Consider the following 55,487-nt stretch of genomic DNA (forward strand, 5'->3'; position numbering starts at 1 on the left):
CCCACCACACCCTCACGCCCCAACCCCTCCGCCACCAACGCCCGCCCCAACCGATTCGCCCAACCATTCAACTCCCCATACGACAACCACCCCTCCCCCCACACCACCGCAACCGCCCCCGGCTCCAACCGCACCCGCTCCTCAAACAACTCATGAAACCGACGATCCGGCACCTCCCAACACGGCCCCGCCAACTCCTCCAACTGCACACCCCGCTCAGCCACAGACAACAAAGCACCCTGCACCGGCACAGCCCCCGGATCAGCAACCAACTGCACCAACGCAGCAACGTGATAACCACCAACCCTCACCACACTCTCCGCATCCAACACCTCCGTCCGATAACGCAACCGCAGGACAGTCCGCCCGCCGTGCCGCACCGGCGTGACCCGCAACACGGTGCTCTGGGCCAGCTCCTCCCCGCCCCCGGACAGATCCCACTCGACCTCGAACAGGGCATGTTCCAGGCCCAGTTCGTTCCTGAGGTCCGTCACCGTGACGCCCCGGTGGGCAAGCAGACCCTCCGTCGCGCGGGTGGACTCCGCCACCAGTTCGCGCCAACTGCCAACCGCGGTGGACACCCGGCACGGCAGCGCCGGCCCACCCTCGGCGGGCCGGTAGCCGGTGGTCACCTCCGCCTCCCCGGAGAGCGCGGCGAGCACCTTGGCGTGCGCGGCCAACAGCACCGCCTCCGCCGTCGCACCGAGCGCCGCGGCCTGACGTGTCAGGGCCTCGACGGTCTCGTCCGGCAGCGTCAGCTCATGCGTCGCCAGCCCGGTCACCGGGTGCCCCGACCATCGGGGCACCGCGGTGAACCCCCCGACGGCCAGGGCGCGTTCCCAGTACGCCCGGTCCTCGTCCGTCAGCTTCTTCATCGTTGGTGCTCCCTTCGCCGGCTCGTACCGTGGTGGGTGGACCGATCACGGTGGCCGGGGCTCAGCCGGACGTGCGTCTGGCGACGGTCGTGCCCTGGTGTGGGGAGCGCCGTGGCGGTGTCTGGCAGTCGACCAACGGCGCCGGCTCCGACCCGCTGTCTGTGGCGGGGGACGGGCGACGCCGGGAGCCGGTATCGGCGGCCGGGTTCCCCAACCACAGTGCGCGCGGCGGCACGTCCTCGCCCTTCATCAGGAAGGAGTCGGCGGCCAGCACCGCACCGTCGCCCATCGTCACGCCGTAGTGCACCAGCGCACCCACCCCGAGGGTGCATCCCGCACCGAGCGTGCTGCGGTCGGACTTGAACGTGCCGTCCTCCTGTGAATGGCACTGGATCCTGCTGCTGGCGTTCAGGGTGCAGTCGTCGCCGACTGCGGTGAGCGTCCGCTCGGTGAAGTAGCAGCCGTCGTCGAAGACCCGACGACCGATCCGGACCCCCAACAGCCGCCACAGCACGGCCTTGAACGGGGTCCCGTTGAAGGCGTTGAGGTGAGTGTCCGGCACCTTCCACAAGCGCTCGTGGTGCCAGAAGTACGGGTCGTAGATGGAGCGCACCTGCGGCTCCAGTGCACGGAACCGCATCAGGAACCGCTCCATGACGCCGTAGTAGAGGGCGGTGAACACCACGGCGCCGACCAGGAATCCGGCGTCCAACAGGCTTCCGAACCAGCCCTCGCCGTTGAACGTCGCCAGGCCCAACAGCACCAGGCCGAAGAAGTGCACCCACCGGGCGAGCAACGCCAGGCCCATGGTGCGGAGGTTGTACCGGTTCTTGGCGGCCAGGTGGCGGTGCAGTTCGTCCCCGCTGCGCAGGTAGTCGAAGCGGCTGTCGCGCTCCACCGTCCGCGGGATCTCGAAGCTGGGCGAGCCCAACAGTCCTACGCCCTCCCGGATTTCGCCGTCGAGCGGCACCATCACCTTCGTGGCCAACAGACAGTTGTCGCCGGTCCGTCCGCCGGGCGGGTAGGCGATGTGGTTGCCGAGGAAGTTGTGCTTGCCGATCGTGGTGGGCACGACGCTGAAGGACGTGCCGGAGAACTCGGCGTTCATGATGGACAGCCCGTCGGCGACCATCGTGCCGCTGCCGACGAAGCTGACGAACGGCGACTCGTGCTGCAGGCCGCTGCCGAAGTTCGAACCGGTCTGTTCCACCAGGGAGAGGTCGTACCCGAGGCTCCGCAGGTAGTGGACGATGTAGGAACTGTCGCCGAACAGCCAGATGAAGAACTTCAGGTTGGTCATCCGCGCGACCGAACGGTGCACCGCGTAGCGGAAGCCGTACAGCGGATACACCGCCCCGGGCTCGATCACCCGGTGCATCACGCGCGGCAGGCTGACCAGCACGACCAGCCCCACCACCACGAACCCGAAGAACAGCGCGGCGGACAGCAGCAGCGCATTGACGTAGAACGTCGACGAGGTGAGGGGCTGCTCGGCCAGGAACCCCGTTCCTGCGAACACCGGGACCCGGCTCCACAGCACGGCGAACACCAAGACGGTCAGCGGCAGGACGACGAGCAGCGTCCGCGCGAGGTCGGCCAGACCGAACGCCGCTCGGCGTGCGGTGCCACACCGCGCGGGCGCGACGCGCAGGTAGTCCAGCTCGGTCGGCTGCCCGGGCGACCCGTGCCACCGCTGACCGGTGGGCACCGCGTCACCGGAATGAAGGGTGGAGGTGTGCCCGAGCTGCCCCCCGTCCCCGACCGAGGAGTTGATGTCCAAAACGGTCCGCTCACCGACGAAGACATTCCGCCCGAGAGTGACCCGCCCCGTCTGAATCCGCCCGGCATGCGCCCGGTAACACAGGAAGAACGAATCCTTACGCAGCACGCTGCCCGCACCGACGCTGAGCAGATCCGTACACACGGGAACATGTCGCGACAACACCGTGACGTGCTTCCCGATTTTCGCCCCCAACGCCCGCAGGTAGAACAGGTAGATCGGACTGCCCACGAACACCACGACCGGGTTGGCCTGCACCAGCACCTTGACGATCCAGAACCGCAGATATCCGATCCCCCAGACCGGGAACTCCCGTGGCGTCCACCGCCCGACGAGCACCCACTTCACCACGATCGGGAAGGCGCACAGGCCGAAGAATTCGGCACCCCCGAAGAGGACCGCCCGCAGATAGATATCGCCCGGCCCGGTCCCGTGGGCGACCCACGCATAACCACCCGTGACGGTGAACGCGATCAGGTAGGAATACCCGAAGAAGAACAGCAACTGGGCCATCCCGCACAGGACATAGCGCACGGTGCTGCCGGGCAGCGGCTCCTGGGTCGAAACCGAGGAGCCCCGGGCCGCTGGCGCCCCGGCGGCCGTGGGCACGGCGTCGGCCAGCGCCGTCGCCAGATCCCGTACGGTCGGATGCGCGTAGATGTCCTTCATCGACACCGACGGCAGGTCCTCCCGCTTCCTGACCCGCGCGCAGAAATGCGCCATCACCAGCGAATCAGCCCCGAGATCCGCAAAAAAATGCCCATCGACCGGAACCGGTTCGGCGCGCGTCAGCACCTTGGCCAGCAATTCGGCAAAGGTGTGTTCCAGGGCGGCCACCGATTCCCCGCCGCGCGGCGGGGATATCGCGGCATCCGTCGAATCGTTGGGCCGGTCGTCGGCAGATTCATTCACCATGTGAGCTCCTTGAGCGCCTCATGCCTTCTCTCGCCTGAACCCGACTCACCAGACAGACGGTCGGGACGGGCCCATGAGGTGCCGCGGTGCTGGTGGAAACGCAGTTCCACGCTCTCCAGCCAGTATGTGTCCACCGGCGGTGGTCGTGTCGACCGAGCTGCTTTCAGGCGCGTTAGCTGCCTGGGTCAACCTGTGTCTGGACGCTACCGGAGGCTCCTGACGCTCACCATCGGTTGCGGCTGTTGGAGTGGTGCACCGACGGTTACCGAGCGGATTTCTTCGGCGACAACGAGGTGTGGTGACGCGTAGCGGCGAGGTGAGTGAACAACGTGCCGGAAAGTAAAAAGGGCGCCCGCCGGGATTCGTTCCCGATTGGGCGCCCTTTTCCTTCTCCCGGAGGAAATCGAATTTCCGGGAGAGGTCGGACCTCTAGAAGAAGCCCATCTTCTTCGGTGAGTACGACACCAGCAGGTTCTTCGTCTGCTGGTAATGGTCCAGCATCATCTTGTGGGTTTCGCGGCCGATGCCGGATTGCTTGTAGCCGCCGAATGCGGCGTGCGCGGGATACGCGTGGTAGCAGTTGGTCCAGACGCGGCCGGCCTGGATGGCGCGGCCGGCGCGGTACGCGGTGGAGCCGTCGCGGGTCCAGACGCCGGCGCCGAGGCCGTAGAGGGTGTCGTTGGCGACGGTGATCGCGTCGTCGAAGTCGTTGAACGGGGTGACCGCGACGACCGGGCCGAAGATCTCCTCCTGGAAGATCCGCATGTCGTTGCGGCCCTCGAAGATGGTCGGGCGGACGTAGTAGCCGCCCTCCAGCTCGCCGCCCAGTTCGGCCCGGGTGCCGCCGGTGAGGACCTTGGCGCCCTCCTTCTGGCCGATGTCGAAGTAGGAGAGGATCTTCTCCAGTTGGTCGTTGGACGCCTGGGCGCCGATCATGGTGTCGGTGTCCAGGGGGTGGCCCTGGACGATCTTCTCGGTGCGGGCCACGCCTGCCGTCAGGAAGTCCGCGTAGTGCCCCTGCTGGATCAGCGCGCGGGACGGGCAGGTGCACACCTCGCCCTGATTGAGGGCGAACATGGTGAAGCCTTCGAGGGCCTTGTCGAGGAAGTCGTCGGTCGCGCTGGAGACGTCGTCGAAGAAGATGTTGGGGCTCTTGCCGCCCAACTCCAGTGTCACCGGCCGCAGATGCTCGGAGGCGTACTGCATGATCAGGCGGCCGGTGGTGGTCTCGCCGGTGAAGGCGATCTTGGCGACCCGGGGGCTGGACGCCAGCGGCTTGCCCGCCTCGACGCCGAAGCCGTTGACGATGTTGACCACGCCGGGCGGCAGCAGGTCCGCGATCAGGCTCATCAGGAAGTGCACCGAGGCGGGGGTCTGCTCGGCGGGCTTGAGGACCACCGCGTTGCCGGCCGCCAGCGCCGGGGCCAGCTTCCAAGTCGCCATCAGGATCGGGAAGTTCCAGGGGATGATCTGGCCGACCACGCCCAGCGGCTCGTGGAAGTGGTAGGCGACGGTGTCCCCGTCGATCTCCGAGAGGGTGCCTTCCTGGGCCCGCACCGCGCCCGCGAAGTAGCGGAAGTGGTCGATGGCCAGAGGGATGTCCGCGGCCAGCGTCTCGCGGACCGGCTTGCCGTTCTCCCAGCTCTCGGCGACCGCCAGGGCCTCCAGGTGCTGTTCCATCCGGTCGGCGATCTTGTTGAGGACGCCGGCGCGCTCGGCGGCGGGCGTACGTGCCCAGCCGGGGGCCGCGGAGTGCGCGGCGTCCAGGGCGCGCTCGACGTCCTCGGCGGTGCCGCGGGCGACCTCGGTGAACGGGCGGCCGTTGATCGGCGTCGGGTTCTCGAAGTACCGGCCCTGGGCGGGCGGTACGTACGCGCCGCCGATCCAGTGGTCATAACGGGACTGGTAGCTCATCACGGCATCGGCGGAACCGGGATTCGCATAACGTGCCACGGGACGGCCTCCCCATCGATCGTCGGTGCACGCCGCCGCGCGCGTGCGGCGGGCGGTGGAGGGGAGGCTAGGGCGGCGGAGGTTGCACGAACGTTGCGCGCGGGCAGGCCCCGGTGCCTGGCGGAGCGGGGCCTGCCCGTCAGCGCCTGGCGGCCTCCCTGGGCTCGGGGAATTCGCTGGTCAGGCCGTATTCGAGGCGCAGTCGGCCGGCGGCGGCGAGGGAGGCGGTGCGCGCCGGGGAGCGCTCGGGGAGGGCGGCGACCAGGGCCTCCCGGATCTCCAGGTCGTGCTCGCCCCACGGCGTGTGCGCCCAGGAGCGCAGTTGGTCCGCGTCACCGGTGGTGAGCAGCGCCCGGCGCATCCGGTCCTCCAGCGCGGTCCGCAGCCGGCGGATGCCGGGCGCCTCCGAGGAGGGCAGGAGCGGACCGCGGTAGGCGTCGAGGGCCGCGACCAGGTGGCGGTTCGTCACATCCCGCTCCACGGTGTCCAGGTCGGTCTCCACCGGGGTGGTGAGGCGGTACGGCCGGGAGCGCAGCAGCGGGCCGACGAGTTGGCGCAGGCGGCAGAGTTCGGCGCGCAGGGTCACCGGGCGCATCTCCCGTTCGCCGTACAGCAGCACCGACAGCTGATCGCCCGTCAGGCCGTCCGGATGGTGGGCGAGCAACACCATGATCTCGCTGTGCCGGCGGCTGAGGTGCAGCCGCTCGCCGTCCCGCACCAGCAGGGCCTCGTCCCGGCCGAGTGCGGTGAGGAAGGTGCCCAACTCCCTTGTGGAGGCGGAGAGGTGGGACTCGGCGGCGCGGGCGGTGGCCTGTACCAGTGCCAGGCAGTGCGGGGTGGCCAGGTGGTCGCCGCCGGTGATGTCCACGGCGCCCAGCAGCCGGCCGGTCCGCTGGTCGTGGACGGGCGCGGCGGCGCACGTCCAGGGCTGCGCCCGCCGGTTGTAGTGCTCGGTGGCGAAGATCTGGACGGCGTGGTCGGCGGCGAGCGCGGTGCCGGGCGCGTTGGTGCCGACGTGACGCTCGTCCCAACGGGCCCCGACCACGAAGTTCATCCGCTCCGCGCGGTGCACCACCCCGCGGTGCCCCTCCACCCACAGCAGCCGCCCCTGCGGATCGCAGACCGCCAGCAGATGCGCCCCGTCCTGGGCGATGCCGCCCAACAACTCCCGGAAGACCGGCATCGCGCGGGCCAACGGGTGCGCCTCCCGGTAGCTGTGCAGCGCGGCCCCGTCGAGCTCGACGGGGGCCATCCCGTCCGGCGCCGCGCACGCCCGCGCCGAGCGGCGCCAGGAGTCGGCGACCACCTGCCGGACCGGCGGCGCCACCGTCCCGTCCGCCAGGAACGCCTCGTGCGCCCTGCGCACCGTGCGGATGCGTTCGCCGGGATCGGCACCCACCTCCATCGCCAGCCAAGGGTTGACCACGCGTCACCTCTCCGTTACGGCTCCAAGCCCCGTACGCGGATGGTGCTCGCACCGGCCGGGGGCCTAAACCCCGGGCGGGCGCCCCGGCTCAGGAGGCCCCGCCGCCCGCCTGCAGCCGCAGCCCGTCCGCCACGATCAGGTCCGAGGTGACCAGCGCCTGTTCCGCGGTCACCCGCGTCATGTAGACGAACGGCGGGACGATCGGGGGGACCGGCAGGGTGTCCGGGGTGAAGGTCAGACAGAGCACCCCCTCGATGCAGCCGGTGAACTTGGTGAGGTAGAGGGTGACCGCGCCCTTGAGGTTCAACGAGTCGGCACGCAGGGCGAGTTGGTCGCCCTGTGCGTCGTGGGTGATGAGCCGGTAGTCGGTCAGCGAGGCGGCCTTCATCCGCAGCGCCATCACCTTCAGCGGCCCGTGGGTCGTGGGGACGGTGGTGACGCCGGCCAGGGTGAAGCCCTGCGGGGCGAAGCGCGTGGTGGTCACGGTCGGCGGGACCGGCGGCGCGGGCGGCGTCGCCCCGGCCGCCCCGGCGCGTTGCGCGGGACCCCCGAGGACGGCGAGCAGCGCGATCGGCAGCCCGACGGCGAGCGCCCTGCTACCGGTGCCGCGGCGTGGCGGTGCGGGGACCGCGGCCTGGTCCTGGCCCCGGGCCGGTTCCCGCGCCACCCCCGGTGGCTCCGCCCCGTCGGGGGAAGCCGCCGGCCGCACCGGCGTCCAGCCGAACCCCATCGCGCTGCCCGCGATCCCCAGTCCCATCCCGACCAGGAACCCGCCGAGGTTGGTCGCGGCGAACGAGAGCACCGACAGGATCAGCGCGTTGATGCTCACGTAGTGGTGCGCGGCCGGTGTGCACCACAGGAAGAGCCCGGCCACCATCAGCGCCGCCCCGATACCCAGCGCGGCCAGTCCGCCCAGTCCCAGGCTCACCAGGACCGTCAGCGGCGACAGCGGCACCAGCAGCAGTTCGGCGCCGCCGAGCAGGAGCAGCAACCCGGCCCAGAAGGGCCGGGTCCGCCGCCACCGCCGCAGCGCCGCCCGCCGTTCCGGCCAGGGCAGCGCCCGCTCCAGTCGCGCGCCCCACCGCGCGCGGCGCGCGCTCAGAAACACGCCCGGCCGTCCAGGCTGACGCTCACCCGCAGGCCCTTGAGCCGGAAGTTGCCGCCGGTGGCGGACCAGGCATGCGACTTGACGCCGGCCACCTCGATGTTGCCGGCCTGGAGCCCGAACTTCCCGCGTGGGCCCCTGACCCCCGGCACCGCGTCCAGGGTGCCGGCGTCCCGCCCGATCTGCGCGGTGCCGAACCGGGCGTCGCCGACCAGGTCCTCCCCGTCGATGACGAGGTTGTCGGCGCGCACCGCCCCGGCGTCGCCCCCGGCGGTCAGTTTGAACACCACCGTGCCCAACGGGGTCTGCACCCGCGCCGCCTGGCAGATGTCGGTGAGGTGTGCCTGGCCGATGCCCAGCAGGGCGACCGGGTGGCCGTGGTCGTCGGTGTCGTGGTCGGTGTGCACGTACGAGGCGAGGCCGTTGCTGGTCAGCCTGCCCGAGGCAACCTGGAAGTCGGTGCCGGACACCGCGAAGGAGGCGGCCAGTGCGCCCTGCGCCATCACGGTGGCCAGCGCGCCCACGGCGAGTACGGCGGGTGCCGCCACCACCGCGGCCTTCTTCCACGAGGTCCGCCCTTCGGGCGCCGTGCCGTTCGATCTGCTCACTGTGTCCTCCCCGGGGCAGCGGTCGAATGCGCGAGGGAAGTGCTTCGTGGAGCGGTCCGCGGTGGTCCGCCGCAGACCGGAAGAGTCCGCATGACGTTCTGTCATACTGCGCGGAACTCTTGGTAGTTGGAGACTAGGGCGGATTTTGAATAAGAGTCAACAGCGCGGACGGACGGCCCCGCGGGCCGCTCGCGGAACCGAGCGGTACCAGGCACGTCGCGCCGAACTGATATCCATCGGCCGGAAGTTGTTCGCCGACACCTCCTACGACGCGCTGTCCATGGACGACATCGCGCGCCAGGCCGGAGTCGCCAAGGGCCTGATCTACTACTACTTCACCAACAAGCGCGGCTACTACCTGGCGATCATCGAGGACGCGGTGGCCGAGCTGGTCAAGCGGGCCGGCAGCGCCCGCGGTCTGCCGCCGGTCGAACGCGTCCGGCGCACCATCGACGGCTATCTGCGCTACGCCCAGTACCATCAGGCCGCCTACCGCGCGATCGTGACCGGCGGGGTCGGCTTCGACGCCGAGGTGCTGGCGCTGCGCTCCGAGGTCCGGGCCAAGCTGCTGACCACCATCGCCCGCGGTGCCTGGGGCCGCCCGGACCTCCCCCCGTTCGCCCGGACGACGCTGGCGGGCTGGCTCTCCAGCGTCGAGGGCGTCACCCTCGACTGGATCGAGACGCAGGAACTGCCGCGCGAGACCGTGGTGTTGCTGCTGGTGCGCGGGCTGGGCGACACCCTCCGGCTGATAGAGGAGTACGAGCCCGGCTGCCCGGCACCGCCCCGCCCGCCGCTCTGACGCGACGCCGCGCCGGCCGGGCCGGGGTGCCTACGGAAAACGGCGGAGCGGGTGGGAGGCCGGCGCCTCCCACCCGCTCACCGCCCTGTCCTCCAGGGCGAGTTGCTGCCCATGTGGCCGCAACGGCCCTGCGGACGGGGCTACTTCCCCGCAACCGGGGTTACCTGATGGCCTTGATCAGCTCCCCGTCCGGGGTGTCCCCGCTCAGCTCCCAGAAGAAGGTGCCGCCCAGCCCCTGGGCGTCCTTGTAGGCCATCTTGGTGCCGATGGTCTGCGGGGTGTCGTAACTCCACCACTGGTCACCGCACTTGGCGTAGGCGGTGCCGCCCACCGTGCCGGTGGCCGGGCAGCGGTCCTTGATCACCTTGTAGTCGTCGATGCCCGCCTCGTACTTGCCCGGGGCCGCGGCGCTCGCGGTGCCGCCCGGCGCGTCCTGGGTGACGCCCTGCCAGCCGCGGCCGTAGAAGCCGATGCCCAGCAGCAGCTTGTCCGCCGGCACGCCCAGCTTCTTGAGCTTGGCGATGGTGTCGGTGGTGTTGAATCCGGCCTTCGGTATGCCCTGGTACGACGTCAGCGGGGAGTGCGGGGCGGTCGGCCCCTTGGCGTCCCAGCCGCCGAAGTAGTCGTAGGTCATCGCGTTGTACCAGTCGACGTACTGGGACGCGCCCCCGTAGTCGGCCGCGTCCATCTTGCCGCCGTCCGAGGCGTCCGCGGTGATCGCCGCGGTCACCAGGTTGTCCTTGCCGAACTTGTCCCGGACCGCCTTGAGCACGTTGGTGAAGGCGTCCTTGCCGCTGGTGTCGCAGGTCAGGCCGCAGGCGTTGGGGTACTCCCAGTCGATGTCGATGCCGTCGAAGACGTCCGCCCAGCGCGTGTCCTTGACCAGGTCGTAGCAGGACTGGGCGAACCCCGCCGGGTCCTTGGCGGCCTCGCCGAACCCGCCCGACCAGGTCCAACCGCCGAACGACCAGAGGATCTTGAGGTTGGGGTGCAGCTTCTTGAGCTTGCGCAGTTGGTTGAAGTTGCCGCGCAGGCCGTTGGGGTCGTCCCAGGTGTCCGCCTTGCCGTCGACGCTCTGGTCGGCGGTGAACGCCTTGTCGTAGTCGGCGTAGGAGTCGCCGATCGCGCACTTGCCGCCCTGGACGTTGCCGAAGGCGTAGTTGATGTGCGTCAGCTTGTCCGCGGAGCCGGACGTCTGGACGTCCTTGACCTGGTAATTCCGGTCGTAGATGCCCCAGTCGGTGAAGTATCCGACGACCTTGTCGCCCGCCGCGGTGGTCTTCGGCGCGGTGGCCTGGGCCGCGGTGTTCGGGTGTCCGGCGGTGGGGGCGTCGGCGGGGCGGGCGGTGGCGGAGCCGGCGAAGAGCGTGCCGGCCAGGGCCGCGGTACACAGCGCGGTCGCGGCGGCGACCAGTCTCCGCGGGGCTCGCTTCCGGTGCGGTCTGAGCATGTCGTCTCCTCGGAGGGGGCGAGGGTGGAGCATGACGGCGTCCGGCACCCCCATGCCTGCCGAATTGGCATGAACGCGCGGAACGTTGGAGGAGAAGGTAGAAGGACTAGACCAGTGAGTCAATGGTTCGGACCAATTCCCACCACCGTGCTCGACGTCCCAAGTCGCCGGATTCCGCCAGGTAATCGATCATCAACCCGTGACGCGGGGCCGCCGATCGGGCATACTCCTAGCGCCACAGCCGCAGGTCATCGCCTTCCGCGACCCGGAAGACGATCATCGGCCAGGCACGACGGAATCCGGCGCCGCCGCCCTACCCCATGTGCGCGTCGCCGCAGCGCCCGAGAGGGAGGAGAGCGCCGCCATGACCGAGTACGTCCCCCCGCCGGTGGACCGCAGGCTGCCCACCGAGGAGGCCCGCGACCTGATGGCCCTGGTACGCGAGCTCGCCGAGCGCGAGATCCGGCCAACCGCCGCGGAAGAAGAGGAGGCCGGCCGCTTCCCGCGCGCCCTGTTCACCCTGCTCTCCGAATCCGGCCTGCTCTCCCTGCCGTACGCCCAGGAGTTCGGTGGCGGCGAGCAGCCCTACGAGGTCTACCTCCAGGTCGTGGAGGAGCTCGCGGCCGCCCGGCTCACCGTGGGCCTCGGCGTCAGCGTGCACACCCTCGCCTGCCATGCGCTGGCCGGATACGGCACCAAGGAGCAGCGTGCCGAGCACCTCCCCGCCATGCTCGGCGGCGGCCTGCTCGGCGCCTACTGCCTCTCCGAGCCCGCCGCCGGCTCCGACGCCGCCGCCCTGACCACCCGCGCCACCCGGCAGGGCGACCGCTGGACCATCGAGGGCACCAAGGCGTGGATCACCCACGGCGGCGTGGCCGACTTCTACACCGTCCTGGCCCGCACCGGCGAGGGCGGCCCGCACGGCATCACCGCCTTCCTCGTCCCCGGCGACGTCGCGGGGCTGGAAGCGGCCAAGCCCGAGCGGAAGATGGGCATGAAGGGCTCGCCGACCGCGCAACTGCACTTCGACGGCGTCCAGGTGCCCGACGCCCGCCGCATCGGCGACGAGGGCCAGGGCTTCTCCATCGCGCTCTCCGCCCTGGACTCCGGCCGCCTGGGCATCGCCGCCTGCGCGATCGGCGTCGCCCAGGCCGCGCTGGACGAGGCCCTCGCCTACACTGCCGGGCGCCGCCAATTCGGCCGCCCCATCGTGGACTTCCAAGGCCTGCGCTTCATGCTCGCGGACATGGCGACCCAGGTGGAGGCGGGCCGTGCCCTCTACCTCAGCGCCGCCCGGCTGCGCGACGCCGGCCTGCCGTTCTCCAAGGAGGCGGCGATGGCCAAGCTGTTCTGCACCGACACCGCGATGCGGGTCACCACGGATGCCGTCCAACTGCTCGGCGGTTACGGCTACACCGTCGACTTCCCGGCCGAACGCTACATGCGCGAGGCCAAGGTGCTCCAGATCGTCGAGGGCACCAACCAGATCCAGCGGATGGTGATCGCCCGCCACCTGGCGGGGCCGGAGTCCCACTGAACCCGCGGGGGCGGGGCCGACCGGCGTCCCGCCCCCGCCAGTTCAGTCGCCGAGCCCCTTCATTCCGGTGGCCGTCCCGATCGCCACCACCAACGCGCCGGGCGCGGCGGCCAGTTCGCGGGCCACCGCCACCGGCACCGCGGACGACGGCTCCAGCAGCAGCCCCTCCGCGGCCAGCCGCCGGTGCTCGGCCAGGGCCACCTCGTCGTCCACCGCCACGGCCGTGCCGCCGGTCCGCCACAGGGCGTCCAACCCCTGCCAGCACGGCCGGTCCCCGCCCAGTGAGAACGCCACCGACGCCCCCGGCGTCACCCGGGTCCGCTCCTGCTCGGCCCGGTCGGTCCGGCGCAGCGCCGCGGTGAACGGCGCCGACGGGGTGGTCTCCGCGACCACCAGCCGCGGCGCCGCCTCGACCAGCCCGGCCGCCGCCAACTCCCGGAAACCACGGCTGATTCCGGCCAACAGGTCGCCCCGGCTGGTGGGCACCACCACCGTGTCGATCCGCCGCCCGGCGAAGTCCCGGGCCAGCTCGTAGGCGACCGACTTGTACCCCTCGTTCCCGTACGGATTGCTGCCCGGCCGTGACTCCGCGAAGCTGGTCAGCGGATACCAGCCGTGCTCCGTGACGGCCCGGGTCATCGCGGCGTTCCGCGCCTCGCCGCCGCCGGGAACGACCACCCGCTCCGCCCCCAACGCATCGATCTGCGCCCGGAGTCCGGCCGGCACCGCATCGGTGGTGAACACCACGCAGCGCAGCCCGGCCCGCGCGGCGTAGGCCGCGGCCGCCGCCCCCGCGTTCCCCGAGGACGCCGCGACCACGGTGCCCGCGCCGGCCGCCAGCGCCGCGGCCACCCCGACGGACATCGCCCGGTCCTTGTGCGACCCGGTCGGATTTCCGCCCTCGTATTTCAGCCACAACTCGCCCGCGTCGATGGCCGATTGTGAACCGTCCGCGGACCGGTCCTCGGTGCGCAGCCGGACGACGGGGGTGTTCCCCTCGCCGAGGGTGACCGGTGGGCCCGGCACTGGCAGCGCCGTCGGCCAGCCCCACGGGCCGCCCGGGTACGCCGCGAGATCCAGCCCGGTCAGGTCCGCCAGCGGGGGCGGGGTGTTGACGCCGATGCCGTCACGGGCGCAGGACCGGCAGCCGGTGAGGTCGCCCGCGGCGTCACCGCAGCGCGGGCAGTGCAGGGGGAGTGGGGGCATCGTCGTCGCTCCTGGGGTCGGGGTCGGTACGGGGCACGCGGGACGAGCGCGACGGTAACAGGCACAACCGCACTACGTCACCTACATGTCTCGTCATCGGCCGCAGGGTGTGGCCGCCACCCGATATCTGACGTACCGTCAATTCTTCTTCGTTCCCCGGTGATCCACCGTCCGACCGCGCCCTGGAGGGACCGTGACCGACCGTCCGATCGCGCTCGACGAATACCCGATCCACCAGGCACCGCTCTCCATGCGACAGGTCGCCACCAGCGACCGCAACGCCTACGACCGCTGCATCTTCCACGTCCTGGACCACACCGGCCGCGCCCTGCTCATCGCCGGCCTCGGCGTCTACCCCAACACCGGCGTCATCGACGCCTACGCCACCCTCCGCCTCGGCGACCAACTGCACGCCGTACGGGCCTCCGACGCGCTCACCGACGACCGCCTGGCGCTGACCGTCGGCCCGCTCGCGCTCACCGTCGAGGAACCGCTCCGCCGCATCCGACTCACCTGCGCCCCCGACCCCGCCGACCCGGACGGCCTGTCCTACGACCTGACCTGGACCGGCTCCTTCCCGACCGTCTGGGAGCCGCACCACACCCAACACCGCGCCGACCGACTGATATTGGAGGGCCGCCGCTTCGTCCAGGCCGGCACCTGCACCGGCACCATCCGCGCGGCCGGCGAGGAACTCACCGTCACCGCGGGGGAGTGGACCGGTACCAGGGACCGCAGTTGGGGCGTGCGCCCGATTCCCGGCGAGGACGGCGGCCGGGCCGCCGCCGAGGCCCCGACCGAGGGGTTCCACTGGATCTGGTGCCCGGTCCGCTTCGACGACCGGTTCGTCATGGTCATCGTCCAGGAGGACGCCGACGGACACCGCACCCTCAACGAGGCACTGCTGGTCCGCAACGGCACCCCGGACCGCCAACTCGGCTGGCCGCACGCCGACATCGCCTACTGCCCCGGCACCAGGCACCCCGAACGCGCCGTCCTCCACCTCACCGACCCGACCCGCACACCCCTCGACCTCACCGCGGAGATCCTCACCTCCTCGCCCCTCGCCCTCGGCGCCGGCTATCCGCCCGCCGACGACTGGCAGCACGGCACCTGGCAGGGCCGCGACTGGGTCGACCGCCGCACCTACGACCTCTCCGACCTCGGCGCCCACCCCCGCGCCGCCTTCGGCGTCACCGACCACGCCGCCCGCTTCACCCTCGAAGGCCGCACCGGCTACGGCATCTTCGAGCACGGCAGCTTCGGCCGCCACGACCCCAGCGGCTTCACCGGCTACCACGACGTCGCCCCCGCCCCGCAGGACCGTCCGGAGGCGGGCCGATGACCGGCACCCCGCGCCCGCGCACCACCACCCGCGACCCCGGCGACCTCACCGACCGACTCACCACCTGGCTCGGCACCCGCCTGCCTGGCGCCCGCGCCACCCGCACCACCGTCCCCGACTCCAACGGCATGTCCAGCGAGACCCTGCTCTTCGACCTCGACCACCCCGACCCGTCGTCCCTCCAACTCCCGGCCCCGCCCGGCCCGGACGGGACCCTCCGCTGCGTCCTCCGGCTCGCCGCCGACCCCGCCGCGTACACCGTCTTCCCGCACTACGACATGGCGCGGCAGTACCGCACCATGCGCCTGGTCGCCGACCACACCGACCTGCCGGTCCCCCGCACCCTCTGGCTGGAGGAGGACCCCGCACACCTCGGCGCCCCCTTCTTCGTCATGACCCGCGCCACCGGCCGCGTCCCACCGGACGTCATGCCCTATACCTACGAGGGGAGTTGGCTGCACGACGCCACCGACGCCGAACGCGACGCGCTGGCGGCCGCCAGCGTCGCCGTCCTCGCCCGCCTGCACGACCAGGTCCCGCCGGAATCCGCCGCGTTCCTCGCCACACCCGGAACCGGCAGCACCCTCGCCCGCCACGTCGCGTCCCAACGCGCCTACTACGCCTGGGTCGTGGACGGCCTCCCGCGCTCCCCGCTCATCGAGCGCGGCTTCGCCTGGCTCGCCGACCACTGGCCCGACGGTCCCGACGACCCCGTACTGAGCTGGGGCGACGCCCGGATCGGCAACATCGTCTACGACGGCTTCGCGCCGGCCGCGGTCCTCGACTGGGAACTGGCCGCGCTCGGCCCCCGCGAACTCGACCTCGGCTGGATGATCTACCTCCACCGCTTCTTCCAGGACCTCACGGAGGCGAGTGGCCAGCACGGACTGCCCGACTTCCTGCGCCGGGACCAAGTGGAGGGCCGGTACGCCCGACTGACCGGACACCGGCCCCGCGCAATGGAGTTCCACACCCTCTACGCGGCCCTGCGGCACGCCGTCGTCATGCTGAGGGTGGCCTACCGGCGCGTCCATTTCGGGGAGTGCCCGGTCCCGGACGACCCCGACGGGCTGATCATGCACCGGGACACGCTGGAGGCGATGCTCGCCGGCCGCTACTGGTGAACGGGCGCGGCCGGCGGGCGGATCAGCTCCGGCGGCGCGAGCGCGGCACCCGGACCGCCCGCTCGCCGGGACCACCGGGGTGCGAGAACGGCTGGCGGCGCCAGTCCAGGCCCGCCGGAAGCGTCAACAGGATGGCGGCGTCCAGCTCCTGAGCGTCCATCATGTCGTCGGTGTCCGGGGCGTCGGACGCCGGCCGGCCCGATCCCTGGCACACCGTCAGCGCGAACGGGTTCCACGGCGAGGGGCACAGCGCGTGCTCCGGGAGCGTGTCCTCGTCCGCCAGCAGCGCGATCGGCTGCCCGCAGTCCGGGCAGCTCACGCGGTAGATCTCGTAGGTGTCGAAGGGATCGTCCACGCCGTCCTCGGCGAGGAAGTCGAAACTGTCGCCCTCCTGGGCGCCGACGTCGGCCGCGGCGGAGTCCTGCTTGAGGCGTCGCATGATGTCCATCCCCCTCGGGTGGGCCACTCGGACCGCTGACGTTCGTTCGTGTGACCGGCGGTCTCGGCCAACACCAGCAATGCCCTCCATGCCGGGCGCATAATCGCCCGCACCCCGTGGACCCCGCGTCACTGGTGTGGCATTGCTCACACGGGCCGGCGCTCGGGTGTCCACGATCGGGCGCGCGGTGCGCACACGCGCCCGCGCACAGTAGGTTGAGCGGGTGGAGGAGTTGGACCGACAAATCGTGGATCTGCTCGTCAAGGACGGGCGGATGAGCTACACCGACCTGGGCAAGGCCACCGGCCTGTCCACCTCGGCGGTGCACCAACGGGTGCGCCGCCTGGAACAGCGCGGGGTGATCCGCGGCTACGCCGCCATCGTCGACCCCGAGGCCGTGGGCCTGCCGCTCACCGCCTTCATTTCGGTCAAACCCTTCGACCCCAGCGCCCCGGACGACATCGCCGACCGGCTCGCCGAGGTCCCCGAGTTGGAGGCGTGCCACAGCGTCGCCGGCGACGAGAACTACATCCTCAAGGTCCGGGTCGCCACCCCGCTGGAGCTGGAGCACCTGCTCACCCGCATCCGCACCCTGGCCGGCGTCTCGACCCGCACCACGGTGGTGCTCTCCACCCCCTACGAATCCCGCCCGCCGCGGATCTGACCCGGCCGGGAGCCGACCCCCGGACGCCCGGCGCCCCCACCCAGGGGCCAGACTGTCCGGTATGAGCGAGCGCAACCCCGAGCAGGCCCCCCGCACCGTCCTCCTGCGGGGCGGTGAGGTGCACAGCCCCGCCGACCCCTTCGCCACCGCGATGGTCGTCGAGGGCGACCGGATCGCCTGGGTCGGCGAGGAGGGCGCGGCCGACTCCTTCGCCGACGGCGTCGACGAAGTGGTGTGGCTCGACGGCGCGTTGGTCACCCCGGCGTTCACGGATGCACATGTGCACACCACGGCCACCGGGCTGGCCCTCACCGGCCTGGACCTCGCCGGCGCCGCCACCCTGGCCGACGCCCTCGACCGGATCCGCCGGTTCGCCGCCGCCCGCCCGGCCGGCACCGTCCTGCTCGGCCACGGCTGGGACGCCAGCGCCTGGCCCGAGGGCCGCCCGCCGTCCCGCGCCGAACTGGACGCCGCCGCCGGCGGCCGCCCGCTCTACCTCACCCGCGTCGACGTGCACTCCGCGGTCGTCACCACCGCCCTGCTCGACCTGGTCCCGGGCGTCCGCGAACGGTCCGGCTTCCACCCCGACGGGCCGCTGACCGGTGACGCCCACCACGCCGTGCGGGCCGCCGCGTACGCCACCGTCACCCCCGCCCAGCGCGCCGAGGCCCAGGCGGCCGCGCTGGCCCGGGCCGCCGCGCTCGGCATCGGCACCGTCCACGAGTGCGCCGGCCCGCAGATCTCCAGCGAGGACGACTTCACCGCGCTGCTCGCCCGCGCCGCCGAGCGCACCGGCCCGCGCGTCATCGGCTACTGGGCCGAACTGATCGCATCCGCAAAGGACGCCGACCGGATCCGCGAGCTCGGCGCCCACGGCGCCGCCGGCGACCTCTTCGCCGACGGCTCCCTCGGCTCGCACACCGCCCACCTGCACGCCCCCTACGCCGACGCCGACCACACCGGCGCCGCACACCTCGACGCCGACGCCGTCGCCGCCCACGTCGCCGCCTGCACCGAGGCCGGCATCCAGGCCGGCTTCCACGCCATCGGCGACGCCGCCCTGACCGCCGTCACCGACGGCGTCCGGGCCGCCGCCGACCGCGTCGGCCTGCCCCGCGTCCGCGCCGCCCGGCACCGCGTCGAGCACGCCGAGATGCTCACCGACAAGACCATCGCCGCCTTCGCCGACCTCGCCCTGACCGCCTCCGTGCAGCCCGCCTTCGACGCGGCCTGGGGCGGCCCCGACGGCATGTACGCCGCCCGCCTCGGCGCCGACCGGGCCGCCGGCCTCAACCCCTACGCCGCCCTCCTCAAGGCCGGCGTCCCGCTTGCCCTCGGCTCCGACAGCCCGGTCACCCCGCTCGACCCCTGGGGCACCGTGCGCGCCGCCGTCTTCCACCGCACCCGCGCCCACGGCATCTCCGCCCGCGCCGCGTTCACCGCCCACACCCGCGGCGGCTGGCGCGCCATCGGCCGTGACGACGCCGGCGTCCTGGTGCCCGGCGCCCCCGCCGACTACGCGGTCTGGCAGACCGGCGAACTGCTCGTCCAGGCCCCCGACGAGCGCGTCGAGCGCTGGTCCACCGACCCCCGTTCCGGCACCCCCGGCCTGCCCGATCTCACCCCCGGCAACGACCTCCCGCGCTGCCTGCGCACCGTCGTCGGCGGTCGGCTCATCTTCGACCGGCCGAACGAGTGACATCGCGGGAGCCGGTGGCGCCCCGACACCGCGCCGCACCTGCTTGCCCTACCTGGGAATGCTCGGCACTGACCTGGGACGACGCGAAACCGACGCAGAAGTAGCGACTGTTGACAGCAGCCGCCGGTGGGCCGGTAGGTTCGGCCGAGTCCACCACAGGACGTCCGACCGGGACCTCCGCGCAGTCGTCGAACGCTGCTGGGCCATGGGGCGGCGAGCCATCCGGCACACCGCCACTGGGAGCCAGGTCCAGCGCCAGGGCGACGGCTAGGTCGGTCGGCAGGTGCGACCCGGGTGGGGCCCGGCGCTCAGTAGACAACGGCTTTCGGTCGACCCGCAGCCAGCGGGTCCCAGGTCGGCCCGAAGGGCGCCGGGCCCGATCCGCACCCCCACCCCCGACGAGGACGGCGCCGCAGGCCGCCCGCCCGTCACGGCCCGCACACCCCGTACCCGCCCTCGGGGCCCTCCGATGTACGGTCGGCTGACTAACGGACGACCTGCAGGAAGGCCCGCGACGTGCCATCGGGTTCCGAGACCACCGACGCCGCCGCGCCCACCGGCCCGGCGCCGTCCGGCGTGACCGACGCCGGACACCGCCCCGGCCGCGCCCGCCGGCTGGCCGCCCTGGCCCGCCGCGAGGCCCCGCGCACCGCCCTCGCGGCCGCCGCCGGCCTCGCCCTCGGCCTGGCCTTCCCCCCGTACGGCCTGTGGCCGCTGTCGCTGGTGGCGGTGGCCGCGTTGGCGCTGCTGACCCGCGGCCGCCGGGCCCGCCAGGGCGCCTGGACCGGCTTCGCGTTCGGGCTGCCGTTCTTCCTGCTCCTGCTGAAGTGGCTGCACGTGGTCGGCTGGGACGCGGTGGTGGGCCTGTCCATCGCCGAGGCGCTCTTCGTCGTGGTGATGGGGGCCGGGCTGGCGCTCACCTCCCGGCTGCCCGGCTGGCCGCTGTGGGGCGCCTGCCTGTGGGTCGCCCAGGAGTGGGCCCGGGACCGGCTGCCGTTCGGCGGCTTCCCCTGGGGCCGCCTGGCCTTCGCCAACACCGGCTCGTCGTTCACCCCGCTCGCCGCGCTCGGCGGCGCCCCGCTGGTGACCTTCGCCGTCGCGCTGGCCGGCAGCCTGCTGGCCGCCGCCGCGGTCGGCCTGTGGGGGATGCGCCACGGCGCGGGCCAGCGCGGACTGGTCCGGGCGCTGGAGGCGTTCGGGCTGGCCGCCGCGATCACCCTCGCCGGCCTGGCGGTCCCGGTCCCGACCAAGGCCGACGACACCGTCCGGATCGCCGTGGTCCAGGGCAACGTCCAGCGGGCCGGCATGGACTTCCTGGGCCGCCCGATGAAGATCCTCGACAACCACGCCAGCGCCACCGAGAAGCTGGCCGACGACGTCCGGCACCACCGGGTGCCCAAGCCGGACCTGGTCATCTGGCCGGAGAACTCCTCCGACCTGGACCCCTTCCAGTACCCGCAGGCGTACGACCGGATCGACGAGGCGGTCAAGGCGATCGGCGTCCCGGTCCTCGTCGGCGCCCTCATCGACCACCCCACCAAGCCCGGCTACGTCTTCAACGAGGGCATCGTCTGGGACCCCAAGACCGGCCCCGGCGCCTCGTACACCAAGCAACACCCGGTGCCGTTCGGCGAGTACGTGCCCTTCCGAGCCGAGCTCAGCAAGATCATCACGCGCTTCCAGCGGGTGCCCCGCGACTTCTACCCTGGCGACCACACCGGCCTGCTGAAGGTCGGCCCGGCCAAGCTGGGCGACGTCATCTGCTTCGAGGTCGCCTACGACGAGATCGTCCACGACACCGTCGGCGCCGGCGCCCGGGCGCTGGTCGTGCAGACCAACAACGCCACCTACGGCCGGACCGGCCAGCCCGAGCAGCAGTTGGCGATGTCCAGGCTGCGGGCCGTCGAGCACGGCCGGGCGGTGGTCACCGCGGCCACGAGCGGCATCAGCGCGGTGGTCGCTCCGGACGGGACCGTTACGCACCAGATTCCCGAATTCACCCAGGGTGTGGTCTCGGCCCGCATCCCTCTGCGCGACGAAACGACGCTGGCCGACCGCGTTGGCGCGGCTCCCGAGTGGGTGCTCGCTATCGTGGGCCTCCTGTCCTGCGGGGCCGCCGTCATCGTCGGCCGGCGCGGGCGAACGAAGGACGAGAAGGGACAGCAGTGACAGACGGGCAGCGGCAGTACGGTCCGCTCGGCAGCACGTTGGTGATCATTCCGACCTACAACGAGGCGGAGAACATCAAGCCGATCGTCTCGCGGGTGCGGTCCTCCGTCCCCGAGGCGCACGTCCTGATCGCGGACGACAACAGCCCCGACGGCACCGGCAAGCTGGCCGACGAGTTGGCCGCCGAGGACGACAAGGTCCACGTCCTGCACCGCAGGGGCAAGGAGGGCCTCGGCGCCGCCTACCTCGCGGGCTTCCGCTGGGGCATCGAGAACGGCCACGGCGTGCTGGTCGAGATGGACGCCGACGGCTCCCACCAGCCCGAGGAGCTGCCCCGGCTCCTCACCGCCCTCAAGGGTGCCGACCTGGTACTCGGCTCGCGCTGGGTCCCCGGCGGCCGGGTGGTGAACTGGCCCAAGCACCGTGAGTTCCTCTCCCGCGGCGGCAGCACCTACTCCCGGCTGATGCTGGACGTCCCGATCCGCGACGTCACCGGCGGCTTCCGCGCCTTCCGGGCCGAGACGCTCCAGGGCCTGGGCCTGGACGAGGTCGCGTCCCAGGGCTACTGCTTCCAGGTCGACCTGGCCCGCCGGGCCGTCCAGGCCGGCTACCACGTCGTCGAGGTGCCCATCACCTTCGTCGAACGGGAGCTGGGCGACAGCAAGATGAGCCGCGACATCGTCGTGGAGGCGCTCTGGCGGATCACCTCCTGGGGCGTGGGCTCCAAGGTGAGCAAGATCCGCGGCCGCTGAGCCCCTCGTCGGCCGGGCCAGGCACACTGGTGGCATGACGTTCGGAGCCACGCCATCGCCGAATCCCCGCCCGCCCCGCTCGCGCGCCCGTCGGTTCGTCCCGTTGGGCATCGCCGCCTGGATGGTGCTGGAGATCTGGCTGCTGACGGTGGTCGCCGGCGCCACCAACGGCCTGACGGTGTTCCTGCTGCTGGTCGCCGGGGTTCTCGTCGGCGGCGCGGTGATCAAGCGCGCCGGCCGCCGTGCCTGGCGGAACCTCACCGAGGCCCTCCAGACCACCGGCACCCCCGACGCCCCGCGGGAGACCGGCTCCGCAGGCACCGGCAACACCCTCCCGATGATCGGCGGGCTGCTGCTGATCCTGCCCGGCCTGCTCTCGGACGTGCTGGGGCTGCTCTGCCTCCTCCCGCCGACCGGCCGCCTGATCCTGCGCCGCGCCGACAAGCTGCTGACCCGCCGCCCCGGCTTCACCCCCGGGTCCTTCGGCGACGCCTACCAGCAGGCCCGGATGCACCGTCCGGACGGCAAGGTCGTCCAGGGCCAGGTGATCCACCCCGACGACCCGCCGGCCGCACCCCGCGAGGACCCGCCGCTCACCCGCTGAAACGACCGTAGGGGGCACCGGACTCCGGTGCCCCCTACGGGCTTTGGTGCCTGCCAGGCATGCGCACGCACGGCAAGGGCCGGTGCCACCGTCGGTTGCGGTGGCACCGGCCCTTGCCGCGTGCCGTCAGGCTCGGTCCGCTCTCAGGCGGACTTGCGGTTGGTGTCGCGCGGATGCACGGCGATGTTCATGGTGCCGGAGCGCAGGACTGCCAGCCGCTCGGCCAGCACCTCCTCCAACTCCTCGCGGGTCCGCCGCTCCATGAGCATGTCCCAGTGCGTACGCGCGGGCTTGCCCTTCTTCTCCTCAGGGCCATCCCCATCCACCAGAAGCGAGGGTGCACCGCAAACCTTGCACTCCCACTCCGGCGGAATCTCGGCCTCAACCGAGAACGGCATCTCGAAACGATGTCCGTTCTGGCATGCGTACTCCACCGCCTGGCGCGGGGCCAGGTCGATGCCGCGGTCGGTCTCGTAGCTGGTCACCACGAGGCGCGTGCCGCGGAGAGCTCGCTCACTCATGAATCGTGCCTCCCGGGCTTGTCGCCCACAGGACAGGTGTCGCTGTCGTCGTCATCCGGTCAACGTCCGGTCGGCGGTGAAGATTCCCGTCATCGGGACATACGTCGCCTGCGTCGCCCGTCGTGCCGCCCCTTGTTGTACCCACCAACGCCCGGTTTGTCACATCTGGCAGCAGATGTCACCCAGCGCCTCATGGAGTTGAGCGCGCAGTAACGGTCCGCCTGGTGAGCCAAAGGCGTACACTACCGCCCCACGCCCTCAAGGGCTAAATCCGGTCAGGTATCGGATTCCCGTCCGTCACGTCCGTTGCGCCTGAGTCCTCGCCAGCGGGACACCCCAAACGCGTCGCACGCGGCAAAATACTCCGCTTCCTCGCCGCGCGTGAGCGGATGGAAGAACAAGAGCCAGGGCAATGCCCAGCCATCGCCCGGCGGGGTGCGGTCGCCGCGGGACCAACGTGGTCTGCCGCGGCCCCGGTTCCCCACTTCCTCGGAACCGAAGCCGGAACCGAAGGTCGAAGCCGTCCTGGTCATCGGCCCCTCCTCCCATCCGTTATGATCATGGTGCAGCTTCGGCCCGCGGGCGGGAGCGATGCGTCTGTGGTCCAAGGCAAGACGTCCACCAACCGGTGGGAGATGCAGGTGCAAGGCCTGCCGGGCGCTCCACGCAAGGCCCCTTCCGTTTCAGGGAGGGGCCTTTTCGCGTCAGGGGTGTTGTCGCCGAAGCCCTTTCAGGGCCGGGCGGTTGCCGCGTCCGCGGGCTGACGAGGCGCGCTGCGGTCTTCCCCCGGCGATGCGCGCACTGTGTCCCGATCTCGCCCCATACGATCGCCACTCGGGAACGAGCTGGCATGCGCCTGGATTCGGAATCGGGGATGCGGATGGGTCCTTCCGCCACGCGTTGGCCCCGGTACGTCCCGTTCATGCCGGCCGCGATGATCGTCGTCGGAGCCCTCTGGAACCTCTTCTCGCCGCGCGAATATTGGGGCGACTACCTGCTGGTCGCGGCCGTGACCGTGGCCGGAGCGCTGCTCTCGCTGTGGCACACGATCGCCGCCGGGGTGGCCGTCGTCCTCGTCGAGGCGGGGCTGTTGTTCGTGGCCGGCCATCTCGGCAACGTCGTCGCGTCGGCGATCGAGCTGGCCAACCTGGCGTTCACCGCGCTCATCGCCATCGGGGTCAACCGGGTCGTCGCCCGCCACGGACGCCGTCTGGCGACGGTGCGGTCCGTCGCCGAGGCCGCCCAACGGGCCGTGCTGCCCCCGCCGCCGACGCGGGTCGGCCCGTTGACCGTCGCCGCGGTCTACAAGGCCGCGCAGATCGAGGCGTTGATCGGCGGCGACGCCTACGCGGTGCAGGACACCCCGTACGGCACCCGGCTGCTGATCGCGGACGTGCGGGGCAAGGGGATGGGCGCGATCGGGACGGTCGCCGCGCTGCTGGGCGCGTTCCGGGTGGAGGTGGACCAGGCACCCGACCTCGCGGCGTTGGCGGGGCGGCTGGAGCGTGCGTTGCTCAAGGAGGGCGCGCTGCGCGAGGAGGAGGTCCGGATGGAGGGCTTCGTCACGGCGCTGCTCGGCGAGATTCCGCCGGGCAGGGACCGGGTGCGGCTGCTGAACTGCGGCCACCCCGCCCCGTATCTCCTCGACGGCACGGCCGTGTCCGTACTGGAGCCGGCCGAACCGGGGCTCCCCCTGGGCATGAGCGGCCTCGGCGTGCCGCAGGCCGAGGCCGAGACCTGGCTCCTGCCGCCCGGCGGCACGCTCCTGTTGGTGACGGACGGCGTGACGGAGGCCCGGGACCGCACCGGGGCCTTCTACGACCCGGCGCGCGGACTGAGCGGCCGGGGCCCGTTCCGGCAGCCGGACGAGGTGATCGAGGCGCTCGTCCGCGACGTCGAGCAGTGGACCGGCGGCCCGCGCGACGACGACATGGCGATCCTGGCCATCACGCGGAGCGCCGGCCGACCGGTTGGCTGCTGAGGTTCTCGGCGAGGACTCCCAACCAACTTCCCCCTACTGCTTGGCAATTGCCCGGCAGGGGTGGGAGATGTCGGGCCAACGCGGCCGCCGGCTCTCGGCGGTGGGTCGGGCGGACCGCGTCGATCACGTCGTCGGCGGCAGCGGGGAACCGGACGTGCCCGCCCTATCGGGTCGCAGCGGGCCAGGCGACCCGGCCGTCACGCGTGCCAACACCCCCGCTCCCTCAGCACCGTTCGCAGCGTTTCGAGGTCGTCGGTCATGATGCCGTCCACACCCAGGTCCAGCAGTGCGCGCATCCGGTCGGCGTCGTTGATCGTCCAGACATGGACCTGCATGCCCAGTGCGTGCGCGGCGCGGAGGAAGAGCGGGTCGACGACGGGGATGCCGGACTGCCGCTCGGGGACCTGGACGCAGACCGCGCTGCGCCGCACCGCCGCGCCCAGCAACCGGTCCAGCGGCAGCGCCCCGCGCCCGTAGGAGCGCAGGCGCAGCCCGGCCACCCCGCGGGTGCCCAGCGAGCTGGCCATCCGGCCGCCGGCCAGTCGCTGCGCCCGGGCCACCCGGGCCTCGGAGAACGAGCCGACGCACACCCGGTCCCAGGCGCCGGTGCGGCGCAACAGGGCCAGCAGCGGTTCCAGCGCACCCTCCGCCTTGAGGTCGACGTTCCACCGCGCCTCAGGGAACTCCTCCAGCAACTCCTCGAACAGCGGCAGCGGCTCCCGGCCGGCGACCCGGGCCCGGCGGACCGCCCGCCAGGGGAGGTCCGCGATGGTGCCGCGGGTGTCGGTGACCCGGTCCAGGGTCGTGTCGTGGAAGGCGACCAGGGCGCCGTCGGACGTGGCGTGGACGTCGGTCTCCAGGTAGCGGTAGCCGAGGTCCACGGCGCGACGGAAGGCGACGGTGGTGTTCTCCAGGCCGTCCGCGGTGCCGCCCCGGTGGGCGAAGGGCAGTGGGCGGGGGTGGTCGAGGTAGGGATGGCGCAGACGCATGGCAGAGGTCACCTAAGGCAGTATCGCGCGCCCCGGTGACGGCTCGGGGGAGCGGGCCACCACGAGCGACGGCCGCTCGGCCAGCCCCTCGATCGCGAAGCGGCGGAGGAAGAACTGCGCGAGCGGCCCGATCGCCAGCGCGTACACCACCGTGCCGACGCCCACGGAGCCGCCGAGCGCGAAGCCCGCGACCAGGACCGTCAGCTCGATGCAGGTCCGCACCAGTCGGAGCGGGCGGCCGGTGCGCCGGTGCAGCCCGGTCATCAGCCCGTCGCGCGGGCCGGCGCCGAAGCGGGCCGAGAGGTAGAGGCCGGTCGCGGCGCCGTTGAGGAGCACCGCGGTCACCAGCAGCGGGATGCGGACGGCCAGCGGCCGCACCGCGGGCACGAGTTCCAGCGTCGCGTCCATGACGAGCCCGAGGATCACCACGTTCGAGATCGTGCCCAGGCCCGGCCGCTGGCGCAGCGGGACCCACAGCAGCAGGATCAGCGCCCCGGTGACGATCGTGACGGTGCCGATGGTCAGCCCTGTGTGCCGCGCGATGCCCTGGTTGAACACGCTCCACGGCTCCAGCCCCAGGCCGGCCCGGACCATCAGCCCCATGCTGACCCCGTATGCCACGAGCCCCACGTAGAGCTGCACGAGCCGGCGCGGTAGGTGCGACCGCCCGACGGCGGACCTCTGGGTGACGGACACGACTCTTCCCCCTCCTGGCAGGATTGGACTGACGCGTGTCACGATGTGGCATGTCAGGGCTCCGGATGTAGAGCCAATTCGGGGAAGGTGGACTGATCTTCATGGCCCAGTGGACCTCCGCGGTGGGGGCGCCCCAGCTCGCCCGCCTGCTTCGCTCGCAGGATCCGCGGGCTGCCGAACTCACCGCAAACGGGCGGAAGTTGCCCGCCTACCGCAGTCTCGCCGACGGCGTCCGCCGGCTCGTCCTCGAAGGCCGGGTCCCGGTCGCCGCCCGACTGCCCGCCGAGCGCGAGCTGGCCGCGGCCGTCGCCGTCAGCCGCACCACCGTCGCCGCCGCGTACGAGGCGCTGCGCGCCGAGGGGTTCCTGGAGTCCCGGCGCGGCTCCGGTAGCTGGACCGCCGTCCCGGCCGGCAACCCGCTGCCCACCCGCGGTCTGGAGCCGCTCCCGCCGGAGGCCGCCGGCTCGATGATCGACCTCGGCTGCGCCGCCCTGCCGGCCCCCGAGCCCTGGCTCACCCGCTCCGTCCAGGCCGCCATGGCCGATCTGCCGCTGTACGCGCACACCCACGGCGACTACCCGGCCGGCCTGCCCGCCCTGCGCCAGGCCCTCGCCGACCGCTACACCGCCCGCGGTATACCAACGATGCCCGAGCAGATCATGGTCACCACCGGCGCGATGGGCGCCGTCGCCGCGATCTGCCGTCTGTGTACGGGCCCCGGCGAGCGGGTGGCCGTCGACTCACCCTCGTACGCCAACATCCTCCAACTGATGCGGGACGCCGGCGCCCGGCTCGTCCCGGTGGCCCTCGGCGAGCAACTGACCGGCTGGGACATCCCGGTCTGGCGCCAGGTGATGCGCGACGCCGCGCCGCGGATGGCCTACGTCGTCGCCGACTTCCACAACCCCACCGGCTCCCTCGCCACCGAGGACCAGCGCCGCCGCCTGGTGGACGCCGCCCGCTCGGCCGGCACCCTGCTCGTCGTCGACGAGACCATGACCGAGATCGTGCTCGACCCGGACACCGAACCGCCCCGCCCGGTCTGCGCGTTCGACCCGGCCGGCAGCTCGGTGATCACCGTCGGTTCGGCCAGCAAGGCGTTCTGGGCCGGCATGCGGATCGGCTGGGTGCGGGCCGCGCCCGACATCATCCGCAGCCTGGTCGCCGCCCGCGCCTACTCCGACCTCGGCTCACCCGTCCTCGAACAGCTCGCCATCGCCTCCCTGTTGGGCGCCGGCGGCTGGGAGGAGGCCGTCGCGATCCGCCGCGAGCAGGCCCGGGAGAACCGCGCCGCGATCGTCGAGGCGCTCCACCGTCACCTGCCCGACTGGGAGTTCAGCGTCCCGCGCGGCGGCCTCACGCTCTGGGTCCGCACCGGCGGCCTCTCCGGATCCCGGATCGCGGAGGCGGGGGAGCGGCTGGGGGTACGGGTGCCGTCCGGCCCGCGGTTCGGCGTCGACGGCGCCTTCGAGGGCTTCGTGCGGCTGCCGTTCACGGTCAGCGGCGCCGTCGCCGACGAGGCGATCGTGCGACTGGCGCGGGCCGCCGAGCTGGTGGCCACCGGAGCCCCGATCGAGGCGGAGCCCCTGCCGGCGTTCGTGGCCTGAGGAGCGCGGGCCACTCCCCGGTCTGACCAACTTCGCGTACCTAGCGGAAAGTTGACGTTGCGGGCGACTCGCGAATCGCTGACGTGACGTCAATCTGCGCTGGCGTCATCCGAGTTGTGACCGCCCACCGGTGTCGCTGCCGTCCCGGGCTTCGCGAAGGACACCGGTCGGGGCGCGGTGGCGGTCCGCTCGGGGGCGTCCGGCGGCACCGTGCGTTCCGGCAGGAGCGCCAGTACGGCCCGGCGGTGCGCCTCGCCGGTGGCGTCGTCGAACGGGTCCGGGGTGGCGGGCACTTGGAGCCGCAGCACCGGGCCGGTGCCCATGCGCGCATAGCCGCGGCCCGGCGGTACCTCGGGCAGCGGCGTGGTGTGCGGCGGCGCGCCGAGGACCGCCTGCACCTCCTCGGCGGTCGCCGGGCCGAGCACGACCCGCGCCTTGGTGTGCGCCCGCACCGGGTCGGTCAGCAGCTCCGCGGTCTCGAACTGGTCGGCCACCACCACCGTCACCTGGGCGGCCCGCCCGTGCCGCAACGGGACCTGGAGCAGCCGCTGGGGATCGTCCTGACCTTCCACCGCCGCCAGATGGGACAGCGCCGTCAGCCGGTCCGCGATGATCCACAGCGGTCGACGGGCGTCCGCCGGCGCCGGCTGCCCGGCCTGCTGCGCCCGGTTGGCGGCGACCAGCCGGCGCTCGGTCTCGTGCGTCGCCCACTCCAGCGTCGCCAACGCACCGGCCAGCCCGCTCTCCACGGCCAGCACCCCGCGCCGCCCGGCCAGGCACCCGAACTCCCCGCTCCCGCCACCGTCGATGACGACAACGTCGCCGTGGCGCAGTGCCTGGATCGCGAGCGAGCGGAGCAGCGTCGTCCCGCCGGCGCCCGGCTGACCCAGGGCCAGCAGATGCGGTTCGGCGGCCCGCCGGCCGGTGCGCCAGACCACCGGCGGCTCGTCCCGGACCTCGCCCCCGCAGACCACCGGCAGCGTCCGCTGCACCGACTCGGGGTCGGTGAACCCGAGCACCGTCTCGCCCGGCGAGGTCACGAAGCGCTGCGCCGCCAGGTCCGTCGGCAGCGATCCGAGCGCCGTCATCGCCAACTGGTTGGCCTCCGCGTCCCAGTCGAAGCGGTACTCCCGGCCGCGGCCGGACTTGGCCTGCAGCAACTGCTCGACGCGGACCCGGGACAGGTCCTCGCCGTCGGGGAAGTACGCCGGATACGTCAGCCGCAGCCGGGTCGGCCGCCCGCCGTCGTCGAAGGTGTACGCGGTGAACGCCCGCTGCCAGTCCCCGTCGTGGGCGTAGAGCGGAGTGGGGTCGGCGTCGGCGGAGAAGTGCGGCACCAGTGCCTCGTACAGCGCCTGGAGGCGCTCGGTCTCCGCCTCGCTCGGGCCGCTCTCCGCCACGGCCGGCGTCCGGTCCCGGCCCACCCAGGCCGCCACCCCCGTCACCGCGATCACCGCGAGCAGCGGACCGTACGGCACCAGCGCCACGATCAGCACCCCGGCGCCGAGGAGGAAGCACAGCGGGCCGCGCCGCTCCCTGGGGGTAGCGGCCCAGCGTTCCCGGCCGGCCGTCACCAGGCGGCGCAGGCCCCGGCTGACGGTGATCAGCGGGTGGAGCACGTCGGTCGCGCCGTCGGCCGCGGTCCGCGCGAGTTCGCGGCCGCGGGCGATCGGGGCACTGCTGGTCAGGGCGTTGCCGGTGAGGATGCGGGGGAGGGGGCGCCGGGCCACGGCTGCTCTCCTGGTGCTCGTAGGGACGGCGGGCCGGCTCGGTGGGGGCGACGAGCCGGGCGGATCTCGCGCGGTGCCGCCCAAACGGGACGGGGCGGCCCGCGCGGGCGCCGCGCTGCTGGCGGAGCGGCTAGAGCTTGATCCCGCCGAGCAGACTGGCCAGGCTCGCGCCGCCGGCCTTGATGCTGGGCGCGATGGCCGAGCCCGCGAGATAGAAGCCGAAGAGTGCGCAGATCAGCGCGTGGGACAACTTCAGGCCGTCCTTGCGGAAGAAGAGGAAGACGATGACACCGAGCAGGACGACGCCGGAAATGGACAGAATCATGAGGTTCTCTCCTGGGTGTGGGGACGGTCACTGTGAGTTCTTCCAGCCTCACCGCCGGTATCAAGCCAAGAAAAGCCGCAAATGGCGGATTTATCGGGGAAATCCCCCAAACGGTCCAGCAGTCGCGTGAACCTGCTCCGCCCCAGGACCCCGGCCCGCCGTGCTCGCCGCCCACCGGACCCGGCACAATCGTCAGGTGTCAAAGCCCAGGAAGCCGTCGAGAACCGCCCCGCAGCGCGGCCGGCGCACGCCGCCCGCGCCGACCCCCGTCACCGAGGACGCACCCTGCCCGTGCGGCCGCGAGGCGAGCTACGGGGAGTGCTGCGCCCCGTTCCACCAGGGCCGGGCCGCCGCCCCGACGGCCGAGCGTCTGATGCGCTCGCGCTACAGCGCCTTCGCCGTCGGCGACACCGCCTACCTGCTGCGCAGTTGGCACCCGGCGACCCGCCCCCCGTCCCTCGAACTCGACCCCGCGCAGCGCTGGACGGGCCTGACGATCCTCGCCACCACCGGCGGCAGCGCCTTCCACCAGGAGGGCACGGTCGCCTTCCGCGCCCGCTACGAGATGCGCGGCCGGGCCGGCGACCAGTACGAGAACAGCCGCTTCGCCCGCGAGGACGGCCGCTGGGTCTACGTGGACGCGCTGCCCGACGCCTGACCGCTCAGGGCCGGTCGCTCTCCGGCCCCGTACCGAGCCGGCCGCGCAACTGGTCCAGCTCCCGGCGGTCGCGCTTGGTGGGCCGGCCAGTGCCACGGTCCCGTACGGCGGTGACCGCGACCGCCTCGCGCAGCGGCGCCGGCGGGCTGTTGTCGACGTAGCACTCGACGGCGACCGGCGCACCGACCCGCTTGCGCACCAGCCGGGTCACCACCACGATGCGCTCCCGGCCGGCGTGCCGCAGCCGCACCTCGTCGCCGGGCCGCAGGGTGTGGGCGGGCTTGACCCGCTCACCGTTGACGCGCACGTGCCCGGCCCGGCAGGCCGTCGCGGCCGCGGAGCGCGTCTTGGTGAGCCGCACCGACCAGATCCAACTGTCGACCCGGGCGGTGGTCATCCCCTCGTCTGAAGCCATGCGGTGACTCTAGAGGAACGGCGGGCCCAGTCGGTCGGGAGAGCCGCGGCCGGCCGGCGCGGGTCAGGTCGCGGTGGTCTTCGACGTCCGCTTCGCCCGCGCCGACTTCTTCGCCGCGGCGTTCCCGGCCGCGGCCGAACTGTCGCCCGTCTTACCGATGTTGGCCTTGCCGGCCTTGCTCGTGGCGCCCTTCCCGCCCGCGGCCGCGCGGCGGGGCTCCCCCTTGGGCGTCGACTTCTTCGCCGTCGCCTTCTTGGCGGCCGTGCCGCGGCCCCGGATCGGGGTGACCGAGGCGGCCTCCCCGTCCGCGCCGGCGCCGCGGGCGGCCCGCACGCTCTTCTCCAGGGCCGCCGTCAGATCGATGACCCGGGCGCCGGGCGCCGCGGTGTCGGGGGTGACCGGGCCGCCGCCCGCCAGCTTGGCGGCGACGAGCTCCTCCACCGCCTCGCGGTAGTCGTCGTGGAGTTCGGCCGGGTCGAGCGCGCCCAGCGAATCCATCAGCATCTCGGCCAGCTTCATCTCGTTCTCGCGGATCTTGACGTCCTCCGGCGCGATCCCCTCCGCGGGCCGGACCTGGTCCGGCCACAGCAGCGCGTGCATCACCAGCGCCCCGTCGTGCGCCCGCAGCATGGCCAGCGTCTCCCGCCCGCGCAGCGCCACCTTGCCGATCGCGACCTTCTCGTGGTGCTCCAGCGCCTCCCGCAGCAGGGCGTACGGCTTGACGGCGGAGGCCCCGTTGGGCCCGAGGTAGTACGCCTTGTCCAACTGGAGCGGGTCGATCTCGGCGGGGTCCACGAACGCGAGGATCGACAGCGTCTTGGCGGTCGGCATCGGCAGCCGGGAGAGGTCCTCGTCGGTGATCGGCACGACGATGTCGTCGCCGGGCGGCTGATACCCCTTGCCCACCTCCTCGTTCGGCACCTCCTCACCGTCCAGCTCGCAGACCTTGCGGTACTGGATCGGCGCGCCGTCCGCCTCGTGGATGCGGACGAAGGAGACCGACGAGGTGCGGTCGGTGGCGCTGTAGGTCTTCACCGGGATCGTGACCAGGCCAAACGAGATGGACCCGTTCCAGATGGATCGCATGGTTCGTCCCTTGTGTGGGATTCTCAATGGTATGTCGCCGATCACCGTCGTGGAGGGGCGGCGCCTGACGCTGACCAACCTCGACAAGGTCCTCTATCCCGAGACCGGCACCACCAAGGGTGAGGTGGTGCACTACTGCACTACCACCGCGGACGTGCTGCTCCCGCACCTCCACGACCGACCGGTGTCCTTCCTCCGCTATCCCGACGGGCCCGACGGCCAGCGCTTCTTCACCAAGAACGTGCCGCCCGGCGCGCCCCCTTGGGTGGCGAGCTGCGAGGTCCCCCATTCGAGGTCGGGGCCCGCCCGTCAGGTGGTGCTCCAGGACCTCGCCTCGCTGGTCTGGGCGGCCAACCTCGTCGTCGAGCTGCACACCCCGCAGTGGACCTGCGAGGCCCCGGGCCTGGCCGACCGGCTCGTCTTCGACCTGGACCCGGGCGCGCCCGCCACCGTCGTCGAGTGCTGCGCCGCCGCCCGCTGGCTGCGCGACCGGCTGGCCGCCGACGGCCTCGACGCCTACGCCAAGACCAGCGGCTCCAAGGGACTGCACCTCGTCGTGCCGGTCGAGCCCACCCCCGCCGACCACACCACCGCCTACGCCCGGACGCTCGCCGTCGAGGCCGGCGCGGCCCTGGGGGAGCTGGTCACACACAAGATGGACCGGGCGCTGCGGCCCGGCAGGGTCTTCATCGACTTCTCGCAGAACGCCGCCGCCAAGACCACCGCGGTCGCCTACACCCTGCGCGCCCGCCCCCTGCCGACCGTCTCCACCCCGGTCACCTGGGACGAGGTGACCGACTGCACCGCGCCGGACCAACTCGCCTTCCTCTTCGGCGAGATCGCCGCCCGCCGCGAACGTTACGGCGATCTGCACGCACCGCTGCTCGATCCGTCCCGGGCCCGCCCGGTGCCACGCGGAGCCCGACACCGACGCTCCGCGTAGAGCCGCCGACGCGGCGACGGAGCCGACCGGCGGCCCGTTCCTCACCGTCGCCATACTGAGGTCCCGCCGAAAGGAAGATGTCAACGCGCGGGCGGCGCAGGTGAGTTGGTCGACATCGTGCGTTCCTCCTCCGCCCCACCTCGGGCTGAACGCGGACTCCTCGCCTGGTCGACTCGCCGTCAACTCGCGCTATGCCCAGCCAAGTTGGTTTTCGGCGGTGGGACGTACCGCCTTGGGCTGTTCACCCCGCTGCCCGACCTCCTCCGCGGTCCGCGCCGGGAACCGGGCGACCGGGCCGCGCCGACGAGGTGTCACGGCCGACCACGCAGGCGTGTCCGGTCCTGACGATGCGTGGGGCGGCACGTTCAGGGGCGTGGGGCGGCCCGCTCTGCGCCGCCGCGGAACCGTATGGAGTAGGCCAACCGGCGCGCTGCCCGCGGCGTTCTTAGCGTGGCCACATGTCGAGAGCGAGTTGGCCCCCCGCCAGAGCCCTGACCGCAGCGGCCGTCTGCGCCGCGAGCCTGCTGGCCCTGTGTGGTCCGGCGGTCGCCGATGGCCCGTACGGCATCGACGACCTGCGCGGCGCACCACCGGCCCCGACCGAGAACCTGCTGGACGAGCACGGCGTGCAGTTCCTGCCCAGACGCGGCGTCGCCGAGCCGCCCCGGGTGTCGGCCCTGTCCTGGGCCGTCACGGACCTGAGGGGTCACCGGATCCTCGCGGCCAAGGACGCCCACCGGCAGTTGCCGCCGGCCAGCACCCTCAAGACCCTCTTCGCGTTGACGGTGCTGCCGAAGTTCTCCCAGGGCGCGGTGCGCACCGTCTCCAGTTCCGACCTGGCCGGCATCGAGGCCGGCAGCGCGCTCGCCGGCCTCAAGGAGGACATGCCGTACCGCGTGGCGGACCTGTGGCACGGCGTCTTCCTCAGCTCCGGCAGCGACGCGGTGCACGCCCTCGCCGCGATGAACGGCGGCTGGACGAAGACCATCGACGACATGCAGGCGACCGCGGATCGGCTGGGCGCCCACGACACCACCGTCGAGTCCGCCGACGGCTTCGACACGCCCGGCCAGTTCTCCTCCGCCTACGACCTCTCCCTCTTCGGCCAGGCCGGGCTCACCAACCGGGACTTCGCCCGCTTCGCCGCCACCAAGACCGCGCACCTCCCGGAGGACGCCGGCGAGGACGCGTACGGCATCCAGAACACCAACCGGCTGCTGGTCGGCTCGCACGGAGTGACCCCCTACGACGGCCTCATCGGCGTGAAGAACGGCTACACCACGCACGCCGGCAACACCCTGGTCGCCGCCGCCCGGCGCGGCGGCCGGACGCTGCTGGTCACCGTCATGAACCCGCAGTCCGGCGCCGAGAACGCGGTCTACGAGGAGGCGCGCGCCCTGCTGGACTGGGGATTCGCCGCCGCGCCCCGTGCCGCCGCGGTCGGCGTGCTGCCGACCCCGGCCCCCGACCGGCGCGACCCCGGCACTGAACGGGCCGCGCACCAGGCACCGCGCACCGCGCTGCACCAGGCGTCGACGGCCCGGTCGGCCGGCCACCAGGACGACGTCATCCTCTTGTCCTTCTCGGCCGCCGGGGTGGTGGCACTGACCGTGCTGGGCACCGCGCTGTGGTGGCGTCGGCAGCCGTCCGGAGCGGACGGCGGCGGACCGGAGAACTGACGGACCGTCCGGGGCTCGCACAGATGTCTGATCGGTCGGGGATACGGAGGACCCGGTGTGGCCTTGCCCGGTGAAGCGCGACGCGTTTGCCATGGTTTGTGATGACTGGCGGGCTCGGTCGGTGTAGCGTCCTGATCAGCTGTCGTGGTTCCGAAGTGCCGGGCGCCCGTGGAGCATTCACGGGCGTTCTTGCTGTCCGGTACGTCTCCGGGCCAGGGCGATCACCTCCGGGTTCCGCGGGGTGCGGGAGCCGATTCGGGCCCATAGAGCGAAGGAGACGCAACATGGCTTCGGGCACGGTCAAATGGTTCAACTCGGAAAAGGGCTTCGGCTTCATCGCGCAGGACGACGGTGGCGCCGACGTCTTCGCGCACTACTCCAACATCGACGCCACCGGCTACCGCGAGCTGCTGGAGGGCCAGAAGGTCACCTTCGAGGTCACCCAGGGCCAGAAGGGCCCGCAGGCGGAGAAGATCCGGGTGCTGGCCACCCCGTGATCGCGGCCCCGCCGCACCCGACGGCGCCCGCCCCCGCGCACGGGGGCGGGCGCCGCCGCATGACCACGCGCCTACGGGCGGCGGTCGTTGAGGATCTTCTGGAACAGCCGGTGGTCCCGCCAGGCGCCGTTGATGTGCAGGAACTTCTCCGCCGTGCCGTAGAGGGTGAAGCCGCAGCCGGTCAGCACCCGCTGTGAGGCGACGTTCTCCACCAGGGTGCCGGCCTCCACCCGGTGCAGACCCAGCTCCTCGTCGGCCGCCGCGCAGACCGCGCGGAGCGCCGCGGAGGCCAGCCCGCGGCGCACCTGGCCGGCGTCTATCCAGTAGCCCACGTTGGCGCTGCGCAGCGGCCCGTAGGTGATTCCCGACAGGGTGATCGCGCCCGCCACGTCCGGTTCTCCCGAGCCGTCGTCCGACGCGCGGACCAGGACCCAGAGCGCCAGCCGCCCGGCCGCCTGCTCGGCAAGCTGCGCGCGGAGCCGCTCCGCCTGGCCGGTCGGCGTGTAGAACGCCTCGCCGCGGTCCGGTTCGGTGTGGCGGAGGTGCTCGCGGCTGCGCTGGTAGGCCCGGGAGAACCCGACGGCGTCGGTGAGCTCGGCGGGGCGCATCAGGACATCCGGGGCGAGCCGGGCGGACGTGGTGATCATCCGTTCAGACTAATCCCGAAGTGTGTCCTTGTCCCCGGCCGAGCGGGGAATTACCGAGGCGTCACTGCGGCGGTTGGTCCGTGTCCCGGTCCGTTCCGCCGAGCTGCTCCTTGAGCTTGTCCTGGGCGGTGTCGACCTGGCCCGAGTACTTGCCCTGGGTCTTCTCGTCGGCGTAGTCGCCGGCCTTGTCGATGCCCTTGCCGGCCTGGTCCTCGTGGCCCTTGAGCATCTGCTTCAGCTTGTCCAGAACGGACATGGAACGCCCTCCTCAGCACGGACCCCCCTCGACACCAGCATCACCCCCGAACGGGCGATCTGCATCAGGAAGAGCTGGGAATCGGCGCCTTCAACTGATCGCTGATGAATTTGATGGAGCTGGCGTCCATGCCCTTCTGGTAATCCCAGGCATTGTGCCGGCCGCCGGGAATCATCTGGAGCTCGGTGTGGATCGGGCCCTTTCCGTACTTCTCCCGGAAACGCTTCACGGGGTTGATGACCGAGGCGCCTTCCTTGGTGCCGGCCTGGAATGCCAGATAGACCTCGGGTCCGCCCTTCTTCAGCAGCTGCGCCGCCAGCTTCTCCGGGTTGTTGGCGTCCTTCTCCTTCTGGTGGCCCGCCCACATCGGGGAGTCCGGGACGATGTCCGGGCCGCTGGCTATCGCCGCCTTGAACCTCTCCGGGTACTTCAGCACGGACTTCAGGCTCGCGAAGCCGCCGGAGGACGAGCCCATGAAGGCCCAGCCGTCCCGGGAGTTGAAGGTGCGGAAATTGCTCTTGACCAGGTTGACGACGTCATCGGTCAGCCAGGTCCCCATCTTCGCCTGACCGGGAATATCGCTGCCGTCGTGGTAGCGGGTGTCCGGATTGAGCATCGGCATCACCACGAGGAACGGGAGGCTCTTGCCCTCCTGGGTCCATTTGGTGAGGTTCTCCTGCAACTTGATGTCGCCACCGACCCAGTAATTGGTGACGCCGCTCTTGTCCTGCGGGCTGCCCAGGCCGCCCGGCAGGGCTATCAGTACCGGAAAACCGCTCTTCGCGTATTTGGGGTCCTGGTATTCCTTGGGGGCCCACACCCAGACGCTGCCGGTGACCTTGGACTTCGCGCCCTTGAGTGTGGTCCTGGCTATGTGCGTGCCGTCATCGAGGGTGCGGGTGATCCGGAACTCGCTCTTGGGCCCGGTGGGCATGCGGGTGTCCCGGTCGACGGGCTTGGCCGGGGCGGCCGCGCTGCCCGGGGTGCCCGCGTTGAAGTCGACCGGGTTGCCGTTCTCCGAACAGCCGGCGAGAAGGGCGCAGGACGCGACGAGGACGGCCGTGAGCGCGCGGGCATAGGGGTGTTTCAACGGTGGCTCCGCTACTGGTGGATCACGTGCGAGTGACTATGACGATCAAGTGCAAGTAACCATAAAGAGGTAATTGGGGCGCCGCTGGTTCCGGGGTGCGCCCATCGGCCCGCTCGACGGGCAGCGCGCCCCGGTCCGGCCGAGAATGCAGCGGTGACCGATGAACACCGCGGTGCCGATGACACCGCCCCCCGCGCGGTACCGGGCGACGAGGAGCGACGGCTCGCCAGGAAGGCGCTGGCCGGCCGCGCACGGAACGCGGCGGATCTGTCGTTGCTGATGGACATGCTGGGGCTCGACCCCGGCCGGGACCCGGGCCGGGAGGCGGCGCCCGGCCCCGGTCCGCGGCGCGGCGGTCGGGGGCGCGCCACCGGCCGGGACCGGCGGCACGGGGCCCGCCGGGACACCTGCCGCGGCGCCCGTACCCCCTCCGCCGACCCCGGCTGACACCCCCCGCGCCCAGTCAGCGGGCCGGGTGGCCGTCCGCCGCGCGGCGCAGCCGCAGCGTGACGATCTGGAACGGCCGCAGCGCCATCCCGACCGTGTCGCCCTCGCGCTCCAGGGCCGGGCCGTCCTCCGTCGGGCGTTCCAGGAGGTCGGTGGCGACCGCCCCGGCCAGCGCGAAACCGGTGGTCAGCGCCGCCCGGGCCCGGCCGCCGCGGGACTCGTGAAGGCGCACCACCACATCGCCGCTGCGGTCGTCGGCCAGCTTCACCGCGGTGACCACCACCGCTTCGTCGTCCACCGTCACCAGCGGCGGCACCGCACCGGCCCCGGTCACCGCCCGCTCCGGCAGATTGATCCGGTGTCCCTCGCGGACCGCGTCCCCCAGGGTCGCGCCCGGCACCAGCGCGTAACGGAAACGGTGACTGCCCTGGTCCGTCTCCGGGTCCGGGAAGCGCGGGGCGCGCAGCAGGGACAGCCGGACGGTCGTGGTGGTGCCCCGCTCGCCGCCGTCCGCGCCGTCCCGCACGGTGCGGGTCACGTCGTGCCCGTACGTCGCGTCGTTGACCAGCGCCACGCCCCAGTCCGGCTCCGCCGCGTGCACGAACCGGTGCGCGCACGCCTCGAACTTGGCGGCCTCCCAACTGGTGTTGGTGTGCGTCGGCCGGTACAGGTGCCCGAACTGGGTCTCCGCCGCGTACCGCTCGGCGTGCAGGTCCAGCGGGAAGGCGGCCTTGAGGAACTTCTCGGTCTCGTGCCAGTCCACCTCGGTGTCGATGTCCAGCCGCCGCTGCCCGCGGGCCAGCGTCAGCGTCTGCACCACCCGCGAGGCGCCGAAGCGCCGGACGACGCGGACCGTCGCGGCATCCGGGGACGCCTCGGCGAGCGCGACCTCGTCCGCGTCGGTCAGATCGGCGACCACCTCGCGGTAGAACGCGTCCACGTCCCAGGCGTCCCACATGTTGGGGAAGTCCGGGTGGAGTTGGAGCAGGTTCGCGGCCGCGCCCGGCGCGACGGCCTCCCGGCCCGCGGCCTCGTCGTACGCGGAGACCACCAGGCCGCGGTCGTCGATCTCGATCCGCAGCAGGTCGTGCCGGAGGACGAACCCGCCGCCCGGGCGCGGTCCGGCGGTCACCGGGGCGCCCTCGGCGACCGCGGGGGCCACCGCGCCCGCCGGCACCCCGCCGCGGGCGTGCGGCGCCGAGTTGGCCACCAGTCGACGGTCGCCGCCGCCGGCGAGGGCCGTCAGCGCCGTGGCGATCAGCCCCTCCAACTCGGCGGCGACGGCGGCGTAGGTCCGCTCGGCCTCGCGGTGCACCCAGGCGATGGACGAGCCGGGCAGGATGTCGTGGAACTGGTGCAGCAGCACCGTCTTCCAGATCCGGTCCAACTCCTCGTGGGGGTAGGGGAGTCCGGTGGTGACGGCGGCGGTCGCCGACCACAGTTCGGCCTCCCGCAGCAGGTGTTCGCTGCGGCGGTTGCCGCGTTTGGTGCGGGCCTGACTGGTGAGCGTCCCGCGGTGCAGTTCGAGATAGAGCTCGCCCACCCACACCGGGGCGTCGGGGTGCTCGGCCTCCGCCCGGGCGAAGAAGTCGGCCGGCTTCTCCCACCGCACCACCGGCGAGCCCTCCAGGCTCCGCAGCCGGCGGGCCTTGGCGACCATCTCGCGGGTGGTGCCCCCGCCGCCGTCGCCCCAACCGGTCGGCGCCAGCGAGTGACGGGCGGTGCCCTTCTCTTTGAAGTTCCGTGCGGCATGGGCGAGTTCGGTGCCCGAAAGCTGGCAGTTGTAGGTGTCCACCGGCGGGAAGTGGGTGAAGATCCGGGTGCCGTCGATGCCCTCCCAACGGAACGTGTGGTGCGGGAAGGAGTTCACCTGGCTCCAGGAGATCTTCTGGGTCAGCAGCCACTTCGCCCCGGCCGCCTTGATGATCTGCGGCAGCCCCGCCGCGAAACCGAAGGTGTCCGGCAGCCACGCCTCGTCGTTCTCGACCCCGAACTCCTCCAGGAAGAACCGCTTCCCGTAAACGAACTGACGGGCCATCGCCTCGGAACCGGGCATGTTGGTGTCCGACTCCACCCACATCCCGCCCGCCGGAACGAACCGGCCCTCCGCCACCGCCCGCTTGACCTTGGCGTAGACCTCCGGCCGGTGCTCCTTGAGCCAGGCGTACTGCTGCGCCTGCGACATGGTGTAGACGAACTCCGGCTCGTCCGCCAGCAGCGCCGTCATGTTCGCCGTCGTCCGGGCCACCTTCCGGACCGTCTCGCGCAGCGGCCACAGCCACGCCGAGTCGATGTGCGCGTGCCCCACCGCGCTGATCCGGTGCGCGGACGCCTGCGCCGGTGCCGCCAACACCTCCCGCAGGTGTCTGCGCGCCGCCGAGGCCGTCGCCCCCACGTGCTGGAGGTCCACCGCGTCCAGCGCCCGGCCCACCGCCCGCAGCACCTCCCAGCGCCGCGGCGCGTCCACCGGCAGCTCCGCCATCAACTCGCCCAACACCTCAAGGTCCAGGGCCAGTTCCCACACCTCGGAGTCGAACACCGCCAGGTCCATCCGCGCCAGCCGGTACAGCGGCGCGTTGCCGGCGGTCTCCGGATCGCCCAACGCCGTCGGTTGGAACGGGGGCACGTCGAGGAGGACGGGGTTGGACGCGGCCTCCAGATGCCATTCGACGCGCTCACCCCCGAGCACCGGCTCGCCCACCCGCACCCACTGGTTGCGCGGGTTGAGTCCCTTCACCGGCGTCCCGTCCGGCAGGTACACCAGCGCCTCGCACTGGAAGCCCGGCATCCGCTCGTCGAAACCCAGGTCCAGCACCGCCTCCACGGTCCGCCCCGCCCACGCCTCGGGCACCGTGCCCCGCACCCGGAACCACGTCGTCGCCCACGGCGCACCCCAGGCATCCCCCACCGCGACGGGGGTGTGCGCGGCCCCCAACCCGGCTGCTACGGCGACGGGTTCACCCGGCGCCACCCAGGCCGCCACCTCCAGCGGCACCGACTCCGGGTACACGGCGGGCCGGATGCGTTCGTTGAGCACCCGCTTGAGGCGGGCTTCGACCAGTGCGCGATCGTCATGCATGGCTTACGGCTCCAGAGGTCGGGGGTGGGGCGACGGTGTGGGCGGGCCCTAGCGCGAGGGGTGCCCCACCTCCTCGGGGGTGCACACCTCGGTGATCCCACGTGACGTCAAATGAGCGATATCCGCGGCCAGTTCGGCCAGAACCAGGGCGGGGCGGGCACCCTGTCCGGCCAGCTCGGCCCAGGCCTCGAAGACCGGTCCGCCGGGCGCACACACGGACCGGTGCGGCGCCGCCTCGGCGTCTCCGGCGTCGACGACCAGCGCGGTGGTGCGCGCCGGCGGCCGGTGCGCGCGGCCCCGCCAGTGCGCCGCCAACTCCGCGAGGGTCCGCCCCACGGGCTTGACCGCGCGGTCCTCGGTGAGCAGGCCGAGCCCGTACTCCAGCTCCGGGAAGTCGGCCAGGGACCGCGGGACGTCGTAGGAGCACCACCACGTGATGCCCCAAAGGTCCTGGCAGTCAAGGGCGTTGGTGACGGTCGCGGCGGTGAAGTGGGGCGCGTCCGCCGTGGGGACGTGCGGGGCCGGGGCGCCCACCTCCTGGAGCCAGACCGGGCGCCGCGGGTCCCGCGCCCATGCCTTGGACAGCTCGACGAGATAAGCGGCGTGCTGTTCGGTCGCCACCCCGGTCGGACCGTGGCGCTGCGCGGTCCCGTTGAACACCCAGGAGTGCACCGCGGTCATCGCGCCGAGCCGGGCGGCGTGCGCGGGGGCGAAGGGGTGGCCGTCGCGGTACCAGGCGGCGTCGTACGCGGCGTGCAGGTGCGGGCGGCCCGGCGCGCCGCGCTCGCAGGCGGCCAGCATCCGCTCCAGCCAGGCCGTCGCCTGGGCGTGGGTGACGCGGTCCGGGTCCGGATGCGGGCCGTCCGAGAACTGGTTGATCTCGTTGCCGAGGGTCATCCCGAGGAAGCCCGGCCGGTCGGCGAGCGCGGCGGCCAGCGTCCGCAGGTACTCCTCCTGGCCCGAGAGCACCTCCGGGTCGGTGAAGAGGTTGCGGCGGTGCCAGGTCCGCGTCCAGGCAGGCAGGAAGTCGAAGCTGGACAGATGACCCTGCAGGCCGTCCACCGCGACGTCCAGCCCCCGCTCGGTTGCCGCGTCCGCCAACTGCACCAGTTGCTCCACGGCGCGCGGCCGGATCAGGGTGCGGTTGGGCTGGAACAGCGGCCACAGCGGGAAGACCCGGACGTGATCCAGGCCGAGAGCGGCGAGCGCGTCCAGATCGGCGCGCACCGCGTCCAGGTCGAAGTCCAGCCAGTGGTGGAACCACCCTTGGCTGGGCGTGTAGTTGACGCCGAATCGGATCCGGCCGGGCTCGTGGGATACGGGCATGGGTGGTCCTGTCCCTCCGGGTGGGTGTGGCATCAGCCCTTGACGGCGCCCTCGCCGACGCCGCGGAAGAAGTAACGCTGGAGGCAGGCGAACAGCGCGATCAACGGCAGGACGGCGATCACCGAACCGGCCGCCACCAGCCGCTGGTTGTCCGCGAAGGTGCCGTGCAGATAGTTCAGCCCGACGGTCAGGGTGAACTTCGACTGGTCGCTGAGCACGATCAACGGCCACAGGAAGTCGTCCCAGGCACCGATGAACGCGAAGACCGCTACCACCGCGAGGATGCCCCGGACCGAGGGCAGCGCGATCCGCACGAAGCGCTGCCAGGCATGGGCGCCGTCCACGAACGCCGCCTCCTCGACCTCGTACGGCAGGGCCGCGAAGGCGTTCCGCATCAGCAGCACGTTCATCGCGCCGATGCAGCCGGGCAGCACCACCCCGAGCAGGGTGTTGTTCAACTGCAACTGACGCAACGTCAAGAACTGCGCGATCATGATGCTTTCGACCGGCACCAGCATCGCCGCGACGAACACCACCACGGCCACCCGCCGGCCCCGGAACCGCAACCGGGCCAGCGCGTAGCCCGCCAGCGCCGCACCCACACAGTTGGTCAGCACGTTGGCCCCGGCGACCCTGAGCGAGTTCAGTGCGAAGTCCCAGACCGGGATGGTCCGTGCCACCGCGGCGTAGTTGGCGAGCGTGGGGTGGTGCGGCACCAGGCTCGGCGGATAGCGGTAGATGTCCTCGCCCGGGCCCTTGAGCGACGTCGACAACTGCCACAGGAACGGCCCGACCGTCAGTGCCAGCACGGCGAGCAGCAGCAGATAGCGGGCCGCCAGCGACCAACCGCGGCCGCGCCGCCGGTTCCGGCCGATCCCGGCGGTCATCGGTCCTCCCGGCGATTGGCGCGCAACACCAGCAGCATCAGCCCCAGCGTGAGCACGAAGACCACCACGGACAGGGCCGAGGCGTAGCCGACGCGGCCGCTGAGCCCGGTGCCGGTCTGTTGGACCAGCATCACCAGCGTGGTGTCCTCCCCGCCCGGGCCGCCGGTCGCCCCGGCCATCAGATAGACCTCGGAGAACACCTTGAACGCACTGACCGCGGACAGCGCGGCCACCAGCACCATCGTCGAGCGCACCGCCGGCACCGTGACGGTCAGGAAGCGCCGCACCGGCCCGGCCCCGTCGACCGCGCACGCCTCGTGGAGCTCCCGCGGCACCTGCGTCAGCGCCGCCAGATAAATGATCATGTAGTAGCCGAGGCCCTTCCAGACCGTCACCGCCATCGCGCTGAGCAGCAACAGCCAGGGATCGCTGAGGAAGCCGGCCCGCCCGAACCCCAGGGCCTCCAACAGGGCGTTGATCAGCCCCCGGTCGTCCAGCAGCCACACCCAGATCAGCCCGACCACCACGACCGAAGCGACCACCGGGAGGTAGAACGCGGCCCGGAAGAAGGTGATTCCCGGGACGCTCCGCCGTACGAGCAGGGCCAGCAGCAGCGGCAGCACCACCAGCGGCGGCACCACGCCCAGGACGTAGAGCACGCTGTTGCGCAATCCCGTCCAGAACATCGGGTCCCGCACCATCTCCCGGTAATTGGTGCCGCCGGTGAAGTTTCCCGCCGTCAACGTGCGGGCGTCGGTGAAGGAGTTGACCACCGTGCTGACGAACGGATAAAGACTGAATCCGCCCACGACCAGCACCCCGGGAGCCAGGAAGAGCCAGGGGCTGGACGGTGAGTGCGTACGCACTTTGCGACCGCGGCCGGAATGCGGTGTCCCGTCACCCGCCGCGGCCTTCCGCATTCCCATCCCCGGCCTCAGCCGGTCTTCAGCAGGCGATTGCATTCACCGGCCGCGGAGTCCAGCGCCTGCTGCGGCGACTGCTTGCCCTGGAGGGCCCGGGCGACCGCATTGCGCAGCGCCGTCTTCATCTGGTCGCTGAGCAGCACCGGGGTGTAATTCACCGCGCTCTTCAGGGATTTCGCCGCCGCCACCCGCACCCGGGTGGCGTCCGTACCGTCCTCCTTCGTGAAGTACGGATCGTCCAAGGCCCCCGCACTGCTGGGGAAGACCGTGACCTGTTGCGCGAACGCCATCTGGTGCCGCCGGTCGGTCACGAAATGCGCGAACGCCACCGCCGCCGGTTTCACCCTGCTCTGCGCGCTCACCATCAGGCCCTGCACGTACATATTGGCCTTGCCGGTGTTGTTGACCGCATCGGTGATCCCGATGTTCCTGTAGAGGCCCGGTGCGTCCCGCCTGAAGTTCGCCAGGTCCAGTGCGCTGCCCGGATTCATCGCCACCGACTGCTGCTCGAACTTCCGCCCCGCCGACTCGGCGACGGCCGTGAGCGCCTGCGAGTCCAGTGCCCCGGCATCATACAACTCCTTGTAACGCGTGAGGAGTTGAACGCCCTTGGGCTCGTTGAAGGTGAACGCGGTGCCCTGCGGATTCATCAGGTGGACGCCATAGCGGCCGAAGTCCTCGATCGACGGCGTGCCGGCCAGCATGGCGATCTTCCCGTCGCTGTGACGGGCCATGGTGAGGGCGTCCGCGAACAGTCGGTCATAGGTGGTCGGCGGTCTCTCCGGATCCAACCCGGCCTTCCGGAACAGGCCCTTGTTGTAGAACATCGGGCCGGTGTTGAGATACCACGGGAAGGCGTAGACGCCCGACAACCCCGGCATCTCGTTGCTCTTCCAGGCCCCGTCCAGATACTCGCCCCGGTATTTCCCGGCCGCCTTACCGACGTTGAGCGCCAGCCCGGCCTTCGCCAACGGATAGGCCAGGTCCGGCGACACATTGACCACATCCGGCAGGGTGCCGGCGGCCGCGTCCGCGCTCAACTTCTGCGGATAGCCCTCGGCCGGCTGATCGATCCACTTCACCGTGGTGCCCGGGTACTTCTTCTCGAATTCCGCGATGACCCCGTCGAAATACTTCTGAAAACGCGCTTTGAGATTCCACGTCTGGAAGGTGACCTGGCCCGCCACCTTCCCCGTCGCGCTGTCGGTGTCCCCGCCGCCGTCCGCAGCGCCGCAGCCGGACAGCAAGAGCGCCGAGGCGGCGAGAACCGTGGTGGCGGCGGGTGTCCGACGGGAATGACGATGCATGGCCGGCTCCTTGGCTACGAGTGCTCGGAAGTGCTCGGACCAGATATCTGTCGCAGGTCATCGCGGCGCCCAGATCCGGTTCCCCGCCACGGTTTCCATGGCTCCGGATCGCACCGCGCTCGACGCTACTAATGCGATTTAGTAGGTGTCAACACCCAGGTACCGCAAGGATTTTGAGGAGTACTGACCTAGCTCGCCGGGCATTGTTTGACAGCCCCGGCCGCCCTGATCAGACTGTCGACACACCTGCGGTTCGGCCCCGAGGAGCCCGCCATGACAGCGCCCGGTGAGGCGGCCCGCCGCAAGCCGGCCCGCCGCCCGACGATCAAGGACATCGCCCGGCGCGCCGGCGTCTCCGAAAGCGCGGTCTCCTTCGCCCTCAACGACCGGCCGGGCGTATCCGACGACACCCGCGCCCGGATCCGCCGGGTCGCCGACGAACTGGGCTGGCAGGCCAACAGCGCCGCCCGCGCCCTCTCCGGCGAACGCGCCGGCTGCCTGGGCCTGGTACTGGCCCGCCCGGCCCGCACCCTCGGCGTCGAGTCCTTCTTCCTTCAACTCGTCTCCGGCATCCAGGAAGTGCTCTCCGCCCGACGGACCGCGCTGCTCTTCCAGGTCGTCGAGGACCTCGACACCGAGTGCGCGCTCTACCGCCGCTGGTGGGCCGAACGCCGGGTGGACGGCGTGCTCGTCGTCGACCCCCGCACCGACGACCCCCGCCCCGCGCTGCTGGCCGCCCTCGGCCTACCCGCCGTCGCCATCGGCGGCCCCGCCCCGGAACCGCCCGAGCCGACCGCCGCCCCGCCGCTCTCCACCGTATGGGCCGACGACGCCGCGGCCATGGCCCGGATCCTGGACCACCTGCACGGCCTCGGCCACCGCCGCATCGTGCACGTCGCCGGCCTGCCCGAACTCGCCCACACCGCCCGCCGGATCCACTCCCTGCGCACCGAGGCCACCCGCCGCGGCCTCGACGCGACACAGGTCCGCTCGATCACCACCGACTACTCCGACGCGGAGGGCGCCGAGGTGACCCGCCGCCTGCTCGACGCGGCCGCGCCCCCCACCGCGATCGTCTACGACAACGACGTGATGGCGATCGCCGGCGCCTCGGTCGCGGCCCGCCGCGGTATCCCCGTCCCGGGCCGCCTCTCCCTCGTCGCCTGGGACGACTCCCCGCTGTGCCGCGTCGCCCACCCCCCGCTCACCGCGCTGGTCCGCGACACCGCGGGCTTCGGCCGCCTCGCCGCCACCGAACTCCTCGCCCTCCTCGACGGCGGCCCGCCCCGCACGACCGAGGGCGAACTCCCACACCTGGAACCCCGCGAGAGCACCGGACCAGCACCCGTGTGCAACTGACGAAACATCAAGACGCTTGTACATGCCGGTAGTTGGTGCACATACCGGTAGTTGGCGAAAAAGCTCCACAAGTGCCGCAGTTCACAAGGCAGTCCGCGCAGACCCGAGTGGGCCGCACCTGGGGTATGTCGAGACTGCGGGGCCGTACCGGGCCGCCGCCATCACCGACGAAACCGCACGGGTGCGACCCACCGGATGGCCAGTGAACTTCCTTACCCGTCAGACCAGTTCAGCGACTGTTCGCAACCCCGGGCACCAGTCGCCCGCAGTTCGAGTCGGCAACGCTCGCGCTCACCTTCTCGATGGTCCCGCCCCAGTCCACGCACTGCCCCTTCGCCGCGAGATAGACCGGCCCGGCGTAGGTGGTGTACTGCCCGCTGTCCATCACCGGTCGCGAACTGTGGTCCGACGGCCCGAGGGCGGCGCGCACCAACACCGGCTTCCCGGGCGCCTTCCGGACCGTCACCACACAGTTCTTTCCGGTCTTCGCGCTGTACGTGAGATAGACGGTCCCCTTTCCGGCGACCGGTACGGAATTCACCACGCCGTACCCGCTGCCGCACGCCCCGTTGTACGCACCGGGTGCCGGCGCGGCCGAGGCGGTGGTGGCCAGGCCCAGGGTGGCGACGCCCGCCAGAGCCAGGGCCGCGGAACCGGCGATGAGAGAAGAACGCTGCATGGAAAACCCCCGTCAGGTGGTGTCCGTCGCGTGGTCATGCACCGCTGTGATGGATGCACCGTGTTGGACACCGGCCGGACGGGGATGGTTGTACGCGCCTTCCGCCAGTACGGATGTACCTATTCGCTCAGTCGTCGTCCTCGCTGTTGGCCTCGCCGTTGGCCAGCACCTTCAGCCTGCTGAGCGGGCCGTTGAACCGGTTGTGGTCGCCGACGGTGTGCCCCGAGGAGGTGTGCTGCCAGATGCTGTGGAACCGCCAACCGGCCGGCAGGCTCCCGACGGACGGGCCGTAGCGCGGGATCCACAGCGGGTTGGTCCGCCCGAACCGGCCGGAGTTGCCGGTGCACCGCTTCCACCAGTTCGTCGAGGTGTAGATCACCGCGTCCCGCCCCGTCTCCGCCCGGTAGGCGCGCACGAAGTCGGCGATCCAACGGACCATCTCCCCATGGGACTTGCCGTAGCAGGTCGCGCCGTAGGGGTTGTACTCCATGTCGAGTGCGCCCGGCAGGGTCCGGCCGTCCGCTGACCAACCACCGCCCTCGTGCGCGAAGAACCGCGCCTGCGAGGCGCCGCCGGAGTGGTCCGGCAGTGCGAAGTGGTACGCGCCGTGGATCATGCCGGCGTGGTACGAGCCGCGGTACTGCTGGTTGAAGTAGGGGTTCTTGTAGCTGGTCCCCTCGGTGGCCTTGACGTAGGCGAACCGCACCCCCATCCGTCGCAGCTTCCCCCAGCCGACGTTGCGGTTGTGGCTGGAGACATCGACGCCGGCCACGGACTTGTGCGACCAGGCCCCGCGCGGTTCCGAACCGCCGGAGCGCTCGATGCCCTCGTGCTCGGTGATGGTCGAGCCCATCCAGTCCTGCTCGGGGTGGGCGGGGGTCTTCCCGGCCTCCGGCGTGGCGATCGCCGTGTCGGGCAGCGTGAGGGGCAGTGCGAGCACGGTGACGAGTGAGACGAGAGAGCCGGCCGCCAGGCGGACCGTGCGCCGGGCCGGTGCGGATCTGCGCAAGGGCATCGCGTGCCTCCGAAGGACTTCGGTCGAGTCAGTTCCGGCAGCTTTTGAGCAGGAGTCTGCCGATGAAATGACTTATACGCTGAAATAGCGGGTTCTATGGCTCAACGGGCTCGCGGTCCGCCGTCCGGCCGGGCCATCTCACCCGTCTGGGCGGCCTCCGCGGGCCCTCGGTGCGAGCGCTGTGGCACATGACGAAGGGTCCCGGCAGTCGCACTGCCGGGACCCTCGTCCGCTCAGCGGCGAACGCGCCATGTCGCCGCTTCGCCAGTTCTCTCTATCGACCCCGTCGGGTCGTGTTGTCGTGCGCGTCGTGCGTCACGTCCGTCGTCGACGGTGGCTCAGTACGCCGAGTTGACGTTGTCGATGGAGCCGTAGCGGTGGGCCGCGTAGTTGGCGGCGGCGGTGATGTTGGCCACCGGGTCGGTGAGCTTATCGGCGGTGCCGGACACGTGGTAGGTGTCGAACGTGGGCTGGATCACCTGCAGCAGGCCCTTGGAGGGTATGCCGTTCTTGGCGTTGATGTCCCAGTCGTTCTGGGCGTTGGGGTTGCCGCTGGACTCCCGCATGATGTTGCGGTGCAGGCCCTCGTAGCTGCCGGGGATGCCCTTGGACTTCATGATGTCCAGGGACTGGCGGATCCAGCCGTCGAGGTTGTCGGTGTACTTGTTCGGGGCGGACGCGCGGTCGGCGGAGCGGCTGGCGGCCTGCTGGGCGGCGCGGTCCTGCTGGGCGACGGCGGTGACCTTCGCGTTGTCCGCGACGGAGGCGCGGATCGGGCGCTGGGTCGCGCTGTCGGCCTTGGTGGGCATTCCGTTGGCGTTCACCGGCTTGACCGCGGCGGGGGCGTGCGCGGCCGTGCTCGCGGCGTTGCCCGGGGCCGCGGTGACGGCCAGACCCGTGGTGGCGCCGGCGGCGGCCAGAACGGCCACGGCGACCTTGTGGGTACGGGTGATGCGGGTGATTCGGGCAGCGCGGGGCAGGGTGAAACTAGGCATGCGGGGGTGACCTCTTCCAGGTACGGGGAACGGGGAGGTGGCCATCGTTGGCGCGTTCGGACCGGAGGTTCTCGGCCGCGGATCGCCCTTGGGGGCGGGAGGTGCGGCGCGCTCTCGGTGCGACGAGATCCATGGTTAACGGCCGACCCGGCGGGTGGCAATGCCCCCCTGTACTACCCCTCATCGTGAGATGAGGGGCGATGTCCGAAATGCGGTAGTTTCAGGCCCTTGTTTATGGGCCTGGATCGCCTCGGCGTCGACTAGTGGGCCTCGTACGTGACGTACGTCGCGTGCCTGGGGTCACCTCCCGGGGCCCTCGCGGACCCCCCTTGAACCCCTTGCGAGTTACCTGGGTCACACCGCGAAGTGCCGCCCACGGCCCCCTACTTCGCGCCCCTGAGAAGCGTCGGAAGGGGGTCGGATTCCCGGATCCATCGATACGGCGGCGCCGATGGTCCGTTCGTAGCAGCGTCCGGGCTGTCGGAAGGCGGCGGGACGGCGGGTCCCCGAGAGTGAGACCACCCACAACCGCCACTCACCGTAAGGAAGTGCTCATGTTCCGTCGCCTCGCCGTCGTGCTCGCCGGGCTCGTCACCGCCGGATTCCTCGCCACCGGTGCCGCCGCCGCGGCCCCCGTCGACGACCACCGCGAACACCGCCACCATCAGCACCGCCTCACGCCCCGGGAACGCGAGGGACTCCGCATCGCCGGACACGTCCTCGACGTCCTCTTCGGTGGCCCGTCGCGCCATGACCACTTGTACTGACACGCGACAACGGCAATGGCCCTGCCCGCGAAGTGCGGGCAGGGCCATTGCCGTTGGGGTGCGCGCGCCGATGTGGCGCGGGTGCCGGCCGGGAGTCGCCTGGGGGCGTCCGGGCGCGGACTGGTGCCTCAGTAGGCGGAGTTGACGTTGTCGATGGAGCCGTAGCGGTGGGCCGCGTAGTTGGCGGCGGCGGTGATGTTGGCCACCGGGTCGTACAGGTCGTGCGGCGTGCCCTTGACGTGGTACGTGTTGAACGTGGGCTGGATCACCTGCAGCAGCCCCTTGGAGGGTATGCCGTTGCGGGCGTTGATGTCCCAGTTGTTGATCGCGTACGGGTTGCCGCTGGACTCCCGCATGATGTTGCGGTGCAGACCGTTGTAGCTGCCGGGGATGCCCTTGGACTGCATGATGTCCAGGGCCTCGCGGATCCAGCCGTCGAGGTTGTTGGCGTACTGCTTCGGCGCGGCGGCCTTCGGCGCCTGCTTGGTGATCTCCTTGCGCTCCGTGGAGCGGTTGGCGGCCTGCTCCGCGGCGTGACCCTGCTTGTCGAGCGAGGTCACCTTCAGGCCGTCCGAGATCGACGCGGTGATCGCGCGGTCCTCGGCGTTGTCCTGACCGGCGTTGTCCTTCGCGGCGACCGGCAGGCCGTTGGCGCCGACCGGCTTCACGACGGAGGAAGCCTGCGCGGCGGGGGCGTCCGCGTGGCTCGGGGCCGCCGTCATGGCCAGCGCGGCAGCGCAGCTCGCGGAGGCCACCAACGCCGCGGAGATCTTGTGCGTGCGGCTGAGGCGGACGGTACTGGGCAGGGAGAAATTGGGCATAGGCATGCGGAGGTGACCTCTTCCAGGGCTTGGTGGCGGGGGGAGATGGCCATCGGTGGCTTCTCAGGGGCCGAGGGTCAGTCCCGCGCTCGCCGCTCTGGCGGAGTCCGCAGGCTCGTTCTCGGTGCTACCGGAAACATGGTTAGCGCCGGCCCGGGATGGAGGCAATGATGCCGTGTACTACCCATCTTCGTGCGTTCAGGCGAGATGTCCGCTATGAGGCCTGAGATTTCGGCACCGCGCCGCCACGCACTCGACTAGCCCGGGTCGTACGTGACGTACGTCGCGTGCCCGGCATCACCGTCGGGGCCCCTCAAAGACCCCTCGGAACAGGGCACTTTGTTGCCTGGCTCACAGCCCGACGGGGCCGGTCCGCCGCTCCGGGCGACACCGGCCCCGTCGCTACGCGGTCACCCGGCGCGACGTCGCCGCGCCATCGCGCTGCCGGACCAGCGAGTCCACCGCATGCGAGGAGCGCGGCGCCGCCTGGGGCATCGACCGCCGCACAGAGCGGAACGCCAGCTCCCGCCGGGCGGCCGGTCGGCGCGCGTCCCGACACCGCGGCCCTCGGCCGCCATCGTCGCGACGGTGCCGGCGTTTCCCCCTGTCAGGCACGCCGAGGCCCGTCGCCGGTGCGCCACCTGCGCCTCGCTGAGGTGCGCCGGCACCCCGCCCAGCGCGAGCCGGGCGATCCGCCCCGGCGACAGTCGCTCAGCACTGCCCTTCCCGGGCAGATCCGCGGTCGCCACCTCCGCCACCGGCCCAGCTTGTCGTCCGCCCGCGGCCAGCCGAACATCCCCCAACGCCCCGCCGAGCACCGGTACGGGCTCGGCGCACCGCGCCGACCACCGCAGCACCCGGTACGCGCACGACACCCCGCCCGCCGACACGGAGCGGGTCGCTTCCTCGGGCGGGCTGCTGCCTTCTCGGAGAGGCCCGACGCCAACGGGAGCGCCCGGACCCGCTAGCTGCGGGTCAGCACGAGCGCCGCATTGTGGCCACCGAACCCCAGGGACGTCTTGACCGCGCAGTCGAACGCCGCCTGACGGGCCTCGGCATGCACCACGTCGACCGGGATCCTGGGGTCGGGCACCGTGAAGTTGGCGGTCGGCGGCACCAACTGCTGTTCCAGTGCCAGCACGGTCAGGGCGGTCTCGATCCCGCCCGCGGCGCCGAGCGTGTGCCCGGTCATCGCCTTCGTCGACGTCACCGACGGCTGCTCGCCGAGCACCCGGCGCAACATCACCGCCTCGATCCGGTCGTTCAACACCGTCGACGTGCCGTGCGCGTTTACATGCCCCACCTCGCCGGGCATGACGTCCGCGTCCGTGAGCGCGCTGCGCAACGCCCGCTCGATGCCCTGCCCCTCCGGGTCCGGTGCCACCGCCGCGTACGCGTCGCTGGACGCTCCGTAGCCGGCGATCCGCGCGCGGATCGGCGCCCGCCGGGCCTGCGCGTGCTCCGGCCGCTCCAACACCAGCAGCCCCGCGCCCTCGCCGACGACGAAGCCGTCCCGGTCCACGTCGAAGGGGCGGCAGGCCGCGGTGGGATCGTCCCGCCGGGTGGAGACCGCCCGCATCTGGCAGGCGCTGGCGATCAGCAACCGGGAGAGCACCGACTCCGCACCGCCCGCGATGGCGATGTCGCACGCACCGGCGCGCAACAGCTGGTGCGCGGTGCCCACCGCGACGGTTCCGGACGAACAGGCCGTCGCCACCCCCAGGCTGGGACCGTGCGCCCCAAGATCCATGCAGACGCTGCTGGCCGCACTGTTGACGACGGACAGCGGGGCCAGCTTGGGGGAGACCCGACGGGCGCCGTGCCCGGCCATCGTCGCGGACTGCTGGTCGTAGAACGGCAACCCGCCGTGGGCGGAGCCGATCACCACCGCGACCCGGCCGCTGTCCCAGGTCTCCGGGTCCAGCCCGGCGTCCGCGACCGCCTCCCGGGCGGCGATCACGGCGAGTTGGGAGAAGCGGTCCATCAACCTCTGGGTGGCCACCCCGAGCAGCGCGGTGGGGTCCAGATCCGCAGCCGTGTACATGAAGTCGCAGGGCAGATCGGCCAGTTCGGCCTGGTGCGTCACATTGCTGGGCACCACGTCATGGGTGACCGAGTGCCAGGTGGCCTTCGTCCCCACGCCCGCCGCGGTGACCAGGCCGAGCCCGGTCACGGCCGCGGCGAACGGCTTCTGACGGGCCGTCACGCCGCGACTTTGCCGTCGACGGCCGCCACCAACTGCCCCACGGTGTCGCGCGAGGTCAGCGACACCTCTTCGAGGTCGATGTCGAGCCGCTCCTCGATGAGCACCCGGAGCTCCTCCAGGGCGAGGGAGTCCAGCCGCAGGCTGCGCAGCGCGGTGTCCGCGGTGAGCTCGGCGGGCGCGACCCCGAACCGCTCCTCCAGCAAGGTGTTGACGACTTCTGCCGCGTTCACGTGGCGCTCCTCCGCTGCTCGTAGGCGTTGCTGCCAACCGTGTCCTGGGCGGGAATTCGCCGGTGGCTCCGGCTGGTTTGGCCACCCTTTATACGCCTTTGTTCCAGGCGCTCCCCAACCGTGGTAACTCGATGGGGTGATGGGCGCACCGGAGTGAGGGAGGGGCCCCTTCCCGGGTCGCGCGCACCGTGGGGCGGCCCGCTGTCTAACGCCGCAACCGCCCGCGGGGCACGGGCTCTACGCAGATCGGTGCGGGGCGCCGTCGATGGGCGCCCGCCGACGCCGGGTTCCTCTGCTTTCGTCAGGATTCGCCGTGCGACGCCTCGTCCAACGCGCCGGTGACCCGTCCCAACAGGCCGCGCAGTGTGCGGAGTTCCTCGACGGTGAGGCCGGTGGCGACCAGCATCCGACGCGGGACCGGCAGCGCCCGCTCGCGCAACTCCGTGCCGGCGTGGGTCAGCCGGATGATCACCGAGCGCTCGTCCTCGGGGCTGCGCTCCCGCTCCACCAGGCCCGCCGCCTCCAGGCGCTTGAGCAGCGGGGAGAGCGTCCCGGAATCCAGCCGCAGCCGCTCGCCGATGCGCTTCACCGGCTCCGGCCCGTGCTCCCACAGCACCAGCATCACCAGGTATTGGGGGTAGGTCAGCCCCAGCTCCTTCAGGGCGTCCCGGTAGACGCTCCCGAACGCGCGCGAGGCGGCGTGCAGGGAGAAGCAGACCTGGTGGTCCAGGCGAAGCAGCTCGGAGTCGGGGATGGCGGGGGCGGGGGGCTCGGGGGTGGGCGTGGCGGAGGTCGTGGGCGTGGGTGCGGGCCTGGTCATGGTCTCCAGCGTAAGCCCCGCGGTCTATTGAATTGTGCGCAATCTAGTTGCGCACAATTCAATTACGTGTCACTGTTGGGTGGTGTCCGGGACGGAGTGTCCGGCCCGCCCGCTTGGGGCGGTCTGCGGCTTGGCGCCCCTCCCCGTTCCCTTTCGTTGCGTTCCGTTCCATTCGGTTTCGTTTCGTTAATTCCCCTGTCTTTCCTTGTCTCCTCCTGAAGGGACCCCTCATGGACGCGCTCTACACCGCCGTCGCCACCGCCAACGGGCGCGAGGGCCGGGCCGTCAGCTCCGACGGTCAGCTCGACCTCGCCCTGGCCATGCCGCCGGCCCTCGGTGGTGACGGCGCCGGTACCAACCCGGAGCAGCTCTTCGCCGCCGGGTACGCGGCCTGCTTCGCCAGCGCGATGGCCAACGTCGGCCGTCAGATGAAACTGGACACCAAGGACGTCTCGGTCACCGCCGAGGTCTCCCTCGGCAAGGACGCCACCGGCTTCGGCCTCGCCGTCGTCATGCGGGTCGAGCTCCCGGACGCGCTGGCCGGCGAGACCGGCCGGCAGCTCGTCGAGGCGACGCACCAGTTCTGCCCCTACTCGAAGGCCACCCGCGGGAACATCGAGGTTGAACTGGTCGTCGAGTAGCGGGTTGTGGGGGAGCGGCGGCCGGGGGCGCGCGGGGCGTTCGGTGCCCGGGTCGAGATCGAGATCTGGAGCAATCCGATCAATCGAACTATCCGGGCATTTGCCTCATCTGAGTGCAACCATGGTGCATGCCCTCTCGACGGCCGACGCGCCTGCGCCAACGACCGGAACCGCGCCACATCCTGCTGCTGATCCCGGTCGGGCTCATCGTCGGGGTCTGCGTGGCCGACGTCGTCGCTCCGCCGTCCATCCACCTGGGCCCGCTCCTGGTCGCCGCTCCCGCCCTCACCGCCGCCTTCGCCGGCCCCGGTCCTACCGCCGCGATCGGTGGGCTGGCGATCGCCGCCCAGGTGGGCATCGGCCTCGCCCGCGACGTCCTGTTCACCGAGAACCTCGTTGCGCAGATCAGCGC

At 71.8% G+C, this 55,487-nt stretch carries 50 protein-coding genes and 2 pseudogenes (1 of these 52 running past the window's edge); 21 read left to right on the plus strand and 31 right to left on the minus strand.

Going from position 1 to position 55,487, the window contains the following annotated elements; genetic code table 11:
* The 6 genes and pseudogenes from ACIQU6_RS08910 to ACIQU6_RS08935 all read right to left on the minus strand — a co-directional run.
* A pseudogene (locus ACIQU6_RS08910) lies at nucleotides 1-875 on the minus strand (non-ribosomal peptide synthetase); the annotation flags it as partial.
* Nucleotides 876-936: 61 nt separating this feature from the next.
* Nucleotides 937-3,570 (minus strand): Pls/PosA family non-ribosomal peptide synthetase, encoded by a 2,634-nt coding sequence (locus ACIQU6_RS08915; RefSeq protein WP_403480954.1) that lies wholly within the window; start codon nucleotides 3,568-3,570, stop codon nucleotides 937-939.
* Between the two features lie 429 nt (nucleotides 3,571-3,999).
* Nucleotides 4,000-5,523 (minus strand): aldehyde dehydrogenase family protein, encoded by a 1,524-nt coding sequence (locus ACIQU6_RS08920; protein ID WP_403480955.1) that lies wholly within the window; start codon nucleotides 5,521-5,523, stop codon nucleotides 4,000-4,002.
* 139 nt (nucleotides 5,524-5,662) lie between these two features.
* A complete protein-coding gene (locus tag ACIQU6_RS08925) occupies nucleotides 5,663-6,949 on the minus strand; it encodes a GAF domain-containing protein (RefSeq protein ID WP_403480956.1) in 1,287 nt (428 codons plus the stop codon).
* A gap of 88 nt (nucleotides 6,950-7,037) precedes the next feature.
* The gene (locus ACIQU6_RS08930) at nucleotides 7,038-8,057 is read right to left on the minus strand and encodes a DUF6114 domain-containing protein (RefSeq protein WP_403480957.1); all 1,020 of its coding nucleotides are present in this window, start codon (nucleotides 8,055-8,057) and stop codon (nucleotides 7,038-7,040) included.
* Nucleotides 8,048-8,662, minus strand: coding sequence for a DUF6230 family protein (locus tag ACIQU6_RS08935; RefSeq protein WP_403480958.1), 615 nt, complete (start codon nucleotides 8,660-8,662; stop codon nucleotides 8,048-8,050). The genes ACIQU6_RS08930 and ACIQU6_RS08935 overlap by 10 nt, the downstream gene beginning before the upstream one ends.
* Nucleotides 8,663-8,807: 145 nt before the next feature.
* Here ACIQU6_RS08935 and ACIQU6_RS08940 point away from each other — a divergent pair, with 145 nt between their 5' ends.
* Complete coding sequence (locus ACIQU6_RS08940) at nucleotides 8,808-9,464, plus strand: TetR/AcrR family transcriptional regulator (RefSeq protein ID WP_403480959.1); 657 nt, start codon at nucleotides 8,808-8,810, stop codon at nucleotides 9,462-9,464.
* A 160-nt stretch (nucleotides 9,465-9,624) separates the two neighbouring features.
* Here the strand turns inward: ACIQU6_RS08940 and ACIQU6_RS08945 are convergent, their stop codons facing one another.
* Nucleotides 9,625-10,914 (minus strand): glycoside hydrolase family 18 protein, encoded by a 1,290-nt coding sequence (locus ACIQU6_RS08945; RefSeq protein ID WP_403480960.1) that lies wholly within the window; start codon nucleotides 10,912-10,914, stop codon nucleotides 9,625-9,627.
* Between the two features lie 364 nt (nucleotides 10,915-11,278).
* Here ACIQU6_RS08945 and ACIQU6_RS08950 point away from each other — a divergent pair, with 364 nt between their 5' ends.
* Nucleotides 11,279-12,451 carry an acyl-CoA dehydrogenase family protein gene (locus ACIQU6_RS08950; protein ID WP_403480961.1) on the plus strand — a complete coding sequence of 391 codons (1,173 nt, stop codon included), beginning with the start codon at nucleotides 11,279-11,281 and terminating at the stop codon, nucleotides 12,449-12,451.
* A 42-nt stretch (nucleotides 12,452-12,493) separates the two neighbouring features.
* On the opposite strand, the gene ACIQU6_RS08955 is transcribed toward ACIQU6_RS08950, so the two are convergent.
* Nucleotides 12,494-13,657: a pyridoxal-phosphate dependent enzyme gene (locus ACIQU6_RS08955; protein WP_403480962.1), complete on the minus strand. Its 1,164-nt coding sequence runs from the start codon at nucleotides 13,655-13,657 to the stop codon at nucleotides 12,494-12,496.
* Nucleotides 13,658-13,850: 193 nt separating this feature from the next.
* Here ACIQU6_RS08955 and ACIQU6_RS08960 point away from each other — a divergent pair, with 193 nt between their 5' ends.
* Nucleotides 13,851-15,002, plus strand: a complete 1,152-nt coding sequence (locus ACIQU6_RS08960) for a hypothetical protein (RefSeq protein WP_403480963.1) — start codon at nucleotides 13,851-13,853, stop codon at nucleotides 15,000-15,002.
* Nucleotides 14,999-16,126 carry a phosphotransferase family protein gene (locus ACIQU6_RS08965; RefSeq protein WP_403480964.1) on the plus strand — a complete coding sequence of 376 codons (1,128 nt, stop codon included), beginning with the start codon at nucleotides 14,999-15,001 and terminating at the stop codon, nucleotides 16,124-16,126. Before ACIQU6_RS08960 ends, ACIQU6_RS08965 begins: the two co-directional genes overlap by 4 nt.
* A gap of 22 nt (nucleotides 16,127-16,148) precedes the next feature.
* Here the strand turns inward: ACIQU6_RS08965 and ACIQU6_RS08970 are convergent, their stop codons facing one another.
* Nucleotides 16,149-16,574 carry a hypothetical protein gene (locus tag ACIQU6_RS08970; RefSeq protein ID WP_403480965.1) on the minus strand — a complete coding sequence of 142 codons (426 nt, stop codon included), beginning with the start codon at nucleotides 16,572-16,574 and terminating at the stop codon, nucleotides 16,149-16,151.
* Between the two features lie 214 nt (nucleotides 16,575-16,788).
* On the opposite strand from ACIQU6_RS08970, the gene ACIQU6_RS08975 reads away from it, so the two are divergent.
* From ACIQU6_RS08975 to fxsA, 5 genes are all read left to right on the plus strand, one after another.
* A complete protein-coding gene (locus tag ACIQU6_RS08975; protein WP_030804095.1) occupies nucleotides 16,789-17,229 on the plus strand; it encodes an Lrp/AsnC family transcriptional regulator in 441 nt (146 codons plus the stop codon).
* A 61-nt stretch (nucleotides 17,230-17,290) separates the two neighbouring features.
* Nucleotides 17,291-18,928: an amidohydrolase gene (locus ACIQU6_RS08980; protein WP_403480966.1), complete on the plus strand. Its 1,638-nt coding sequence runs from the start codon at nucleotides 17,291-17,293 to the stop codon at nucleotides 18,926-18,928.
* Nucleotides 18,929-19,444: 516 nt separating this feature from the next.
* Nucleotides 19,445-21,097: an apolipoprotein N-acyltransferase gene (gene lnt / locus ACIQU6_RS08985; protein ID WP_403480967.1), complete on the plus strand. Its 1,653-nt coding sequence runs from the start codon at nucleotides 19,445-19,447 to the stop codon at nucleotides 21,095-21,097.
* Complete coding sequence (locus ACIQU6_RS08990) at nucleotides 21,094-21,849, plus strand: polyprenol monophosphomannose synthase (protein WP_274912014.1); 756 nt, start codon at nucleotides 21,094-21,096, stop codon at nucleotides 21,847-21,849. The genes lnt and ACIQU6_RS08990 overlap by 4 nt, the downstream gene beginning before the upstream one ends.
* A 34-nt stretch (nucleotides 21,850-21,883) precedes the next feature.
* Nucleotides 21,884-22,453, plus strand: coding sequence for an FxsA family membrane protein (fxsA, locus tag ACIQU6_RS08995; protein ID WP_403480968.1), 570 nt, complete (start codon nucleotides 21,884-21,886; stop codon nucleotides 22,451-22,453).
* 143 nt (nucleotides 22,454-22,596) lie between these two features.
* Here fxsA and ACIQU6_RS09000 read toward each other — a convergent pair whose 3' ends face one another.
* Complete coding sequence (locus ACIQU6_RS09000) at nucleotides 22,597-22,974, minus strand: RNA polymerase-binding protein RbpA (RefSeq protein ID WP_006601711.1); 378 nt, start codon at nucleotides 22,972-22,974, stop codon at nucleotides 22,597-22,599.
* Nucleotides 22,975-23,567: 593 nt separating this feature from the next.
* Here ACIQU6_RS09000 and ACIQU6_RS09005 point away from each other — a divergent pair.
* Together ACIQU6_RS09005 and ACIQU6_RS09010 are read left to right on the plus strand one after the other, a co-directional pair.
* Nucleotides 23,568-23,639, plus strand: a pseudogene (locus tag ACIQU6_RS09005).
* Nucleotides 23,640-23,896: 257 nt separating this feature from the next.
* Complete coding sequence (locus tag ACIQU6_RS09010) at nucleotides 23,897-24,955, plus strand: PP2C family protein-serine/threonine phosphatase (RefSeq protein ID WP_403480969.1); 1,059 nt, start codon at nucleotides 23,897-23,899, stop codon at nucleotides 24,953-24,955.
* Between the two features lie 197 nt (nucleotides 24,956-25,152).
* Here ACIQU6_RS09010 and ACIQU6_RS09015 read toward each other — a convergent pair whose 3' ends face one another.
* Together ACIQU6_RS09015 and ACIQU6_RS09020 are read right to left on the minus strand one after the other, a co-directional pair.
* On the minus strand, nucleotides 25,153-25,944 hold the full coding sequence (locus ACIQU6_RS09015; protein WP_403481094.1) for a glycerophosphodiester phosphodiesterase: 792 nt from the start codon (nucleotides 25,942-25,944) through the stop codon (nucleotides 25,153-25,155).
* Between the two features lie 12 nt (nucleotides 25,945-25,956).
* Complete coding sequence (locus tag ACIQU6_RS09020) at nucleotides 25,957-26,547, minus strand: YitT family protein (RefSeq protein WP_403481095.1); 591 nt, start codon at nucleotides 26,545-26,547, stop codon at nucleotides 25,957-25,959.
* Between the two features lie 194 nt (nucleotides 26,548-26,741).
* On the opposite strand from ACIQU6_RS09020, the gene ACIQU6_RS09025 reads away from it, so the two are divergent.
* Nucleotides 26,742-28,247, plus strand: a complete 1,506-nt coding sequence (locus tag ACIQU6_RS09025) for a PLP-dependent aminotransferase family protein (protein ID WP_403480970.1) — start codon at nucleotides 26,742-26,744, stop codon at nucleotides 28,245-28,247.
* Nucleotides 28,248-28,336: 89 nt separating this feature from the next.
* Here ACIQU6_RS09025 and ACIQU6_RS09030 read toward each other — a convergent pair whose 3' ends face one another.
* A complete protein-coding gene (locus tag ACIQU6_RS09030) occupies nucleotides 28,337-29,977 on the minus strand; it encodes a hypothetical protein (protein WP_403480971.1) in 1,641 nt (546 codons plus the stop codon).
* Between the two features lie 130 nt (nucleotides 29,978-30,107).
* On the minus strand, nucleotides 30,108-30,302 hold the full coding sequence (locus tag ACIQU6_RS09035) for a hypothetical protein (protein WP_016576341.1): 195 nt from the start codon (nucleotides 30,300-30,302) through the stop codon (nucleotides 30,108-30,110).
* 196 nt (nucleotides 30,303-30,498) lie between these two features.
* Between ACIQU6_RS09035 and ACIQU6_RS09040 the strand changes: the two genes are divergently transcribed.
* Nucleotides 30,499-30,960 (plus strand): YchJ family protein, encoded by a 462-nt coding sequence (locus ACIQU6_RS09040; RefSeq protein WP_403480972.1) that lies wholly within the window; start codon nucleotides 30,499-30,501, stop codon nucleotides 30,958-30,960.
* Between the two features lie 4 nt (nucleotides 30,961-30,964).
* Here ACIQU6_RS09040 and ACIQU6_RS09045 read toward each other — a convergent pair whose 3' ends face one another.
* The gene (locus ACIQU6_RS09045; RefSeq protein ID WP_403480973.1) at nucleotides 30,965-31,375 is read right to left on the minus strand and encodes an RNA-binding S4 domain-containing protein; all 411 of its coding nucleotides are present in this window, start codon (nucleotides 31,373-31,375) and stop codon (nucleotides 30,965-30,967) included.
* Nucleotides 31,376-31,438: 63 nt separating this feature from the next.
* Nucleotides 31,439-32,461 carry a Ku protein gene (locus tag ACIQU6_RS09050; protein ID WP_403480974.1) on the minus strand — a complete coding sequence of 341 codons (1,023 nt, stop codon included), beginning with the start codon at nucleotides 32,459-32,461 and terminating at the stop codon, nucleotides 31,439-31,441.
* A gap of 31 nt (nucleotides 32,462-32,492) precedes the next feature.
* Here ACIQU6_RS09050 and ligD point away from each other — a divergent pair, with 31 nt between their 5' ends.
* From ligD to ACIQU6_RS09065, 3 genes are all read left to right on the plus strand, one after another.
* The gene (gene ligD, locus ACIQU6_RS09055; protein WP_403480975.1) at nucleotides 32,493-33,404 is read left to right on the plus strand and encodes a non-homologous end-joining DNA ligase; all 912 of its coding nucleotides are present in this window, start codon (nucleotides 32,493-32,495) and stop codon (nucleotides 33,402-33,404) included.
* Nucleotides 33,405-33,862: 458 nt separating this feature from the next.
* Nucleotides 33,863-35,083 (plus strand): D-alanyl-D-alanine carboxypeptidase family protein, encoded by a 1,221-nt coding sequence (locus ACIQU6_RS09060; RefSeq protein ID WP_403480976.1) that lies wholly within the window; start codon nucleotides 33,863-33,865, stop codon nucleotides 35,081-35,083.
* A gap of 284 nt (nucleotides 35,084-35,367) precedes the next feature.
* Complete coding sequence (locus tag ACIQU6_RS09065) at nucleotides 35,368-35,580, plus strand: cold-shock protein (protein WP_221910256.1); 213 nt, start codon at nucleotides 35,368-35,370, stop codon at nucleotides 35,578-35,580.
* Between the two features lie 71 nt (nucleotides 35,581-35,651).
* Here the strand turns inward: ACIQU6_RS09065 and ACIQU6_RS09070 are convergent, their stop codons facing one another.
* The 3 genes from ACIQU6_RS09070 to ACIQU6_RS09080 all read right to left on the minus strand — a co-directional run bounded on the left by ACIQU6_RS09070 (nucleotide 35,652) and on the right by ACIQU6_RS09080 (nucleotide 37,573).
* Nucleotides 35,652-36,227, minus strand: a complete 576-nt coding sequence (locus ACIQU6_RS09070; protein WP_403480977.1) for a GNAT family N-acetyltransferase — start codon at nucleotides 36,225-36,227, stop codon at nucleotides 35,652-35,654.
* Nucleotides 36,228-36,288: 61 nt separating this feature from the next.
* A complete protein-coding gene (locus ACIQU6_RS09075) occupies nucleotides 36,289-36,483 on the minus strand; it encodes an antitoxin (protein ID WP_403480978.1) in 195 nt (64 codons plus the stop codon).
* Between the two features lie 64 nt (nucleotides 36,484-36,547).
* On the minus strand, nucleotides 36,548-37,573 hold the full coding sequence (locus ACIQU6_RS09080; protein WP_403480979.1) for an alpha/beta hydrolase: 1,026 nt from the start codon (nucleotides 37,571-37,573) through the stop codon (nucleotides 36,548-36,550).
* Nucleotides 37,574-37,726: 153 nt separating this feature from the next.
* Between ACIQU6_RS09080 and ACIQU6_RS09085 the strand changes: the two genes are divergently transcribed.
* Entirely contained in the window at nucleotides 37,727-38,020 is a 294-nt protein-coding gene (locus tag ACIQU6_RS09085; protein WP_403480980.1) for a hypothetical protein, read from the plus strand.
* A gap of 16 nt (nucleotides 38,021-38,036) precedes the next feature.
* Here ACIQU6_RS09085 and ACIQU6_RS09090 read toward each other — a convergent pair whose 3' ends face one another.
* Genes ACIQU6_RS09090 through ACIQU6_RS09110 form a run of 5 tightly spaced genes read right to left on the minus strand, consistent with a single transcriptional unit; the run spans nucleotide 38,037 to nucleotide 45,542 of the window.
* On the minus strand, nucleotides 38,037-41,099 hold the full coding sequence (locus ACIQU6_RS09090) for an alpha-mannosidase (RefSeq protein WP_403480981.1): 3,063 nt from the start codon (nucleotides 41,097-41,099) through the stop codon (nucleotides 38,037-38,039).
* 48 nt (nucleotides 41,100-41,147) lie between these two features.
* On the minus strand, nucleotides 41,148-42,425 hold the full coding sequence (locus tag ACIQU6_RS09095) for a glycosyl hydrolase (protein ID WP_403480982.1): 1,278 nt from the start codon (nucleotides 42,423-42,425) through the stop codon (nucleotides 41,148-41,150).
* Between the two features lie 32 nt (nucleotides 42,426-42,457).
* Nucleotides 42,458-43,312, minus strand: coding sequence for a carbohydrate ABC transporter permease (locus ACIQU6_RS09100; protein ID WP_403480983.1), 855 nt, complete (start codon nucleotides 43,310-43,312; stop codon nucleotides 42,458-42,460).
* Nucleotides 43,309-44,232 carry a carbohydrate ABC transporter permease gene (locus ACIQU6_RS09105; RefSeq protein WP_403481096.1) on the minus strand — a complete coding sequence of 308 codons (924 nt, stop codon included), beginning with the start codon at nucleotides 44,230-44,232 and terminating at the stop codon, nucleotides 43,309-43,311. The genes ACIQU6_RS09100 and ACIQU6_RS09105 overlap by 4 nt, the downstream gene beginning before the upstream one ends.
* Before the next feature lie 14 nt (nucleotides 44,233-44,246).
* A complete protein-coding gene (locus ACIQU6_RS09110; protein WP_403480984.1) occupies nucleotides 44,247-45,542 on the minus strand; it encodes an ABC transporter substrate-binding protein in 1,296 nt (431 codons plus the stop codon).
* Nucleotides 45,543-45,815: 273 nt separating this feature from the next.
* Here ACIQU6_RS09110 and ACIQU6_RS09115 point away from each other — a divergent pair, with 273 nt between their 5' ends.
* Nucleotides 45,816-46,901 carry a LacI family DNA-binding transcriptional regulator gene (locus tag ACIQU6_RS09115; RefSeq protein ID WP_403480985.1) on the plus strand — a complete coding sequence of 362 codons (1,086 nt, stop codon included), beginning with the start codon at nucleotides 45,816-45,818 and terminating at the stop codon, nucleotides 46,899-46,901.
* A gap of 229 nt (nucleotides 46,902-47,130) precedes the next feature.
* Here the strand turns inward: ACIQU6_RS09115 and ACIQU6_RS09120 are convergent, their stop codons facing one another.
* The 3 genes from ACIQU6_RS09120 to ACIQU6_RS09130 form a co-directional block, all read right to left on the minus strand.
* The gene (locus ACIQU6_RS09120; RefSeq protein ID WP_403480986.1) at nucleotides 47,131-47,580 is read right to left on the minus strand and encodes a spore-associated protein A; all 450 of its coding nucleotides are present in this window, start codon (nucleotides 47,578-47,580) and stop codon (nucleotides 47,131-47,133) included.
* 127 nt (nucleotides 47,581-47,707) lie between these two features.
* Nucleotides 47,708-48,595, minus strand: a complete 888-nt coding sequence (locus tag ACIQU6_RS09125) for a lysozyme (protein WP_403480987.1) — start codon at nucleotides 48,593-48,595, stop codon at nucleotides 47,708-47,710.
* Nucleotides 48,596-48,933: 338 nt separating this feature from the next.
* Nucleotides 48,934-49,590: a transglycosylase SLT domain-containing protein gene (locus tag ACIQU6_RS09130; RefSeq protein WP_403480988.1), complete on the minus strand. Its 657-nt coding sequence runs from the start codon at nucleotides 49,588-49,590 to the stop codon at nucleotides 48,934-48,936.
* Between the two features lie 554 nt (nucleotides 49,591-50,144).
* On the opposite strand from ACIQU6_RS09130, the gene ACIQU6_RS09135 reads away from it, so the two are divergent.
* Nucleotides 50,145-50,357 (plus strand): hypothetical protein, encoded by a 213-nt coding sequence (locus ACIQU6_RS09135; protein ID WP_403480989.1) that lies wholly within the window; start codon nucleotides 50,145-50,147, stop codon nucleotides 50,355-50,357.
* Between the two features lie 128 nt (nucleotides 50,358-50,485).
* Here ACIQU6_RS09135 and ACIQU6_RS09140 read toward each other — a convergent pair whose 3' ends face one another.
* The 4 genes from ACIQU6_RS09140 to ACIQU6_RS09155 all read right to left on the minus strand — a co-directional run bounded on the left by ACIQU6_RS09140 (nucleotide 50,486) and on the right by ACIQU6_RS09155 (nucleotide 54,434).
* Complete coding sequence (locus ACIQU6_RS09140) at nucleotides 50,486-51,178, minus strand: transglycosylase SLT domain-containing protein (protein ID WP_403481097.1); 693 nt, start codon at nucleotides 51,176-51,178, stop codon at nucleotides 50,486-50,488.
* Between the two features lie 964 nt (nucleotides 51,179-52,142).
* On the minus strand, nucleotides 52,143-53,384 hold the full coding sequence (locus ACIQU6_RS09145; protein ID WP_403480990.1) for a beta-ketoacyl-[acyl-carrier-protein] synthase family protein: 1,242 nt from the start codon (nucleotides 53,382-53,384) through the stop codon (nucleotides 52,143-52,145).
* Entirely contained in the window at nucleotides 53,381-53,614 is a 234-nt protein-coding gene (locus tag ACIQU6_RS09150) for an acyl carrier protein (RefSeq protein ID WP_403480991.1), read from the minus strand. Before ACIQU6_RS09150 ends, ACIQU6_RS09145 begins: the two co-directional genes overlap by 4 nt.
* A 301-nt stretch (nucleotides 53,615-53,915) precedes the next feature.
* Nucleotides 53,916-54,434, minus strand: coding sequence for a MarR family winged helix-turn-helix transcriptional regulator (locus ACIQU6_RS09155; protein WP_403480992.1), 519 nt, complete (start codon nucleotides 54,432-54,434; stop codon nucleotides 53,916-53,918).
* A 230-nt stretch (nucleotides 54,435-54,664) separates the two neighbouring features.
* On the opposite strand from ACIQU6_RS09155, the gene ACIQU6_RS09160 reads away from it, so the two are divergent.
* Complete coding sequence (locus ACIQU6_RS09160) at nucleotides 54,665-55,075, plus strand: organic hydroperoxide resistance protein (RefSeq protein ID WP_274911985.1); 411 nt, start codon at nucleotides 54,665-54,667, stop codon at nucleotides 55,073-55,075.
* Between the two features lie 128 nt (nucleotides 55,076-55,203).
* A protein-coding gene (locus ACIQU6_RS09165) for a PP2C family protein-serine/threonine phosphatase (protein ID WP_403480993.1) crosses the window boundary here: on the plus strand, nucleotides 55,204-55,487 show its beginning. 1,081 nt of this gene lie beyond the right edge of the window; the window shows 284 of its 1,365 coding nt (coding positions 1-284); it begins with the start codon at nucleotides 55,204-55,206; its stop codon lies beyond the right edge, outside the window.

Origin of the sequence: Streptomyces sp. NPDC090442 (assembly GCF_044769405.1) — a bacterium.
Lineage (GTDB): Bacteria > Actinomycetota > Actinomycetes > Streptomycetales > Streptomycetaceae > Streptomyces.

What these genes read in the sequence shown, in the direction of transcription:
- ACIQU6_RS08915 (WP_403480954.1), bottom strand. Translation starts at nt 3,570, where the DNA reads ATGGTGAATGAATCTGCCGACGACCGGCCCAACGATTCGACGGATGCC.
- ACIQU6_RS08945 (WP_403480960.1), bottom strand. Translation starts at nt 10,914, where the DNA reads ATGCTCAGACCGCACCGGAAGCGAGCCCCGCGGAGACTGGTCGCCGCC.
- ACIQU6_RS08950 (WP_403480961.1), top strand. Translation starts at nt 11,279, where the DNA reads ATGACCGAGTACGTCCCCCCGCCGGTGGACCGCAGGCTGCCCACCGAG.
- ACIQU6_RS08955 (WP_403480962.1), bottom strand. Translation starts at nt 13,657, where the DNA reads ATGCCCCCACTCCCCCTGCACTGCCCGCGCTGCGGTGACGCCGCGGGC.
- ACIQU6_RS08965 (WP_403480964.1), top strand. Translation starts at nt 14,999, where the DNA reads ATGACCGGCACCCCGCGCCCGCGCACCACCACCCGCGACCCCGGCGAC.
- ACIQU6_RS08970 (WP_403480965.1), bottom strand. Translation starts at nt 16,574, where the DNA reads ATGGACATCATGCGACGCCTCAAGCAGGACTCCGCCGCGGCCGACGTC.
- ACIQU6_RS08980 (WP_403480966.1), top strand. Translation starts at nt 17,291, where the DNA reads ATGAGCGAGCGCAACCCCGAGCAGGCCCCCCGCACCGTCCTCCTGCGG.
- fxsA (WP_403480968.1), top strand. Translation starts at nt 21,884, where the DNA reads ATGACGTTCGGAGCCACGCCATCGCCGAATCCCCGCCCGCCCCGCTCG.
- ACIQU6_RS09000 (WP_006601711.1), bottom strand. Translation starts at nt 22,974, where the DNA reads ATGAGTGAGCGAGCTCTCCGCGGCACGCGCCTCGTGGTGACCAGCTAC.
- ACIQU6_RS09010 (WP_403480969.1), top strand. Translation starts at nt 23,897, where the DNA reads ATGCCGGCCGCGATGATCGTCGTCGGAGCCCTCTGGAACCTCTTCTCG.
- ACIQU6_RS09015 (WP_403481094.1), bottom strand. Translation starts at nt 25,944, where the DNA reads ATGCGTCTGCGCCATCCCTACCTCGACCACCCCCGCCCACTGCCCTTC.
- ACIQU6_RS09020 (WP_403481095.1), bottom strand. Translation starts at nt 26,547, where the DNA reads ATGGGGCTGATGGTCCGGGCCGGCCTGGGGCTGGAGCCGTGGAGCGTG.
- ACIQU6_RS09025 (WP_403480970.1), top strand. Translation starts at nt 26,742, where the DNA reads ATGGCCCAGTGGACCTCCGCGGTGGGGGCGCCCCAGCTCGCCCGCCTG.
- ACIQU6_RS09035 (WP_016576341.1), bottom strand. Translation starts at nt 30,302, where the DNA reads ATGATTCTGTCCATTTCCGGCGTCGTCCTGCTCGGTGTCATCGTCTTC.
- ACIQU6_RS09045 (WP_403480973.1), bottom strand. Translation starts at nt 31,375, where the DNA reads ATGGCTTCAGACGAGGGGATGACCACCGCCCGGGTCGACAGTTGGATC.
- ACIQU6_RS09050 (WP_403480974.1), bottom strand. Translation starts at nt 32,461, where the DNA reads ATGCGATCCATCTGGAACGGGTCCATCTCGTTTGGCCTGGTCACGATC.
- ligD (WP_403480975.1), top strand. Translation starts at nt 32,493, where the DNA reads ATGTCGCCGATCACCGTCGTGGAGGGGCGGCGCCTGACGCTGACCAAC.
- ACIQU6_RS09060 (WP_403480976.1), top strand. Translation starts at nt 33,863, where the DNA reads ATGTCGAGAGCGAGTTGGCCCCCCGCCAGAGCCCTGACCGCAGCGGCC.
- ACIQU6_RS09065 (WP_221910256.1), top strand. Translation starts at nt 35,368, where the DNA reads ATGGCTTCGGGCACGGTCAAATGGTTCAACTCGGAAAAGGGCTTCGGC.
- ACIQU6_RS09070 (WP_403480977.1), bottom strand. Translation starts at nt 36,227, where the DNA reads ATGATCACCACGTCCGCCCGGCTCGCCCCGGATGTCCTGATGCGCCCC.
- ACIQU6_RS09075 (WP_403480978.1), bottom strand. Translation starts at nt 36,483, where the DNA reads ATGTCCGTTCTGGACAAGCTGAAGCAGATGCTCAAGGGCCACGAGGAC.
- ACIQU6_RS09090 (WP_403480981.1), bottom strand. Translation starts at nt 41,099, where the DNA reads ATGCATGACGATCGCGCACTGGTCGAAGCCCGCCTCAAGCGGGTGCTC.
- ACIQU6_RS09095 (WP_403480982.1), bottom strand. Translation starts at nt 42,425, where the DNA reads ATGCCCGTATCCCACGAGCCCGGCCGGATCCGATTCGGCGTCAACTAC.
- ACIQU6_RS09100 (WP_403480983.1), bottom strand. Translation starts at nt 43,312, where the DNA reads ATGACCGCCGGGATCGGCCGGAACCGGCGGCGCGGCCGCGGTTGGTCG.
- ACIQU6_RS09105 (WP_403481096.1), bottom strand. Translation starts at nt 44,232, where the DNA reads ATGCGGAAGGCCGCGGCGGGTGACGGGACACCGCATTCCGGCCGCGGT.
- ACIQU6_RS09110 (WP_403480984.1), bottom strand. Translation starts at nt 45,542, where the DNA reads ATGCATCGTCATTCCCGTCGGACACCCGCCGCCACCACGGTTCTCGCC.
- ACIQU6_RS09115 (WP_403480985.1), top strand. Translation starts at nt 45,816, where the DNA reads ATGACAGCGCCCGGTGAGGCGGCCCGCCGCAAGCCGGCCCGCCGCCCG.
- ACIQU6_RS09120 (WP_403480986.1), bottom strand. Translation starts at nt 47,580, where the DNA reads ATGCAGCGTTCTTCTCTCATCGCCGGTTCCGCGGCCCTGGCTCTGGCG.
- ACIQU6_RS09125 (WP_403480987.1), bottom strand. Translation starts at nt 48,595, where the DNA reads ATGCCCTTGCGCAGATCCGCACCGGCCCGGCGCACGGTCCGCCTGGCG.
- ACIQU6_RS09130 (WP_403480988.1), bottom strand. Translation starts at nt 49,590, where the DNA reads ATGCCTAGTTTCACCCTGCCCCGCGCTGCCCGAATCACCCGCATCACC.
- ACIQU6_RS09135 (WP_403480989.1), top strand. Translation starts at nt 50,145, where the DNA reads ATGTTCCGTCGCCTCGCCGTCGTGCTCGCCGGGCTCGTCACCGCCGGA.
- ACIQU6_RS09140 (WP_403481097.1), bottom strand. Translation starts at nt 51,178, where the DNA reads ATGCCCAATTTCTCCCTGCCCAGTACCGTCCGCCTCAGCCGCACGCAC.
- ACIQU6_RS09155 (WP_403480992.1), bottom strand. Translation starts at nt 54,434, where the DNA reads ATGACCAGGCCCGCACCCACGCCCACGACCTCCGCCACGCCCACCCCC.
- ACIQU6_RS09160 (WP_274911985.1), top strand. Translation starts at nt 54,665, where the DNA reads ATGGACGCGCTCTACACCGCCGTCGCCACCGCCAACGGGCGCGAGGGC.